We start from the raw sequence: 56008 nt of genomic DNA on the forward strand, positions 1-56008 counted from the left end.
CCGTTACGCTTGATGTAACGAAGGCGATCAAAGAAATCAAAGCAGGTAAGATCGAGTACCGTGCTGATAAAGCCGGAACTATTCATGCACCGATTGGTAAAGTATCCTTCACAGAAGAACAGCTTACAGAGAACTATAAAACTCTGGCAGAAGTTCTGGCTAAAGCAAAACCTGCAGCGGCTAAGGGACAATATGTTCGTAGTGCGACGGTTTCTTCTACGATGGGACCTGGCGTACGGATTAACCCGGCTAAAGCACTCTAATATAATAATTAGAGAAATTGTTTCTTGACAGGATTACACAGATAAGATATACTCAGCAAGAATTAAATAGCAATCCGCTGTAGACAGCAGGGGCTGAAAAGCTTAATAGCCTGCCGAGGTTGGAGAATTGATCCCTAATACTGGGCATTCTTAACCTCTGCATACGCGGAGGTTTTTATTTCTTTATGGGTGAGTGAAATCTGTGGAAGGAGGTGGGCTATAGTGCCAAATTACGAGGGAAAAGCACAAGTCGTTACGGAAATTAAAGAAAAGTTCCAAGGAGCTTCAGGGGTAGTCATTGCTGACTATCGTGGAATAACAGTTGCTCAAGCAACCCAACTTCGTGCTCAATTACGTCAAGCGGGCGTTGAATACCGTGTATTGAAAAATACATTGGTTAGTCGTGCTGCACATGAGGTCGGTATTGAGGGATTGGATTCTTACCTTGAAGGACCAACCGCTGTTGCTTTTAGTGCTGATCCGGTAGCACCGGCAAAAGTTTTATCCGATTTTGCTAAAGGTGTAAAAACCTTTGCAATTAAAGGCGGTGTCGTTGAGGGGAAAGTCGTTGATTCGAACGGTGTGAAAGCTCTGGCTGAACTACCTTCGCGCGAAGTACTCCTTACGCAAGTCGTACGCGGAATGCAAGCTCCATTGGTTGGAATGGTCAATGTTCTTCAGGGACCTATCCGCAAGATGGGTTATGCCTTAGAAGAAGTGCGTAAACTTAAAGAAGCTCAAGCTTAATCAAAGTTCGATAATTTATTGTTCGAACTTTAAGGGGATTGTAAAGAGACCCTTTTTTAAGAAATATTATTAAATTTTAAAGGATTTTAAGGAGGAAATTTTAACATGTCTAAAACTGCTGAAATTCTCGAAGCCGTAAAAGGTTTAACTGTTCTCGAACTCGCTGAGCTTGTAAAAGCTTTCGAAGAAGAATTTGGTGTTAGTGCTGCTGCTCCTGTAGCAGTTGCTGCTGCTCCTGGCGCTGCTGCTCCTGCAGATGTTGCTGAACAAACCGAATTTGATGTTATTCTTGCAAGTGCTGGTGGATCTAAAATCAATGTTATCAAAGTTGTTCGCGAAGTTACCGGCCTTGGACTTAAAGAAGCGAAAGAACTTGTTGATAATGCTCCAAAAGCAATCAAAGAAAAAGTTGGCAAAGAAGATGCTGAAGCTATTAAAGCTAAACTTGTCGAAGCTGGTGCTACAGTAGAAGTAAAATAAGTTTCTTAGTAAACTTAACTCATGCTAACAGAAAAGGTGCTTACTCAGAAATGGGTAAGCATTTTTTTTACAAAAAAAGTTGAATATCTTTCGTTTTTTCTTGACAAATCCAATTTTGCTTGTTATCCTTAATAATTGTTACGTTACATAAAATGCGTATATTATCCACTATATTCCTTTAGCGAAATAGCACACTTCGAAGTGCGTAATGGGGAGATTATCATTTGATCAATCGTATGACTCGAGAGGGATCTCCATAAATAGCGAAGCGAGGTTTTGAAAAGAAGGCCTTGCTTTTGGTTGTTTATGTCTAAATATTATTTCCTCGTGCGAGGACATCACACTTGAGGGGTGAAGCGTAAATGTTCTATCCTGTTAAGGTTGGGACGCGGGAGCGCTGGAGTTATTCCAGAATCCGGGAAGTTCTCGACATGCCAAATCTAATTGAAATCCAGCAGAACTCCTATCATTGGTTTCTTGATGAAGGACTTCGCGAAATGTTCCATGACATTTCTCCAATTCAAGATTTCACCGGGAATCTAGTCTTAGAATTTATTGACTACAGCCTGGGTGAGCCCAAATATGACGTGGAAGAGTGCAAGGAACGTGACGTGACCTTTGCAGCGCCTTTACGGGTAAAGGTTCGCCTCATTAATAAAGAAACAGGTGAGGTCAAAGAACAAGAAGTCTTCATGGGGGATTTTCCGCTCATGACAGCCAAAGGCACGTTTATCATCAATGGGGCTGAACGGGTCATTGTTAGCCAGCTCGTTCGATCTCCTGGCGTCTATTATAATGAAAGTATCGATCCAAGTGGGAAAAAACTCTATGGCGCAACTGTCATTCCTAATCGGGGTGCATGGCTTGAATTCGAGTCGGATTTAAACGATAATTTGTTCGTCCGTGTGGACCGTACAAGAAAGCTTCCGGCAACTGTTCTCATTCGTGCTCTGGGGTATGCTACGAACGGACAAATCCTCGAACTTTTCGAGGACAATGAACATGTCCGCTTGACTTTAGAAAGAGATAATTCTGAGTCTGCGGAAGAAGCTCTGGTCGAAATATACAAACGTTTACGACCAGGTGAACCGCCGACGGTGGATAGTGCACGCTCTCTACTAGAAGCTTTATTCTTTGATGCTAAACGTTATGACTTAGCTAAAGTCGGACGGTATAAATTGAATAAGAAATTAAAGCTGGACATTCCGCCCGAAGTGCATCATTTAACCCGTGAGGACATCATTGCTTCCTTGCGTCAAATGCTTGCTCTGATGAACGGGGAAGGTCATAAAGATGATATTGACCATCTTGGAAATCGCCGTCTGCGTTCAGTAGGTGAGTTGCTACAGAATCAGTTTCGAATCGGTCTTTCTCGAATGGAGAGAGTCGTACGTGAACGGATGACAATCCAAGATGTTGACGTGATTACACCACAAGTTCTCATTAATATTCGGCCTGTTGTGGCAGCAATTAAAGAGTTCTTTGGAAGTAGTCAGTTGTCCCAGTTCATGGATCAAACGAATCCTTTGGCTGAGTTGACGCATAAACGTCGGCTGAGTGCTTTGGGACCTGGCGGATTAAGCCGGGAACGTGCGGGCTTCGAAGTCCGTGACGTTCACTCTTCGCACTATGGTCGGATGTGCCCTATTGAGACACCTGAAGGACCGAACATTGGGTTGATTGGATCCTTAAGCACGTATGGCCGAATTAATCCTTATGGTTTCATTGAGGCTCCTTACCGTAGAGTCGTTGAAAGTCAAGTCACTGAGCAAATTGATTACCTGACTGCAGATGAAGAAGAGAGATTCGTTGTTGCTCAGGCCAATTCTCCTATTGATGATGAAGGACGTTTTCTCGAAGATAAAATCGATGCAAGGCATGGCCCGGACTTTGTTCTTGTTCCACCAAGCCGAGTTGACTATATGGACGTATCTCCGAAGCAGATGGTTTCCATCGCAACCGCTTTGATTCCTTTCTTAGAGCATGACGATGCGAACCGGGCTTTGATGGGTGCTAACATGCAACGTCAAGCCGTACCTCTCCTTCGTACTGATTCTCCTTATGTAGGGACAGGGATGGAATATAAGTCAGCTAAAGATTCTGGTGTTTGTGTATTGGCAGAAAAAGCAGGAGTCGTTGAACGCTCGACAGCTGATGAAATCATCATTCGGCACGATGATGGAACACTTGAAAAACATAAGCTCCTTAAGTACCTCCGTTCTAATCAAGGGACGTGTATCAACCAACGCCCAATCGTAGAAAAAGGAGAAGTGGTTGAGGCTGAACAAATCATTGCGGATGGCCCATCTACTGATCATGGAGAGTTAGCTCTAGGTAGGAATGTATTGATCGCCTTTATGACCTGGGAAGGTTACAACTACGAGGATGCTGTTCTCATTAGTGAAAAACTCGTGCGTGAAGATTACTATACTTCAATCCACATTGAAGAATATGAATCTGATGCTCGTGATACGAAGCTTGGACCTGAGGAAATTACAAGAGACATTCCGAATGTTGGAGAAGATGTCTTGAAAGACTTAGATGAGCGAGGAATTATCCGAATCGGAGCCGAAGTTCGTCCGGGCGATATTCTAGTGGGTAAAGTTACTCCAAAAGGAGAAACAGAGCTGACGGCAGAGGAACGACTCCTCCGCGCGATTTTCGGAGAAAAAGCTCGTGAAGTTAGAGATACCTCGCTCCGCGTACCTCATGGAGAAGCCGGTAAAATTGTCGATGTCAAAGTATTTACGAGAGAAAATGGAGATGAGCTCGCTCCAGGTGTTAATGAACTTGTTCGGGTTTATATCGCTCAAAAACGGAAAATTTCCGTGGGTGATAAAATGGCTGGACGCCATGGTAACAAAGGGGTTATTTCGAGAATTATGCGTGAGGAAGATATGCCTTTCTTACCTGATGGCACCCCTGTTGAGATCGTTTTGAATCCGCTGGGTGTTCCGTCCCGGATGAATATTGGTCAGGTTCTGGAGACCCACCTTGGCTGGGCTGCAAAGACTCTCGGGGTAAAGGTTGCAACTCCTGTATTTGATGGAGCTCGAGAAGAAGATGTTTTCGAAACCTTGAAAAAAGCAGGACTTCCTGAAAACGGAAAAACAGTTCTTTATGATGGACGTACGGGTGAGCCTTTTGACAACCAAATCACCGTGGGAATTATGTACTTCTTGAAACTCCACCATTTGGTTGATGATAAAATTCATGCTCGTTCTACAGGACCATACTCTCTTGTTACACAACAGCCTCTCGGTGGTAAAGCGCAGTTCGGCGGACAACGTTTTGGAGAAATGGAAGTATGGGCACTTGAGGCTTATGGAGCTGCTTATACTTTACAAGAGATACTTACCGTTAAGTCCGATGATGTCGTGGGTCGTGTCAAGACTTATGAAGCGATTGTTAAAGGTGAAAATATCCCTGAGCCGGGTGTCCCTGAGTCCTTCAAAGTTCTCATTAAGGAACTCCAGAGCTTAGCCCTTGATATTCGGGTGCTTACCGAGGATGATCAGGAAGTTGAGATTCGCGAGATCGACGAAGATGTGACTGAACAAGCAAAGGAATTGGGGATGGATCTCGTAGAGGAAATGCCAACGACTCCTGAACTCGTGGAAACGACCGAAGAGGACGAAGGAGAAGAAGGCTTCGAAGAGGAAACTGTAGAAGTAATCTCAGAAGAAGACGAAGGAAGCTTCGACGATTTCGAGTAATTCCCAGGCGAAAGGAGAGAGGACCTTGTTAGACTCCAATAACATTGATCGGATGCGTATTGGCCTGGCTTCTCCGGAAATGATCCGTGCCTGGTCGCATGGAGAAGTAAAGAAGCCAGAAACCATTAACTATCGTACTTTAAAACCAGAACGAGAAGGCCTTTTTTGCGAAAAGATCTTTGGACCAACACGTGACTGGGAATGCCACTGTGGTAAATATAAGCGGGTGCGGTATAAGGGAATCGTTTGTGACCGTTGCGGTGTTGAAGTTACACGTTCGAAGGTACGCCGCGAGCGGATGGGACATATTGAGTTAGCTGCTCCGGTATCTCATATTTGGTATTTCAAAGGAATTCCAAGCCGAATGGGACTTCTTCTCGACATGTCGCCCCGTTCCTTGGAAAAGGTCCTTTATTTCGTATCCTACATCGTAACCGATGCGGGGGATACTTCATTGATCAAGAAACAACTTCTCACTGAAACGGAATACCGAGAATATCGAGATAAGTACGGTAATCGTTTCCAAGCAGCAATGGGTGCTGAAGCCATTAAAGTTCTTCTTGAAGAAATGGACTTAGATAAACTTTATGACGAGTTACGCACTGAGCTGAAAGAGGTTTCTGGACAACGTAAAATCCGGGCTATTCGGCGTTTAGAAGTGGTTGAAGCCCTCAAGATTTCGGGAAACCGTCCTGAGTGGATGATTATGGATGTTGTCCCGGTTATTCCACCAGAACTCCGTCCTATGGTTCAGCTTGACGGTGGACGTTTTGCGACTTCTGACTTAAACGACCTCTATCGTCGTGTTATTAACCGGAATAATCGGTTGAAGCGTCTCTTAGATTTAGGTGCACCTGATATCATTGTTCGCAACGAAAAGCGGATGCTCCAAGAAGCCGTTGATGCTTTGATTGATAATGGTCGTCGTGGACGTCCTGTAACCGGACCGGGTAACCGTCCGTTGAAATCTTTGAGTGACATGCTTAAAGGTAAGCAAGGCCGTTTCCGTCAAAACTTGCTCGGAAAACGGGTTGATTACTCCGGACGTTCCGTAATCGTAGTTGGACCAAATCTTAGAATGCATCAGTGCGGTCTGCCTAAAGAAATGGCAATCGAACTTTTTAAACCCTTTGTCATGAAAAAACTTGTTAATGAAGGGTATGCTCATAATATTAAAAGTGCTAAACGCATGGTTGAACGCGTTCGCCCAGAAGTTTGGGACGTTCTCGAAGAAGTAATTACAGAACACCCTGTTCTTTTGAACCGTGCACCAACATTGCACCGCCTTGGGATTCAAGCTTTCGAGCCTATCCTTGTTGAAGGACGTGCCTTGCAAATTCATCCTTTGGTATGTACAGCTTATAACGCTGACTTTGATGGAGACCAAATGGCAGTCCATGTGCCTCTTTCATCAGAGGCGCAAGCAGAAGCTCGAATTCTGATGTTATCTTCGCATAATATTTTGAACCCCAAAGATGGTCGTCCTGTTGCCTCCCCAACTCAGGATATGGTCCTTGGTTCATATTACCTAACTATGGATCGCCCGGGTGCCCAAGGGGAAGGAAAGATCTTCAAAGACATGGATGAGGCTGTATTGGCCTATGACGCGAAGGAACTTAACCTTCAAGCCGAGATTAAGGTCCGGCAAGAAGATGGAACGCTTCTGGAGACGACGGTTGGCCGTTTGATTTTTAACTCTGTGATTCCACCAGAAGTAGGTTATATCAATGAAGTCCAGGGCAAAAAACAACTGAACAATATTGTAGCGAAGTCCTACCGCTTATGTGGGTATCAGGCTACGGCTGATCTACTCGATGGAATTAAGAGTTTAGGTTTTAAATACTCGACAAAGGCCGGTATGACAGTAGGTTTGGCTGACATTACCGTTCCAAAAGAGAAGAGAGAGCTTTTAGCTGCGGCCGATGATCGAGTTGCGAAAACGGAACAACAATACCGTCGTGGTCTCATCACCGATGAAGAGCGCTATGGTAAGGTCATTGAGATCTGGACCAAAGCTACTGACGATGTTACACAAGCGCTGATGAATACGCTCGATCATTTCAATCCAATTTACATGATGGCAACCTCTGGGGCACGTGGTAATATTCAACAGTTACGTCAGTTGGCCGGTATGCGTGGACTCATGGCTGATCCGTCAGGACGAACGATTGAGTTGCCTATTAAGGCGAATTTCCGTGAAGGACTTACCGTTTTAGAGTACTTCATTTCCTCCCATGGTGCTCGGAAAGGTTTGGCTGATACAGCTCTGCGGACCGCAGACTCTGGATACCTCACTCGTCGATTGGTTGATGTCTCCCAGGATGTTATTGTCCGTGAGGACGACTGCGGTACGACCCAAGGAATTCTTGTGGAAGATATCAAAGATGGCCCAGAAGTCATTGAAAAACTTGAGGAACGTCTTGTAGGGCGCTTTGTCCTCGAGGATGTTAAAGATCCAAAGACCGGTGAAATTTTAGCAACAACGGAAAATGAAATCACTGAAGAGCAGGCAAAGGCAATTGCTGGAGTCTACGATCAACTCAAAATCCGTTCGGTGCTAACCTGTAAGAGTCGCCACGGTGTCTGCAAGAGGTGCTATGGACGGAACCTCGCGACGGGTCGCCCTGTTGAAATGGGTGAAGCAGTCGGTATTATTGCAGCACAGTCAATTGGTGAGCCTGGAACTCAGCTTACCATGCGGACATTCCACACAGGTGGTGTTGCTGGAGACGATATCACGCAAGGTTTACCACGGGTCGAGGAGCTATTTGAAGCCCGTAAACCAAAGGGTCAAGCGATCATTTCAGAAGTCGATGGAACAGTTACCGTGCGAGAAGTTAAGGGACGTCGTGAAGTCGAAATCGTGACTGAGAGTGATGAGCATGTCAACTATACAATTCCATATGGCTCTCGCCTGAAAGTTAGAGATGGTGTTCGGGTTGAAGCGGGAGACGAGCTTACTGAAGGAAGCGTTAACCCCCATGACATGTTAAAGGTCAAAGGGATACGCGGAGTCCAGGTCTATCTCGTCGGTGAAGTACAACGGGTTTATCGCCTTCAAGGTGTTGATATCAATGATAAACACATTGAAGTCATGGTTCGCCAGATGCTTCGCAAGGTGAAGATCGAGGAAGCTGGAGATACCAATCTCTTGCCAGGTGCCTTGATTGATGTCTTTGAATTTGAGGAAGAGAATGCGAAGGCTATAGCCTCAGGTGGTGAGCCTGCAGTTGCCCGTCCTGTTCTTCTTGGAATCACGAAAGCTTCACTCGCTACAGATTCCTTCCTTTCCGCAGCTTCCTTCCAGGAAACGACACGTGTCTTAACCGATGCTGCGATCAAAGGAAAAGTTGATCCATTGTTAGGATTGAAGGAGAACGTGATCATTGGTAAGTTGATTCCTGCTGGAACAGGAATGTCACGTTATCGCAATGTCAAAATTATCGATTCGGAAGAAGTTTGAAATCTTGACACTAGAAATCACGGGTGCTAGAATACTATAGTGTGATTTAATGGTATAATATTGAGTGATAGACCATTAAATTTGAGGAGGAAAGCATTATTATGCTTGATGAAACCTTAAAAAATTCAAGGCACAAGACAGTTGGAGTGAAGCAAACCCAACGCGCCTTGGAAAAAGGAATTGTGCGAGAGGTGTTCATTGCAAAAGATGCTGAGCAGCATGTCCTTCGTCCAATTATTGAATCCTGTAAGACCCTTGGGATTGAAATGGTCGAAATTCCAACGATGATTGATCTTGGAAAGGCATGCGGCATTGAAGTAGGAGCAGCTGTAGCTGCTTTGACTGCTGAGTAGCACGGGTCCTAGGTAATTCTATTGTTATTTTTAGGAATTGCTTGACTGATGCTGAGACAAGCAATTCCTTTGATATTCTCTTTGTAGAGGAAGGAGGTTTAGATATGCCGACAATTAACCAGCTAATTCGTCAGGGACGCTCAAAGTTGACAAAGAAATCAACAGCTCCTGCATTACAATGGGGCATGAACTCTTTAAAACGTAAGCAGTATCCTTCAGGTGGATCACCACAAAAACGTGGAGTATGTACTCGGGTTTATACAACCACACCTAAAAAACCTAACTCAGCTCTTCGTAAGGTAGCTCGTGTACGTTTGACTAATGGAATTGAGGTTACCTCATATATTCCAGGAATTGGCCATAATTTACAAGAGCACTCCGTCGTACTTGTACGTGGAGGCCGTGTTAAGGACTTGCCTGGTGTTCGTTACCATATCGTTCGGGGAGCTTTAGATACCTCCGGCGTACAAAAACGTATGCAAGCTCGTTCTAAATATGGCGCAAAACGCCCGAAAAAAGCGAAGTAATCATTTAATGATTGAATAGGTGTAATTACGAAAAAGCAAAGGGGGGAAATGATTTGCCACGTAAGGGATATATCGCGAAACGTGAGGTTTTGCCGGATCCTATTTATAAAGACCGGACTTTGACGAAGTTTATTAACCAAATCATGTTGGACGGTAAAAAGGGAACTGCAGAATCGATTTGCTATAACGCATTTGAACAAATCCGTGAGAAGACAGGTAAAGATCCAATGGAAGTCTTTGAAACGGCTCTTAAAAATGTAATGCCTGTACTTGAAGTTAAAGCTCGCCGTGTTGGGGGCGCTAACTACCAAGTGCCCATTGAAGTTCGCCCTGAACGTCGTCAAACCTTAGGGTTGCGCTGGCTTGTGGGAAACGCTCGCAAACGGAGTGAAAAGACGATGGATGAGAAGATTGCAGGCGAACTAATGGATGCTGCTAACAATACGGGTGGTTCCATCAAGAAAAAAGAAGATATGCATAAAATGGCAGAAGCTAATAAAGCATTTGCGCATTTCCGTTGGTAGGATAGTTTATATTACCTTCGGAAATGACTATCGTAGAAAGGGGGATTATCAGTGGCAAGGCAATTTTCATTAGAGAAAACCCGGAATATCGGCATTATGGCCCATATTGATGCTGGTAAGACAACCACGACCGAGCGTATTCTTTTCTATACCGGACGTGTTCATAAAATCGGGGAAGTTCATGACGGGGCTGCAACAATGGACTGGATGGTTCAGGAGCAAGAACGTGGAATCACGATTACTTCTGCTGCAACAACCGCTCATTGGAAAGATCACCGAGTTAACATCATTGATACACCAGGGCACGTGGACTTCACAGTTGAAGTTGAACGTTCTTTGCGTGTACTCGATGGCACTGTGGCAGTGTTTGATTCTGTCTCCGGTGTAGAGCCTCAATCTGAAACAGTATGGCGGCAGGCAGATAAATATGGGGTACCCCGTATTGCCTATATCAATAAAATGGACCGCATGGGTGCCGATTATTTCCGGGCAGTATCTATGATTGCTGATCGGTTAGGTGCGCACCCAGTTCCGATTCAAATCCCAATTGGCTCAGAAGAAGACTTTAAGGGTCTCGTGGATTTGGTGACGATGGAAGCGTTAGTGTATACTGACGATTTGGGTACGACTAGCGAACACACCGGTATCCCCGGAGACTTAGTCGAGATAGCCAATGAGTATCGTGAGAAACTCGTTGAAGCTGTAGCAGATACGAGCGAAGAACTCATGATGAAATATCTAGAAGGTGAAGAATTAACAGAGCAAGAAATCCGTGCAGGACTTCGTAAAGGAACGATTGCTAATAAATTTGTTCCCGTGCTCTGCGGATCTTCGTTCAAGAACAAAGGGGTACAACCGCTTTTAGACGCGGTTGTCGATTATATGCCTTCCCCGCTTGATGTACCTGCTATTAAAGGTGTACATCCAGAGACTGGCGAAGAAGATCATCGTGAAGCTGATGATTCAGCGCCTTTCTCCGCCTTGGCCTTTAAGATTATGGCTGACCCATTTGTGGGCAAATTGGCATTTTTCCGGGTATACTCGGGAGTTTTATCCTCAGGTTCTTATGTCTACAATTCCAACAAAGGTAAACGCGAACGGATTGGCCGGATTCTCTTAATGCACGCCAACCATCGTGAAGAAATTTCAGAAGTTTACTCTGGAGATATCGCTGCTGCTGTTGGACTCAAAGACACGTCAACAGGGGATTCCCTCTGTGATGAAAAGTTCCCTATTGTTTTAGAGTCCATGGTTTTCCCTGAGCCGGTAATTGATGTTGCTGTTGAACCCAAAACAAAAGCTGACCAAGAAAAAATGGGAATCGCTCTTGCTCGTTTAGCAGAAGAAGATCCAACCTTCAAAATGCATACCGATCAAGAGACTGGACAAACCATTATTTCAGGTATGGGTGAGTTACACTTAGAGATTATTGTTGACCGGATGCAACGCGAGTTCAAAGTAGAATGCAATGTGGGTCGTCCTCAGGTTGCTTATCGAGAAACGATTCGCCGTTCAGTTAAGTCTGAAGGTAAGTTCGTTCGTCAATCTGGTGGCCGTGGTCAATATGGACACTGTTGGGTTGAACTCGAACCTCTTGAACCCGGTAGCGGTTTTGAATTCGTCAATAAGGTCGTCGGCGGTGTGATCCCGAAAGAATATATTAACCCAATTGGACAGGGTATCGAAGAAGCTATGCAGAATGGTATCCTTGCAGGATATCCGGTAGTCGATATGCGTGCCACTGTTTATGATGGATCTTATCATGATGTTGACTCTTCTGAAATGGCCTTCAAAATTGCAGGTTCAATGGCATTCAAAGCAGGAGCGCTGAAAGCCAATCCTGTGATTCTCGAACCCGTCATGAAAGTCGAAGTCACGGTTCCTGAATCGTATATGGGTGATGTTATCGGAGATATCAACTCTCGTCGTGGACGGATTGAAGGAATGGAAGCCCGCTCTGGAGCTGAAGTTATCCATGGATTTGTGCCACTGAGCGAAATGTTTGGCTATTCAACAGACCTTCGTTCTCGGACTCAAGGACGTGGAACTTACTCCATGCAGATGGATCACTTTGATGAAGTACCCAAAAATATCGCTGAAGGCATTGTCGCAAAGCGAACTGGGTCTAAAGAATAATTTTAAGGAGTGAAATTCTAATGGCAAAGCAAAAGTACGAACGTACTAAACCTCACGTTAATGTAGGAACCATTGGTCACGTTGACCATGGTAAAACTACAACTACTGCTGCTATCACCACTGTTCTCTCTAAATCCGGTGGTGCAATTGCAACAGCATTTGATCAAATCGACAAAGCTCCAGAAGAACGTGAACGTGGAATCACAATTTCCACTGCACACGTTGAGTATGAAACAGGTAATCGTCACTATGCACACGTAGACTGCCCAGGACACGCTGACTATGTTAAGAACATGATCACCGGTGCTGCTCAAATGGACGGCGCTATCCTCGTAGTATCTGCTGCTGATGGCCCAATGCCACAAACCCGTGAGCATATCCTTCTTGCTCGTCAAGTTGGCGTTAAGTACATCGTTGTATGGCTTAACAAAGCTGACATGGTTGATGATCCAGAACTTATGGAACTCGTTGAAATGGAAATTCGCGAACTCTTAAATGAGTATGAATTCCCTGGCGACGATATTCCGATCGTTCCTGGTTCTGGCCTTAAAGCACTCCAATGTGGTTGTGGATCTCGTGACTGCGAATGGTGCGGTAAGATCTGGAACTTAATGGATGCAGTAGATTCCTACATCCCGACTCCAGAACGTGCTACTGATAAACCGTTCCTTATGCCTGTCGAGGACGTATTCACGATCACTGGTCGTGGTACAGTTGCTACTGGTCGTGTAGAACGTGGTATGGTTAAAGTCGGCGATGAAATTGAAATCGTAGGCTTGTCAGAAGCTCCGAAGAAGACTGTTGTTACCGGTGTTGAAATGTTCCGTAAACTCCTCGATCAAGCCGTTGCTGGCGATAACATTGGAGCTCTTCTCCGTGGTATTGACCGTAAAGAAATCGAGCGCGGACAAGTTTTGGCGAAAACCGGATCAATTAAACCTCATACGAAATTTTCCGGTGAGGTTTATATCCTCAGCAAAGAAGAGGGTGGACGTCATACTCCTTTCTTCAACAACTATCGTCCTCAATTCTACTTCCGTACAACTGACGTAACTGGTGTAATCACTCTTCCTGAAGGCGTTGAAATGGTAATGCCTGGCGACCGTGTAACGATCACCTGCGAAATTATCAGCCCAATCGCTATGGAAGAAGGACTTCGCTTCGCTATCCGCGAAGGTGGACGTACTGTTGGATCAGGCGTTGTTGCTACAGTTATCGCTTAATTTATAAGAAGTACAGGCCAGAGAGAAATTATGAGAGATGCCGCAGATTAACGCTGCGGCATCCTGGCTCGCAATTAATCAACGGCTTTGTTCTCAACTATGACGCCGAAGGTTGCCGGAATAAGTGACTCCGCTTGGCCCGGGTAATTTCTGCGCCGAATACCCGGTAATCGGGAAAAATTTTAGGAGGTTTTATCATGAGTAGTCAAAAAATTCGTATCCGCCTTAAAGCGTATGATCACAAAACATTGGATCAGTCCGCTGAGAAAATTGTTGAAACAGCTAAGAGAACAGGAGCTCGTGTGAGTGGACCGATTCCGCTTCCGACTGAGAAGAACATTTATACAATTCTCCGTTCCCCGCACGTAAACAAAGATTCTCGTGAGCAGTTTGAAATGCGTACTCATAAGCGTTTGATCGATATACTCGAGCCTACTTCGAAAACGGTAGATGCTTTAATGCGTTTAGACTTGCCTGCAGGCGTTGATATTGAAATTAAGCTCTAAAACTAGAATACAATTGAATTCATAAGCATTCTTAAGCGCTCGAAATCTTAGAAAATTTTTTTGAAAAGATTTCTAAAAAAGTAGCGCTTTTTTAGAGTTTATGATATAATTGTCATGTTTGTGGCGCGAAACGCCCGGAGGCGTGGAGTAATACCTCCGGCATCGCCCATAAAAAATAAAACCAAATAAACGAACGCTCTCGTGCCCTGGAAATGATTCTGGTGCACTTCAAAGTGTTCAGGAGGTGGCATTCGTGTCGAAAGGAATTTTGGGTAAAAAAGTCGGAATGACCCAGGTGTTTACGGAAGATGGCAGACTGATTCCTGTAACTGTGGTCGAAGCAGGTCCTTGCTTTGTGGTTCAGAAGAAAACGGTAGCAACCGACGGCTACAATGCAATTCAAGTTGGCTTTAATGAATTGCGTGAAAAACTCTCTAATAAGCCGGAAAAAGGTCATTTCCAAAAAGCGAATTTGAAACCCATGCGTTGGGTTCGCGAGTTCCGCGTTGATAATGTGGATGCTTTCGAAATTGGCCAAGAAATTAAAGCTGATGTCTTCAATGTAGGCGATGCTGTGGATGTCGTTGGTGTTTCCAAAGGAAAAGGGTTCCAAGGAATGATTAAACGTCATGGCGCATCTCGCGGACCAATGAAACATGGTTCAAAGTATCATCGTCGTACCGGTTCCCTCGGCGCGAAAGGCCCGGCTCGTGTATTTAAAGGCCGTAAGTTGCCAGGACGTATGGGTGGAGAACGTGTAACGGTTCAAAACCTAGAAATCGTTCGGATCGATGCGGATAAAAATATGATACTTGTCAAAGGCGCTGTACCAGGCGCTAAAAAAGGATTGCTCGTTCTGAAACATTCAGTTAAGGCAAAGTAACTTGTGAGAAAGGAGGAATAAGCAATGCCAAAAGTTCAAGTCGTTAATATGCAAGGTTCTCCTGTTGGAGAAATCGAGCTGAATGAATATGTATTTGGGATTGAACCCAATGCTCATGTTTTGCACTCGGCAGTTGTAGCACAACTGGCTAGTCAGAGACGTGGTACGTCTTCAACCCTGCTGAGAGGCGAAGTTCGCGGAGGCGGACGGAAACCTTGGCGCCAAAAAGGAACGGGTCGTGCACGTGCAGGAAGTATTCGTTCACCGCTTTTCAGAGGTGGAGCAGTTCTTTTTGGACCAAAACCTCGTGATTATGGTTTTTCGCTTCCTAAAAAAGTTCGCCGGCTGGCTTTGCGTTCGGCCCTTTCTTCCAAGGTTAATGAACAAAAATTGATCGTTTTGGAAGACTTGAGCCTAACAGAAGCAAAGACTCGTGAAATGGTGAAGGTGCTTAAAGCACTGAATGCTGATAAAAAAGCGTTGATTGTTACTGATGAACTCAATGACACCGTGGTTCTATCTGCTCGCAATATTGAAGGAGTTAAAGCCACTCAAGTTGAGGGAATGAACGTATACGATCTTTTGAAACACGATGTTATCGTGATGACAAAAGCAGCGGTAGCGAAAACGGAGGAGGTGTTAGCGTAATGCGCGATGCTCGTGAAGTTCTCGTACGTCCTGTGATTTCTGAGAAATCGGTTGGGATGGTCGAGGAAAACAAATACTCCTTCTGGGTTAACCCGGCTGCCAATAAGATTGAAGTTAAAGCCGCGGTAGAAAAGATGTTTAAGGTCCATGTAACTGAAGTACGGACCATTAATGTTCATGGAAAAATGAAGCGTGTTGGCCGTTATTCCGGCAAGACGTCAGACCGAAAAAAAGCGATTGTTACGCTCAAAGCTGGAGATCGAATTGAAGGCTTTGCGGGTCTGTAAGTTTGACGCAAAGGAGGGAAACCCATGCCAGTAAAAGGATTTAGACCGTATACTCCAGGCCGTCGGCAAATGACCGTATCGACCTTTGAGGAGATTACAAAAGTTGAACCAGAACGCTCCTTGCTTGAGCCTATGCGCAGGAAGGGCGGTCGAAATAACCAAGGTAAACTCAGTGTACGTCATCAGGGTGGCGGACATAAAAAGATGTTTCGTGTGATCGACTTTAAACGGAATAAAGATAGTGTTCCTGCTAAAGTCGCAGCTATCGAATACGACCCAAACCGCTCTGCAAATATTGCACTTCTTCATTATCTGGACGGGCATAAAGCCTATATCCTCGCTCCAAATGGTTTGAAAGTGGGCCAAATGGTGGTTTCTGGACCGGATGCTGATATTAAAGTGGGTAATGCATTGCCGATCAAGAACATCCCTGTTGGTACATTACTTCATAATATTGAAATGAAACCGGGCAAAGGTGCTCAACTTGTTCGGTCGGCTGGTGGCTCTGCTCAGCTTATGGCTAAGGAAGGCACCTATGCTACCTTGAGATTACCTTCTGGTGAAATGCGCATGGTACACATTGATTGCCGCGCGACGATTGGTCAAGTTGGAAACCTCGATCACGAGAACATTCATATCGGTAAAGCCGGACGTACTCGTTGGTTAGGAATTCGCCCAACGGTTCGTGGTTCCGTTATGAACCCGAATGACCATCCGCATGGTGGTGGTGAAGGACGTAATCCTGTTGGACGTAACCCTGTTACTCCTTGGGGTAAACCTGCACTCGGTGCGAAGACTCGGAAGAAGAAAAATCCTTCTACCCGCTTCATTGTGAAACGGCGCAGTAAGTAATCGAAAGGAGGCCATTAAATGAGTAGATCTCTAAAAAAAGGGCCTTATGTTGAACAACGTTTACTCGCTCGGGTGGAAGGAATGAACACCTCCGGAGAAAAACGTGTTCTGAAAACGTGGTCCAGAAGCTCAACAATTTTCCCGCAAATGGTCGGACATACCATTGCGGTTCATGATGGACGCAAACATGTTCCTGTATATGTTAGTGAAGATATGGTAGGACACAAACTCGGTGAGTTTGCACCTACACGCACCTATAAAGGCCATGCTGGTAGTGAAAAATCCAGCGGCTTACGCTAAGGAGGAGTTGAAAACATGCAAGCTAAAGCGATTGCAAGATATGTTCGGATCTCTCCTCGCAAGGTGCGCCAAGTGGTCGACCTCATTCGTGGCAAACAAGTGAATGATGCTCTTGCAATTCTGCAATTCACACCGAAAGGTGCAACTGAGCCGGTAACGAAAGTTCTCAAGTCGGCGGTTGCGAATGCAGAACACAATTTGGAGATGGATTCTGACGAACTTTTTGTTACGGAGATCTTTGTTGATCAAGGACCGACCTTAAAGCGCATTAAACCCCGGGCCATGGGACGGGCTGACCAAATCCGCAAGCGGACCAGCCATATCACCGTGGTTGTCGGCGAGAAGAAGGAGGGTTAAACCGTGGGTCAAAAAGTAAATCCAAAAGGCTTCCGAGTCGGGATTATCCGTGATTGGGAAGGCCGCTGGTATGCAGATAAAAACTACTCGGATCTCCTTCATGAAGATTTAAAGATCCGCAATTTCATTAAAAAGAAGCTTCATCAAGCTGGTGTCCCTAAAGTTGAAATCGAGCGTGCAGCAAGCCGCGTTAAAGTTTCAATCTCAGCTGCTAAACCAGGAATTGTCATTGGACGCGGTGGTACGGAAGTAGAAAACCTTCGTAAACAACTTGAACTTATGACTGGTAAGCAAGTTGCGGTGAACATCGTTGAAGTGAAGAAACCGGAGCTTGATGCACAACTCGTAGCCGAGAATGTTGCACAACAGCTCGAAAAACGGATTTCTTTCCGTCGTGCGATGAAGCAAACCGTTGGACGTACCATGCGTCAAGGCGCTCAAGGTATTAAGATTTCTTGTAGCGGACGTTTGGGTGGTGCAGAAATTGCACGTACAGAGTGGTACAACGAAGGAAAAGTACCCCTTCATACGATAAGAGCAGATATTGACTATGGTTTTGCTGAGGCTAATACTACCTATGGCAAAATCGGAGTTAAGGTATGGATTTATAAAGGAGAGGTTCTTCCCGCCAAGAAGGTCGCTCAGGTGGAAGGAGGAAAATAAATGCTAGTCCCAAGCAGAGTAAAACATCGTAAACAACACCGTGGACGGATGCATGGAGTTGCTACACGTGGTAATAAAATCACGTTCGGCGAATTTGGCTTAGTTGCCTTAGAACCGTCATGGATCACAAATCGCCAAATTGAAGCTGCCCGTATTGCAATGACCCGTTATATTAAACGGGGTGGCCAAGTTTGGATTAAGATTTTCCCGGATAAACCAATTACCGCTAAACCGGCTGAAACACGTATGGGTAGTGGTAAAGGTGCCCCAGAATATTGGGTAGCCGTTGTTAAGCCTGGCCGTGTTATGTTTGAATTGGCAGGTATTCCTGAAGAAACTGCGCGTGAAGCGTTAAGACTGGCAATGCATAAGTTGCCGATCCGCTGTAAAATCGTGCGTCGTGAAGAATTAGAGGGAGGTGACGCAAATGAAAACTAAGGAATTCCGTGATATGTCCGAGGAAGAGATTCTGAAGCAAATTGATGACCTGAAGACGGAACTGTTTAATTTGCGTTTCCAACTAGCGACAGGACAACTTGACAATCCAATGCGGATTCGTGAAGTTCGGAAAGGGATTGCTAAAGGCAAGACCATTCTCCGCGAGCGCGAACTGAACATTAACCGTGCTTAAGGAAAGGAGGCTTTCTGATATGGAAAGAGCCCAACGTAAAGTTAAAGTGGGTAAAGTCGTCAGTGATAAAATGGATAAAACGGTTGTTGTAGCCGTTCAAATTACCGAAAGTCACCCGCTCTACCATAGAATTGTACGTCGTACAGAAAAGTTTAAAGCTCATGATGAAAACAACGAAGCCCGTATTGGCGATACCGTTGTTATCATGGAAACTCGTCCGCTTAGCAAAGATAAACGCTGGCGTGTCGTTGAGATCACCGAAAAGGCGGTTGTTCTCTAAGACTGCATATTGAATTTGGAAGGGGGTCAACAGGATGATCCAGGTTCAAACAAGGCTCAAAGTTGGAGACAACTCAGGAGCAAAAGAGCTTATGTGCATCCGCGTGCTTGGTGGTTCTTTACGCCGTTATGCATCCATCGGAGATGTGATTGTAGCTTCGGTTAAAAGCGCAACGCCAGGCGGCGTTGTTAAAAAAGGCGATGTTGTAAAAGCAGTTGTAGTGCGTACAACAAAAGAAATCAAACGTAAAGACGGGAGTTATATCCGTTTTAGTGAAAATGCTGCTGTTGTCATTAAGGACGACAAAAGCCCACGCGGAACCCGTATTTTTGGACCGGTTGCCCGCGAATTGCGCGAAAAAGACTTCATGAAGATCATTTCCCTGGCACCGGAAGTAATTTAATTGACCCCATTGCAATGGAGGTGAACGAAGTGGCTGCTGTAAAGCAAAATATACACGTCAAAAAAGGCGACTTGGTCATGGTGATCACAGGTAAGGATGCTGGTAAAAAGGGAAAAGTCCTTGAGGTCCTTACGAAAAAAGGCCGTGTCGTTGTTGAAAAGATCAACATCGTAAAACGCCATACAAAACCAACCCAAAGTATGCCGCAAGGTGGTATTTTGGAAAAAGAAGCACCTATTGCGAGCTCGAACGTAATGCTGTTCTGCTCAGAGTGCAATAGTGTGACACGGGTCAGTACAAAAGTAACTGAGGCTGGAAAAGTTCGTGTTTGCAAAAAATGCGGAGTAAACCTGCCCGATAAGAACTAATCCAGAAGGGAGGGACCTTAGTGACTCGTCTGAAAGATAAGTACGTTCAAGAAATTGCTCCTGCTCTTCAGCAGAAGTTCAGCTATAAAAACGTAATGCAAACTCCTAAGCTTAACAAAGTTGTAATCAATGTTGGTTTAGGGGAAGCAGTTCAAAATTCCAAAGCGATTGATTCGGCGGTTGGTGATTTGATGAAAATCACAGGCCAAAAACCGATTGTCACGCGGGCTAAGAAATCGATTGCAGCTTTTAAACTTCGTGCAGGTATGCCGATTGGTGCAAAAGTGACCCTACGTGGGGATCGTATGTATGAGTTCGTTGACCGTCTAATGAATGTGGCATTGCCTCGTGTCCGTGATTTTCGCGGAGTATCGAGTAAAGCCTTTGATGGACGTGGCAACTATACGCTCGGAATTAAAGAGCAACTCATCTTCCCTGAAATTGAGTATGATAAAATTGACAAACTTCGGGGAATGGATATTGTCTTCGTAACGACGGCAAAATCTGATGAAGAAGCTCGCGAATTACTCGGTATGCTCGGCATGCCGTATCACCACGAGAAGTAAGAAGGAGGGTTCAAGAGCGTGGCTAAAAAATCGATGATCGTTCGTAACCTGCGCGAACAGAAATATGCCGTTCGCTTCCATAACCGATGCACAATCTGCGGCCGTCCCCATGCATATATCCGTAAGTTCGGAATATGCCGGATTTGTTTCCGGGAGTTAGCCTATAAAGGTGAACTACCGGGAGTCAAAAAGGCTAGCTGGTAAACCGCAGTAAGAAAGGGGGAAGACTCTAGTGGCAATGTCAGATCCGATTGCAGATTTCTTGACCCGCATTCGTAATGCAGGCATGGTTTATCATGATAAGGTAGAAGTACCTGCTTCTAATGTCAAGAAAGCGCTTGCCGAAATCCTAAAAGAAGAGGGTTTCATTAAAGATTTTGAATACATTGCAGATAACAAGCAAGGACTTATTCGCTTGTATCTGAAATATGGCCCAAACCGTGAACGCGTGATCACAGGCCTGAAACGCATTAGTCGTCCAGGACTCCGCGTTTATGCAAAGAAAGATGAAGTACCGAAGGTCTTAGGTGGCCTTGGAGTGGCGATTATCTCCACTTCCCAAGGGATTATGACTGATAAACGGGCTCGTCAAAATGGGCTTGGCGGAGAAGTGCTCTGCTACATTTGGTAAAGATACATTACGGAGGTGCAGAGAATGTCCAGAATTGGCAAAAAGCCCATTACGATTCCTAATGGCGTCGACGTCAAGATAGAGGGCAATGTTGTCACCGTTAAAGGACCAAAGGGTACCTTAACGAAGGAAATGCATCCACGAATCAACATTGCAGTAGAAAATCAAGAAGTTATTGTGACTCGGCCAGATGATGAACCTCTGAGCCGGTCCTTGCATGGTTTAACCCGTTCCCTTGTCGCTAATATGGTTGAAGGGGTAACGAATGGATTCAGCAAAGGCCTTGAGATGGTTGGCGTTGGATATCGTGCATCGAAACAAGGAAATAAGCTCGCATTGTCTGTGGGTAAATCCCATCCAGTCGAGTTAGTTCCTTTTGAAGGTTTAGAAATTGAAGTTCCTGCCCAAAACAAGATTATTATCAAAGGGATGGACAAGGAACTTGTTGGAGCTTTTGCAGCCGTCGTCCGTTCCGAACGACCACCTGAGCCTTATAAAGGTAAAGGAATCAAGTACGAAGGTGAAGTAATTCGCCGTAAAGTGGGTAAAACTGGCGCTAAGAAGAAGTAAGACTTAGCAAGGGCAAAATCTCTTGCACATTTGAAAGGAGTGAGTTTCCTTGATTACAAGCACAGACCGCAAACAAATCCGCTTAAAAAAGCATAAGCGTGTCCGTAAAAACATGTTCGGCACATCTGAACGTCCACGTTTAGCTGTATTCCGGAGTCTTAATCATATTTATGCTCAAGTGATCAATGACGAGCTCGGTGTCACTTTAGCTGCCGCATCCTCTCTTGATCCTGAGTTTAAATCCGCTGGAGCTGCTGGTGGTAACATCGAAGGAGCTTCCAAAGTGGGTGAGCTTGTTGCTAAACGAGCTTTAGAAAAAGGAGTAACTGACGTGGTTTTCGACCGCGGAGGAAATCTCTATCATGGACGGATTGCAGCCGTAGCTGAAGCAGCACGCGAAGCTGGCCTTAACTTCTAAGACAGGGTAAAGGAGGGAAAATCATTGGCGAAAATTGATGCGAGTAAACTAGAGTTGACCGAGAAAGTCGTTCACATTGCCCGCGTAGCAAAGGTTGTCAAAGGGGGACGCCGATTCAGCTTCAGTGCCTTAGTCGTTGTCGGAGACGGACATGGTATGATTGGTGCTGGACTCGGAAAAGCAGGAGAAGTTCCAGAAGCGATTCGTAAAGGAATCGAAGATGCGAAGAAAAACCTGATTTCCGTACCACTTACGGGAACCACAATCCCGCACATGATCGTGGGAAACTTTGGCGCTGGCTCAGTTCTTCTGAAACCAGCATCTAAAGGTACTGGAGTTATTGCTGGAGGCGCGGTTCGTTCAGTACTAGAAGCTGCTGGAGTACACGATATTCTTACTAAATCTTTAGGATCATCGAATCCACATAATATGGTCAATGCCACGATGGCTGCCTTTAAAGCTCTGAAAAGAGTAGATGAGGTTGCTAAACTCCGCGGTAAAACCGTAGAAGAAATTCTGGGTTAGGAGGGTTGGCAGTGAAGGTAAAAGTAACACTTGTAAAAAGTCCAATCGGATATTCCGAAGCACAACATAAAGTGCTAAAGAGCTTGGGTTTAGGTAAAATGAACTCTAGTAAAGTTCATGAGAACAACCCATGTATCCAAGGTATGATCCGTAAATGCGCACATTTAGTTGCGGTGGAAAATCTTTCAGAATAAAAGGGGGTGTTGACAAGCATGAAATTGCATGAACTGAAGCCTGCCAAAGGCGCGACCCATGCTACAAAGCGTTTGGGCCGTGGAATCGGGTCTGGAACTGGAAAAACAGCCGGTAAAGGACATAAAGGTCAAAATGCCCGTTCGGGTGGTGGCGTGCGTCCTGGATTTGAAGGCGGTCAAATCCCCTTGGCCCGTCGGATGCCGAAACGCGGTTTTACCAACATCTTCAAGAAAGAGTATGTTGTCCTCAATGTACGTGATTTGGAGCGGTTTGATAATGGCGCGGTTGTAAATTATGAAAGCCTCTTTGAACTGGGTCTCATTAAAACAATCAAAGATGGCGTAAAGATTTTAGGAACAGGAGAAATAACCAAGGCGCTGACTATTAAGGTTGACAAAGTCAGTACAGCCGCGGCAGAGAAGATCGTTGCTGCTGGCGGAAAAGTTGAGGTGGAATAGGATGATTGTCGATTCCCTGAAAAATGCATGGAAAGTCGCAGAGATCAGGAATAAAATCGGATTCACCTTACTCATGTTCCTTATCTTTCGGATTGGGGCGCATATCCCGATTCCTTTTATGGATCATAGTGTGCTCTCCAATATGATTGGGTCAGGAAGCATTTTTGATTTCTTAGATACGTTCTCCGGAGGATCCTTTAGGCGGTTCTCGGTATTTGCTTTGAGTATCACCCCCTATATTACGGCTTCAATTATCCTTCAACTTTTGACGATTGTTGTTCCTTACCTGGAGCATTTAGCTAAAGAAGGACAATATGGTCGGAAAAAGATTACTCAATACACACGGTATGGAACAGTTGTCCTAGGCTTTATACAAGGTTTTGGGTTGACTTATGGCCTCCGTACTGCATTGGTAATTCCGAGCCCGAGTTTAAAATGGCCGATTTATCTCTTAGTTGCGCTCATCCTCACAGCAGGAACAGCTTTTCTGATGTGGATTGGAGAACGAATTACTGAAAAAGGAATTGGCAATGGGATTTCACTGATCATCTTCGCAGGGATCGTTGCTAGAGTACCGGATGGCTTAAAGTACATCTGGGGGTTGCTCAAAGTAGGTGAAATCAATGCTCTCTCGGTTATTGGATTAGTCATTATGGGGGCAGCGATTATTGCTGGAGTTGTCTTTATTCAAGAAGGACAGCGTCGTGTTCAAGTGCAATATGCCAAACGAGTGGTCGGACGTCGTGTTTACGGTGGTCAATCCTCACATATTCCGCTTAAAGTTAATCAATCTGGAGTAATTCCGATTATCTTTGCAATATCACTTCTTGCTTTTCCAAGTACAATCGCGACTTGGATGCCTGCCACATCAGGTTATGTACAATTCATTAATCGCTGGTTTACGATGAATGGTACTGTGTATTCAATACCTTATCTCATTATCTACGCGATGTTGATTATCTTCTTCACCTATTTCTATACCGCAGTAACCTTCAATCCAGTAGATGTAGCAGATAACATCAAGAAATACGGTGGATTCATTCCTGGACTCCGTCCTGGCCGGGCTACTTCGGATTATCTTGCGAAGATTCTGAGCCGTTTAACCTTAGCCGGAGGATTGTTTTTATCGTTGATTGCTGTTCTGCCTAGTCTGATTGTTGGTTTAACGGGGATTCAAAACATTTCTCTTGGGGGTACTTCATTATTGATTGTCGTCAGCGTTGCCTTGGAAACCATGAAACAAATGGAATCCCTGCTGATGCAGCGACACTACCAAGGGTTTATGAAGTAAGGGGGGCAAACAAATGAGAGCAATACTCATGGGCCCACCCGGTGCGGGCAAAGGAACGCAGGCTACGGGCCTCATTGAAAAGTATCAGATTCCTCATATCTCGACAGGCGATATGTTTCGGGCTGCAATCAAGACTGGAACGTCGCTAGGGAAGAAGGCAAAGGAATTTATGGATGCCGGATCCCTAGTACCTGATGAAGTAACGATTGGGATCGTTGCTGAGAGATTAGCTGAAGCAGATTGTGCCAACGGATTTCTGCTTGATGGATTTCCACGCACAATTGCCCAAGCTGATGCCTTAGATAAAATTCTTGTTGATCTTCAGATGAAATTAGATGGAGTCTTAAACATCGAAGTGGCCGAAGCCAAACTTATAGAGCGTCTCACGGGACGCCGGATTTGCCGGCAATGCGGTGCGACCTATCACATGGTCTTTAATCCCCCAAGTGCTGATGGCGTTTGTGATAAGTGCGGAGGGGAACTGTACCAGCGCAGTGATGATACGCTCGAAACGGCGAAAAACCGCCTTGATGTGTATAACCTTCAAACCCAACCCTTGATTGAATATTATCGGGGTCAGGGAATTCTCAAAGAGATTAACGGTGACCAGGACATCAGTAAGGTGCTGGAAGATATTCTGGCTGCTTTGGAGTAAAGCAATGATAGAACTTAAAAGTAAGTCACAAGTGGAACACATGCGTAAAGCCGGTAAGATTACGGCGGATACACTCCAGCTATTGGGCGAGTCAATCCATCCAGGGATTACTACTCAGGAGCTCGATCAAATTGCCGAGAATTATATTCGAAAATGCGGTGCTGTTCCAAGCTTCAAAGGTTACAATGGTTTTCCGTATTCCATCTGTGCTTCCGTGAACGAAGAGGTTGTACACGGGTTTCCGGGTTTAACGGTGTTACAATCTGGAGATATTATCAGTATCGATTGCGGTGCAACCTATGAAGGATATGTTGGCGATTCTGCCGTGACCTTCGCGGTTGGGGAAATCTCTGACGAATTGCAAAAATTATTGCGCGTTACGAAAGAGTCCCTAATGCTTGGAATTGAACAAGCTCACAAAGGAAACCGCCTCTATGACATTTCCCATGCGGTTCAAACCCATGTTGAAGCTAATGGCTTTTCTGTTGTTCGCGACTATGTGGGACACGGAATTGGCCGAGAGATGCATGAAGAACCGCAAATCCCCAATTACGGAAAAGCTGGACGGGGGCCTCGACTCGACATCGGGATGTGTTTGGCTATTGAACCGATGGTCAACTTGGGAACGTATGAAGTGAAGACACTCCGTAACCACTGGACTGTTGTGACGAAGGACGGCAAAGCTTCTGCCCATTTTGAACACACTGTAGCCATTACCGAAAATGGCCCTGAGATAATGACTCGGAGTTAAGATACCCGATTGAGTGCCAGAGGAGGGTTATAATGTCAAAAGAGGACGTCATCGAAGTCGAAGGAAAAGTACTAGAGCCACTACCTAACGCCATGTTCTTGGTGGAATTAGCCAATGGACATAAGGTATTAGCACATGTCTCTGGTAAGATCCGGATGAATTTCATTAAGATTCTTCCAGGGGACCGGGTTACATTGGAGCTTTCTCCTTATGACCTGTCTCGTGGCAGGATTGTTTATCGGTTTAAGTAAAGCCCAAAGGGAGGGGATTACGGTGAAAGTAAGGCCTTCTGTTAAAAAAATCTGTGAAAAATGTAAAATCATTAAACGCCATGGAAAAGTCATGGTTATCTGTGAAGATCCGAAACACAAACAAAGACAAGGCTAATTCAACAGTATTTATCTTGCGCGGCTGATGGAGATCAATCCATTGCAGGGAAAAACAGCTGAAGAAGGTTTAATCAAAGTTTGTTGTTGATGATTGGTAATATACAAGAGGGTTTAAAATAAACAGCAATATGGAGGTGTAAAGTTTAGATGGCACGTATCGCTGGAGTTGATTTACCGCGTGAGAAACGTGTAGAGATTGGATTGACCTATATCTATGGAATTGGGCTTCCAACATCTCATAAGATTCTCGCAAAGACCGGCGTAGATCCGGACACCCGTATTCGTGACTTATCCGAAGAGGAAGTAGGCCGCCTCCGGGAAGTTATTGATAAAGAATTTAAGGTTGAAGGTGACTTACGTCGGGAAGTATCCCTCAATATTAAACGTCTGATGGAAATTGGCTGTTATCGTGGATTACGTCATCGTCGTGGGCTTCCTGTTCGTGGACAGCGCACCAAAACGAATGCACGTACGCGTAAAGGTCCGATTAAGACGGTTGGCGCAAGACGCAAAAAATAATTAAGGGGGGATCACAGAGATGGCCCGTAAAGTTGTTCGTACGAAACGCCGCGAACGTAAAAACATCGATAGTGGCGTAGCGCACATTAGATCTACGTTTAACAATACGATGGTTACCATTACCGATACACACGGGAACGCAATATCCTGGTCTAGCGCTGGTGCGCTGGGCTTCAAAGGATCCCGTAAAAGCACACCGTTTGCTGCGCAAATGGCAGCTGAAACTGCAGCTAAAACTGCAATGGAACATGGCATGAAAGAAGTAGAATGCTTTGTTAAAGGACCGGGAGCTGGCCGTGAGGCTGCGATCCGTGCTCTCCAATCTGCAGGACTTGAAGTGAATTTAATCAAAGACGTGACGCCGATTCCGCATAACGGTTGTCGGCCTCCGAAACGGAGAAGAGTATAAGAAGGAGGTGTCAACATGGCAAGATATACAGGTCCTGTTTGTCGTTTATGTCGTCGGGAAGGAATGAAACTCTTCCTGAAAGGTGATCGTTGCTATACAGGAAAATGTGCAATTGACCGTCGAGCTTATGCTCCTGGTCAACACGGCCAAAGCCGCGGTAAAAAGCCTACTGAATATGGTATTCAGTTACGTGAAAAACAAAAAGTTCGGCGTATCTATGGAGTTGCTGAGAAACAATTCCGTACTTATTTCGTTGAAGCGTCTCGCCAAAAAGGGATGACAGGTGAAAACCTTCTTCGTCTCTTAGAGCGCCGCCTCGATAATGTGGTATTCCAACTTGGATTCGCAACTTCTCGTCCGGAAGCTCGTCAGCTCGTTCGTCATGGACACTTTATTGTGAATGGTCGTCGAGTTGATATCCCTTCCTTCCTTGTTCGTCAAGGAGATGTTGTTGCTTACAAAGAAGCGAGCAAGACTTCACCACGGATTAAGGAAATTTTAACTAATCTTGATCGTACACCGCCGCAATGGCTGAGTTTAGATGCTAATGCTGCAAGCGGCACAGTCGTAGCACTACCCACTCGAGAAGATATTCAAATGCCTATCCAGGAACACCTCATCGTTGAGAAATACTCTCGTTAATTTCTAACGTAGGATAGATTGATATCAAGTTCCCGAGAAAGAAGGTGCATTCCGATATTAGAAATCGAGAAGCCCAGAATTGAATGCGTTGAACGTTCTGACGACAACACCTATGCAAGATTTGTAGTTGAACCTCTGGAGAGAGGATATGGGATTACTTTAGGAAATTCTTTACGGCGAATCCTTTTATCCTCGCTTCCGGGTACGGCAGTGACTGCGATTAAAATCGAAGGTGTTCTTCATGAATTCTCCACGGTACCAGGAGTGCTGGAAGATGTAACGGATATCATCCTTAACCTTAAAAGCTTAGCTTTGAAAGGCTATACAGACGAAATGAAAATCTTGCGTCTGGAAGCTTCAGGAGAGGGAGTGGTTCGCGCCGGTGATATTATCACGGATGCGGATATTGAAGTACTGAATCCTGATTTGAAGATCGCCACTCTGGATAAGGATGCCCGTCTCTCGATGGAGATGACGGCCGAAAGAGGCCGTGGTTATGTACCGGCTGATAAAAATAAGAAGCCGGATCAAGTGATTGGCGTAATCCCCATTGATTCCATTTTCGCTCCGATTTACAAGGTAAATTATGCCGTTGAAGATACTCGGGTGGGCATGATCACGAACTATGATAAGCTCACTCTCGAGGTCTGGTCCAACGGAAGTATTTCACCGGAAGAAGCGACAAGCCTGGCAGCAAAAGTCTTAAGCGAACATCTTCTTCTTTTCATTGGTCTTACCGATAAGCTCAATGATGTTGAGATTATGGTTGAGAAAGAAGAAGAAGGTAAAGATAAGATTCTTGAGATGACAATTGAAGAACTAGACCTCTCGGTTCGTTCTTATAACTGTTTGAAACGGGCTGGAATCAATTCGGTGGAAGAACTTACTCAGAAAACGGAAGAGGACATGATTAAGGTTCGCAACTTGGGCCGCAAGTCCTTGGAAGAAGTGGAATTCAAGTTAAAAGAGCTCGGCTTAGGGTTCCGCACAGTCGAGGACTAATTCGGTCAAAAGGAGGGGAACATCATTGGCTTACCGTAAATTGGGAAGAAACTCAGGTCATCGTGGCGCAATGCTACGTAACCTTGCCACTTCTCTGTTAAAATACGAGCGTATTGAAACGACTGAAGCTCGCGCCAAAGAACTCAATGCAATTACCGAGAAAATGATTTCGCTAGGTAAGCAAGGAGATCTTGCTGCTCGTCGTCATGCTATGGCTTATCTGATGGAAGAAGATGTAGTAACGAAATTATTCGAAACTATTGCTCCGAAGTACAGTGATCGCCAAGGCGGTTACACTAGGATCATGAAAACCGGCTTCCGCCGCGGAGACGCAGCAGAACTCGTACTCATCGAACTCGTGTAAGAAGACTTAAAAAAGCCAGGTTGCTTAATTAAAGCAACTTGGCTTTTTTTTGTGCTAAGTATTGCGAAAGGCATAATCTCTTTGTAAACTATAGTTTATATAGAAAGTATACAAACTATAGTTTACAAAGTGTAGAAGCAAATGCCTAAGTCAAATTGAGACTCATCTATTTTATTTCGACTGCTGTACTAGAGAATTAAATCTTTGGAGCGAGGAGTACAAGAAGGTGTACGAGCTACAGATCAAGGATATAACATATAAAACGATTCTGACTCAAGTCAACTTTGACTGGATTCAGGGAGAAAAACTGGCTTTGATGGGAGCGAACGGTTCAGGAAAGTCTACTTTAGCACGAATTCTTGCAGGACTTATTCAGCAGGAGTCCGGCGAGGTAGTTCTTGATCAAAACGGAGCAATCCATTCTTGGCATGACTACCCGCATTGGAAAATGATTGGGTTTGTTGGGCAGCATCCTCGTCGGCAAACCATCGGGGCTACTGTTGCTGAAGAACTCGGTTTTGGTCTATTAAACCAGGGTATGAATGCGGCGGAAGTAAAAAAAATGGTGAAATTGCTCGCGACGCAGATCGGGCTTCAAGAGCAGTTGTTACAGTCACCTGCTACGCTTTCAGGGGGTGAAAGGCAACGGTTAGTGATTGCAGCAGTCCTTGCTCTTCAACCCGCTTTCATAATTCTTGATGAATCGATTTCTATGCTTGACCTTAGAGCAAGGAAACGGGTCTTCGATCTACTTGATACCCATTTGGGAAGCGATAAGGAGAGCAACCGGGAATCAGGATTGGGTCAACTTTGGATAACACATGATCCTGAGATTGCGCTAAAGGCGGATAGGCTCCTCGTGCTTCAGGAAGGCATAATCGTTGAACAAGGTAACCCCAGGGATATTCTTGCTGATGATGAACGGTGCAGAGAGTATGGAATTAGAGGTTTGAAAGAATCCTCCTTCCCCCAGAATATTTCAAAGGATCCTATACTGAATGCTTCTCGTCCAAAAGCTCGGGCTGAGGTTTTACGTTGGCAGAAGGCTGAATATAAAAGTAGGGTTTGGATTGACCAGGTTGTTAAAAGGAATGAATTTATAGGTATCATTGGGCCGTCTGGGGCAGGAAAGACAACCCTATTAGAAAGTGGATTAGGATTAGTAACGCCTTTTAAAGGGAGATTCCAGGCATTCGATGATGAATCTGTACCCATCCCTTCAAAGCAACTACGGAACAAAATACGACTACTTCAGCAGGAGGCAGGAGAATATCTTCTGGGTCGTACGGTATATGATGAAATATTTTATACAGTAGGCAAAGGAGAGCGCGCCAGAAGTAAGGAAATACATGAACAATATTTAAATCAGATGAGTATTCCTAAAATTCAATGGCAGCAGGATCCCCTGCAGATGAGTGGGGGCGAGCGACAAAAAGTGGCACTGGCTGCAGCCTTGACGACGAATCCAGGAATACTTCTCTTTGATGAGCCACTCATCGGGTTAGATCGTCAGGGAAGAGCGAACTTTAAGGCATTCATGAATGCGTCTAAGAATAGCTATACCATTCTTTATGTAACGCATGATCTAGAAGAAATTTTAGATATGGCTACACGGTTATGGCTCATTGAAAATGGGAGAATTACATTCGAATGCGAAGTCGGAGACCATTTTTTGAAGGAACGAGAACGTTTCCGAAGTGCAGGGGTGAAATGCTGAAAGGGTGTTTACGGAGATGAATCTTGAAGTCTACTATGCGACACAAAGTCCCCTGCACACGTTAGATGCGCGCTTAAAGGTAGCTGCTTTGTTTTGGATATCGCTTTGGATAACCTGGAGTACTTGGCAGGGGCTTTTTATTCACATGCTTGGGATAATTGTCGTGATGAGATTAAGCCATTTGCCCTTACAAATTTATAAATCGAGTTTTTATGCTTTTTTGATGTTGAGTGCCTTCTATATTCTTGCCACAGCTTGGACGTGGAACCCCAGTGAAGTTTTTTGGCAGGGACACTGGTCAATAGACGATATTGGGGATACAGGCATCATCTTGTGGCGTATTGCACTTATTTTTATACTTACTCGGATGTTTGTGGCGATCACGCCAGCACTAGAGCAGGGAGTGGGTATAGCCTACTTTTTTACCCCCTTAATCAAAATATTCCCGAAGAGTGCAGATTTCGTACTCATCTTAACGTTAACCTTGCGTTTTGTCCCCGTATTGATGGAGGAGGCTCAGCTTTTAGGAAAGGCAAGAATTCTTAAAGGAGCTTGGCCGATGTCTCTATTTCACAAAGTTATTGAAGTGTGTCGCTTGATTCCTCCACTTTTGATTTTAAGCTTAAGGAGAGCTGATGAGCTCGCTGAGAATCTTCTTGCACGGGGATATACCTCAGGAACTTATCAGAGTGTTAGCTTTGGGGAGTGGACCCGAATTGATCAAAGGGGAGTCAATTTTTTAATTCTTTGGCCGTTTATTATCTGGGGAAGTGAAAAGCTAATAAGCTATATATTGAAATAAATTCACATCTCTTTAGTGGGGATCGCTTGCCAGATCAAGTGAGTAATATCAGTAGTAAGTTTCATCACGGTATGAAGACGAGTACACTGGAGAATCTGCAAATCTAAGAAACCTCCAACATTCACCGTCCCAAGGATTGAGAGGTCACCTACAGGAGGGAGATCTTTCTGGACGCCTGATCCAGGTTTTAACGGAGAGTTGGCTAGACTTATCTTTCCAATATCCTCAAGTCGGCCTAAACTAGCATCAATAGCGAGGATAAGATCAGGCTTATAAATAGACCTGACCTTTTGAAGTTCGAGGGCTAGGTTTTGAGCATGAAGGGGTTCTTCAAGTGTTCCGCAAACGGTATATCCTAATCGTTGCAAATTTGTGCCAATTAGGGGGCCGAGACAGTCTCCTGTGGCACGATCCGTTCCAATGCAAGCGAAGACAATATTTTTCCGATCACTTAATTCTTTCAACGTTAAAATAAAAGCTTGCTTATCCTTATAATTAAAAGAGGAGAAGGTATTAAATGAGGTTAAGATGTTCCTGGCATCTTTCGAAATGATTTTCACCTCCATAAATAAGTGCTAGGCAGAATAAAAATAAGAGCTATTGTCAGAGATAGCTCTTATTTTTATTGTATAAATGAGGATGAAATTATATGCTTCAAACCTGAGAATACATAATGACGAATGCACATAAGATTTAGAGTTTGAAATGGAGAGGTTGTTAGAAAATAGATAAGAGGGAAGAAAGGAAGAAAATATTGATGGAAAAAATTGGTTGAATATTCGAGTTATACTACAGTATAATGAGCACGGTTACAAAGTATAAAGGAATGTACTCATGTGAAGCAATGACCTGTAACTGGTTTTTTCTAGAGGAGGGGAAAGATTTGATCCCAAAAATATGTCCTTATTGTTTGAAGAGTTCCTATTCATCTTATGATGATCCGGAATGGATTTGTCCTTATTGCGGGAAGAACATAGGTCATAAGAGCAATGAAAGAGGCAAGATTCACGAATTTTTAGCGATAAAAGACAACTCAGAGGATAATAGTACCTTTGATAGGAATTAGCCAATTGTGCAATAAGGAGAGTAAGAGAAATATGTTCAGGAGAAAAATCAACCTTTTTTTGCATCTTAGTTGGCTAGCTGCTTCAATCTTGTACCTAGTAGAACGTCCGCAGATTTCGCTTGGACTACAACTTGGAGTTATCGTGTTTCTATATTTAATCGGTCGTTATTTCGGTAAAATATATATTCAATATGTTAATGTAAGGACACAGAATAAAGAACTGAGGGGTATTTATTCGGGGTTTATCCAAGATATGGAGCACGTTTTTGCACTGTATCAGAACGTAGAGTCCTTACCTATTTCAGAACAATATGCTGCGATTAGTGAGATGATTTGTCAGCGAGTCCTTAAGATGAGTGCAGTTGAGACGGTTTTTGTTTGGCTGGAACCTTCTAAGACCTTGCCGATGGAGATCGTTGCAATGCCTGTGGGAGTTGAACTAATCAAAGAAGATATGTCCGAATGTATTGAGAAGGTATGGGGAGAGGTTAAGCTCGAGCCTTTTATAAAGAGGGTATTTATAAGCGGACAGCCGTACTTAATCATTCCCATGATAACGACTTCCAGTAAATATGGTGTCATTGGAGTGAAATGTGACGTGAAGGCAAGGAATATAAATCTCCAAGTCAAGCAGATTGAGGTTATAGCAAAATGGAGTAGTACGATTATAGAGAGGCTCTGCATAGATACGGTGTTCGTTGACTGCATGATTAAGGAAGAACGAAAACGAATTGCAAACGAGATTCATGATGGAGTTGCACAGAGATTATTTGGCGTTACCAGTGCAGCCTATGCCCTAAAAGCCAATGGGAAGTTTTCTGAAACGGGGATTAGAGAACAGTTAGATGTCATTTCTGATTCAGCCAATAAAGCCATGCAAGAACTGCGTCTTATTATCTATGGCTTAAATCGTCGACAAGAAACACAAATTAACTTTTTTGAAAATATTAAGGAATATCTCAGCGATGCTGCTCATTTGAATCAAGTTGATATTAACGTTGAGCTACGCGGTAATGAAAATAAGTTAAATCTAGCTAATAAAAGATCAATCTTCCGTATCATTAAAGAAGCAACTGGAAATGCGATACGACACGGGCATTCGACACAGATCAATGTTCGATTAGAGATTGATGTTGAGAGTTTAAAGTTAATCATTATAGATAATGGCCAGGGCTTTAATTCTAATGCCTTAGACGATAGAAGGTTGGGTCTCGGTCTTAAAAACATGGAGAGTTTAACATCAAAACTTCAAGGAGATTTCATAATGGAGAGCAGCGTAGGTACAGGTACGAGTATACAAGTGAGAATACCCTTAAATCGAGTCCGCAAGAGCGAGAAGGACAATCCGCTTATAGGGGGTGTTGCTTCTTGAAAATATTAATTGTTGATGATTATCCTGTGGCACGCCAGGGAATTGCTTCAATTCTTTTAACACATCCCAATATGGAAATTGTGGGTATTGCTTCAGATGTCGCCGAAGCAATACAGGCTCTTGAAACGACTCAACCCGAATTAGCGTTGATTGATTTAAGATTAAGAAATGAGTCGGGGTTAGAAATCGTTCGTCTAGCTCGGGAGAAGGGTATTGATTGTAAATATATTATTTTAACTTCGTCTGCAAATCGGGAGGATTTTCGTATTGCGAATGAAGAGGGAGTCAATGGGTATCTTCTAAAAGTAGCTTTGCCGGAGGAGATTTTAGCAGCAGTACAAATCGTAGGGCGGGGGCGGAAGTATTATGACCCAGGAATTACAGAACTCATGTTAAAGGCTGAGGATTTGGACCCTGTCGAACAGCTCACGACAAGGGAACGTGAAGTCCTTATTCTTCTAGGAGAAGGGTTAAGTAATAAGGAGATAGCAAAAAACTTATTTGTAACGGAGTATACAGTAAAGAAGCATGTCAGCCAGGTTCTCGCTAAGTTAGAGTTGAGTGGAAGGACGCAGGCTGCACTTTATGTGAGTTCGAAGGGATTAGCGTAAGATGTCGATAAAATAGAGCGGCGTAAACTTGTTTTCACACGAGTTTGCGCTTTTTTTATTGTCATTAAGCGCTCATCAATTCTACTTTAGTATACCTTTGTGGAGAGTCATTAGTACTACTCAAGATTACATCAATAAGCCAGTGAAACGTATCCATTGGGATGGAGAAATTGGATTAGTAAAATTAGATAATAACAACAGAAGTTGAGCGCTAATCTGACGAGAACAAAATCAGATCCGAAAGGACCGATAAAATGATCATTCCAAAGAACGTAAAAAAACATCTCAGAATTTATTGTACAGTTGGGTTGATGACTTTAACAACGTTAAGCATAGGCGAACTGACTAGACCCTCTTATGCCTTGATCACAAGTACGTCACAAACTTCAATAAGCTTTTCAGCAGCAGCTTCTTTTCCTCAAAAGGAGGTAATTGTCCCAGTACAGGAACTAGCCCCTTCTCAAACATCCGAACAACCTAATGAAGGAGCAGTCGAAGAGCAAAATCTCGAAACAGAAACAACTATAGTAGATGCTCAAGTATCAATTAACCACGATGGAGAAAACCCAAATTCAATGGAATTAAGCCAAGAGACAGAAAGTGAGATTAACCAAACTACGACTGAAGGGGCTATTAACTAACAAAACTTCAGTTGAGAAAAGTGAGGGTTTAAAAGATGAAACGGGCTTTAAAGTGGGGCGGCAACATTGTCACGGTGATCCTGGGAGTGGCGCTGATCCTGACCGTGTATGCATCGGTTACTTCTAGGATGAATAACGGTACGCCAAAACTATTCGGTCATCAGATGTATGAAGTACTTTCGGGATCCATGGAGCCAGGAATTCATACGGGCTCTGTGATATTCGATAAGCCAGGTGTAGACGTAAAAACCCTTAAGGAAGGTGATGTAATCACCTTTAAAGCAAAGGATGACCCTAAGATGCTGATCACCCACCGAATTGTACGGGTTAAAACCCAGGATGGAGCGCCAGCATTTCAAACAAAAGGAGATGCGAACGATGTTGTTGATAAAGACCTTGTACCAGGGGGTAATATAGTAGCTCAATATAATAATATTACAATCCCTTATTTGGGTTATTATCTCAACTTTATGAAATCAAAGAATGGCATTTTGTTTTTGGTCATAGTACCGGGCATATTTCTGATACTGAGCACTATGATAAGCCTGTCTCGGGAGATCATTAAGCTGGAGAATGATAAAAAGACTGATAAAACAGAGGTATCATCCCATGTCTCCTCAGAGAATGCCACTAAAGTCTGAATTACCTTCCACTCGGTTTGAACACTTCTCGACAGGCGAAGAGGAGGAGAAAATCCATTTCGTTAACGTATGAGAGGTTCAAATAAAAATAACCCTTTAAAGGGTAAAAATTAAGGGGGAAATTAAAAATGAGTCTCAAGAAAAAACTCACAATGGCAGTCCTTACCACAACACTCGGAGCTACAATTGTAGCCGCAGGATCCTTCGCTTACTTTACAGATGACACTACTAATACCAACAACACATTCAAAGCAGGTACCGTAGATATCGCTGTTAATGGAGAGTCCGGTTTCGATGGAACAATAGCAAACTTGGCTCCTGGAGATGGCGGAGTAGATACCTTTACTCTTGATAATGCTAAATCTAGTCTAGATGTACAGTACACAGTTACAGCAACTATTGGAGAAGGTGCTGATACCCTTATAAAAGGAGATGCAACTCAAGATTTAGCTCTTACTATTCAGAAATCCACCGATGGAACTACATGGACTAATGTTGATACGACAGGTGCGACATGGTATCCAATGGCAGCGAAAGGTTCTGAACAATATAAAATTTCGTATAGTTTGCCAACTGCTACAGGGAATACCTACCAAGGAGATAGCTCCTCAGTTCAACTTACTTTCCATGCTGAGCAAACAGCTAACAATCCAAAATAAACTATCCTGAACCAAAAAAGTAGCACAGACTCCAATAATTAATAACCAATGGAATTCCGTATGTAATCAAAGATTCACTGTTCGACCGGATGCTTAGAGCGTTGAATGGTGGAGTGATGTACAGATGGTAACAATCACTCAAAAACGGTGGCTTTTTAACCACCGTTTTTTAATAGGAGGTAAAGGATGAATAAAAAAATTCTTACGTTAATCCCAACTGGAGTATTGGCAATCAGTTTGATTGTTGGAGGTAGCACATATGCCTTTTTCTCGGACACAGCTACGAACTCAAACAAGACCTTTACTGCGGGGACGGTGGACATCGATTCGTATCGGGATGGTTTTGATACCATTCCTGGTCCAATGTTTTATACAACTCCATCAGAGGGTGCTACTCCTACAGAACCATCATATGATGGACTTAAACCTACTGGACTATGGGCACCAGGAGATACACACATTCGGTCATTAGTGGTCTATAACAAAGGAAGCTTGGATGCTGCAATTAAGCAAGTGAAGGCAGAGATAATTTCGGATAATAAAAATATGGCTTCACAAATGGATGTGGCAGTATATAAGATTTCGCCTAAATACCTTTCAGATGGAACACCGTTTGCTCCCATACCAGGCGATGATACGCTTGATCAACCTACATTAGATTGGGTAAGCTCAACTTTTAATCCATTTATCTTAGGAGGACATCATTTTTTTGGGACTGATGAGCTTGCTCAGAAACTAATTGAGGCTCAAATTCCGCTAATAGTAGAAAAGCTTTGGAATGGTAGCCTTACAGATTTGACTACTAAATATCAAGATTTAAGTAATGGACAAGAAGTTGTTCTAAAAAACAAAACGGTGTTACCGTTCACTAAACAGGGTGCACTTCTTGCGTTCGTCGTTCATCTAAATAATAATGCAAATAATGGCTATCAAGGTGCAGAAGCCAAATTTGGATTTACCGTAAATGCGATCCAAAAGTAAATAGGTCGAGTCATCGAATTTTTAAACTAAACGTAATATGAGCCGTAAGATAGGTCTTACGGCTCTTTCAAAATAGTTCCAGTACTCCATATTAACTTGATAATATTCACTTCTGACATACACTCAATAAACTTGAACTTTTTAGTGGATCTGTAAGATTTGAAAAATTCTTATTGAAGCACCTTAGATTGGATTGTAAAGGATGGTAAAAGTCATGCAGATAAAAAACAAATATTTTATCTTCTTTACTATCGGAATACTGGCAGTGTTTTTAGCTAGTTTTACTACGCTTTTATTTTTATTCCCTACGAGTAGCGTATTCGCAGTAGAAACATCAAAAAGTAAAATTAAAGATCTTGTAATTACTATTTCTCCAACAAAAGAACTCTTGAGGGTTAAAAATATGGCACCTGGAAACATGGTGATTGCCCCATTGAGAGTAATGAATACGGGTAAAGAGGACTTTTCCTATGATATTAGCAATGAGATGGAGTCTGGAGATATGTTATATAACGAACTTGATCTAACAATAACCGATCAAAAGGGTAAATTGCTTTATTCAAAAAAGTTAAAGGATCTAAAAAATCTTGAACTTGGCAAGTTAAATATTTCTCAGAATGAGACCTTTAATATATCTGTAGGCTTACCAATAGAAGCAGGAAACGAATATCAAGGAACTCATACTTCAGTTAAATTTGTACTAAACGCCCATCCTTTAAAATGACGTAGAAGGGGTCGTATCCCTTTAAATAAATTAGTTATATTGGAGTAAACATAGGTTGTGTAAGTTTAAGTTCACAAAGAAATATGAGCTTGCTAATCTACTATAGAAACTTAAGAGATTTGATTTGTCTTTCGAGATATTTTTGGAGCTCATATTTTTTTGAATCAAAGGAAAATATTGGGTCATCAAAAATGAACGAATCCCCCCACAGAACAGCATGATCGCTAACTCCTATCTTACAAGGATCAATATCAAAAGGTGGCGGTAGAAAAATACAGATCACTCTCGTGACCTGTAATTATAGTGAACGTCCTATTTGCGTTTAACTATTTCTTTCAGTGCTCTTACCACAAATCGAATCAAGCCGTTGAAGAAGCGCATCCATCGAGCGGATGATTTGCGGGTTCAAAATAGTTATGGGTGCTCCACAAGTCTTGCATTGAACAGCTTCGAGCTCTTCACAACCGAGTAAGGGAACTATTTCAAAGCCATGTCTTGAATTACATTTTGGACATTTTTGTTCAGCCATATTTTTATACCCCCTATAGCATGGATATGCTATAGGGGACGAGCCTATTCTTACTTTATATTAAAGTTGGGTTTGGCTTTTTGACTAATCCTGATACATTGCCTTCAGAAAATTCACGGCAGAAGTGTCAGCTAGAGTTGCAATGTCTCCAAGTGCTCGACCTTCAGCAATATCTCGAAGGAGCCGACGTATGATTTTCCCACTTCGGGTTTTGGGAAGTTCAGCGGTGAAGAAAATGTCCTCAGGTCGGGCAAGCGCACCGATTTTCCTCACGACGTGTTTTTTGAGCTCGTCGATGAGCGTAGGATAGATTTCGCTCCCTTCTTTTAAGGTGATAAAGGCAGTAAGGGCTTGCCCCTTGATCTCATGGGTTTTGCCGATTACGGCTGCTTCAGCAACTAATGGATGATCAACGAGTGCGCTTTCCACTTCCATCGTTCCAATACGGTGCCCTGAGACATTAATGACGTCATCGACTCGACCGAGTACCCAAAAATTACCGTCTTTATCCCATTTTGCCCCGTCTCCTGTAAAGTAAATGCCCGGCCATTCTCCAAAATACGTTTTTTCAAAGCGTTGGGGATCCCCGTAGATGTTACGAAGCATTGCAGGCCAGGGTTCACGGATGGCAAGGTAGCCACCGCCTCCCTTGGGGACAGGTTTGCCCGTTTTATCGACGACTTCTATCTTTACCCCAGGGAAGGGGCCCGTACAAGATCCAGGTCTTAGAGGAGTTATTCCGGGTAAGGGTGCCATCATAATCATCCCAGTTTCTGTTTGCCACCAGGTGTCGACAATCGGGCAATGCTCGCCACCAATATATTTGTAGTACCACATCCAGGCTTCCGGATTGATGGGTTCACCGACGGTGCCAAGGAGTCGAAGGCTGGAGAGATCCCGTCTTTGTGGATAGCTTGGGCCCCATTTCATAAAACTCCGAATGGCAGTCGGAGCGGTATAGAGGATACTGACTTGGTATTTTTCGATGATTTCCCAATACCGGTCTTTATTTGGATAATCGGGGCTCCCTTCATAGAGAACAACCGTAGCTCCGTTAGCCAGCGGTCCATAGACGATGTAAGAGTGTCCCGTAATCCATCCGACATCGGCAGTACACCAATAGACATCCTCTTCTTTTAAGTCAAAAACCCAGTCATGAGTGGTCGAGACTCCGACCATATATCCGCCAGTGCTATGAACGACTCCCTTAGGTTTTCCTGTAGTTCCGCTTGTATAAAGAATGAAAAGCATATCTTCTGCATCCATGGGTACAGGAGGACAATCTAGAGAAGCTGTTTTTAGGGCTTCGTGGTACCAGATATCACGGTTTTCTTGCATATTCACCTGATGAGCTGTACGCTGAACAACGATGACGTGTTCAACGCATGTTACGTCCTGAAGCGCGATATCGGCGTTTTCCTTTAAAGGAACGATGCTTCCCCGACGAAAGCTGCCATCTGAGGTAATGACGACTTTGGCTTGAGCATCATTGATCCGATCCCGTAAAGCATCAGAGCTAAATCCACCAAAAACGACGCTGTGTGGAGCACCAATACGTGCGCAGGCCAGCATTGAGATGACGGCTTCTGGAATCATAGGCAAGTAAATTGTAACGCGATCGCCTTTACCTACACCCAGAGATTTAAGGACGTTGGCCAATTGGGAGACTTCACGGTGGAGGTCCTGGTACGTAAGAATTCGACTATCCCCATTTTCGCCTTCGAAAATAAGCGCTGCTTTATTTCGGTGCCAATCTCGTAAATGACGGTCAAGACAGTTATAAGAGGCATTGAGTTTTCCTCCAAGATACCACTGGGCAAAGGGAGGAGACCATTCTAAGGTCTTTTTCCAAGGCTCGAACCAATCGAGGCGCTCGGCTTGCTTTTCCCAGAAGCTGAGGTGCTCCTGACCCATTTCATAGATTTCAGGAGTACGAATGTTAGCTTGAGCTGTAAACTCCGAGGTGGGTTTAAACATCCGATTTTCTTGTAATAAAGATTCTAACCGTTCCTCCTGCATAAAATCCCCTCCTCAACTTTCTCGGCAAACATTCTCCCTAAAATAAGCGTTTCTTTTTGCCGAGCTTCTTTTATTGATATTCTATCAAGAGATGCGGAGGAAATTTACGTTGTGAAGATGAAAGCACTCGCGTTGAGGGTTAATGGTCTAAAAAGTTAAGTTATTGGCTTCACAAGAGACAGAATAGTCAGAAAATAAAGCGCGATTTGAGCTCCTCACTTTACACCCCTTGACGCTTAGCAGCTAACCCTATATCATTCTTTCAGGAACTTTAAATTAATTCATTTGGAAGTGTTTTGATGAGAAATATACGATTAACCGTAAGTTATGATGGCACAGCTTATCATGGATTTCAACGTCAGCCAGAATTCCATGGACCGACGATTCAAGGTAATTTAGAATCCGTATGGAAGAAGTTGGTTGGAGAAGAAATTACGCTTAATACTGCGGGACGCACGGATACGGGCGTGCACGCGACGGGGCAAGTGGTTAATTTCCTGACGACAGCTCCAATACCGGATGAAAAACTCCCCAAAGCATTTAACAGTTTGCTACCACGGGATATTCGCATTCTCGAAGCTCACACCGTTGCGGAAGAATTTCATGCTCGTTATTCAGCATGCTGGAAGCGTTATGATTATAAAATTGATAATCGGCCCATTGCAGATGTCTTTACTCGTTTGTATTCATTGCATGAGCCTATTCCCTTAAGGGTTGAAAAGATGAAACGTGCTGCCCGATTACTCGAAGGAAAACATAATTTTAAAGCTTTTTCTTCGGCTGGAGGAGTGAGTAAAACCTTTGAACGTAATTTATATGTTTGTCGAATCCAAGAGGAGGGAGGAATCCTTCAGATCACCTGTATTGGGGATGGATTTCTGTATAACATGGTGCGAATCATTGTTGGAACCTTGATCAATGTGGGGAAGGGTTGGCTTCAACCCGAAGACATTCCGGATATTCTACAGAGCATGGATCGAAAGCGGGCAGGAATTACAGCACGGGCCCGGGGGTTGACTTTAAGCTATGTCCATTATGGAGAAGAAAGCCCTTTTGATATTTATCCTGAGTATCTTTATAGCCAAAAGGAACATTAAAAAGGATTCCAAATAGAGAATTTCTGGACATTGACAATTCAATTTTGAGTGCTAATATTTAATTGAACTAATCTTCACATTGTTCCTTTATTGAATTTTATCTGTGATAATGGATAGGGAGGATAACAAATGTCAAGACCTATTAAGTGGCGAACAGTAGAATTCGTTCCTGAAAATAAATGCTTTGCTCCATGTCCAAAAGGAAACTGTGATTCTTGCAGCGATGCTAAAGAAATCCAGCTTAAAATAGAAGAATTAGAGGCAATGAGGCTTAAAGATATTGAAGGTCTGATTCAGGAGGAATGTGCCGAAAGAATGCAAGTGTCTCGTCAAACCTTTCAAAATATTATTGATGAGGCAAGAAAAAAGGTGACTATGGCACTGGTTGAGGATCTACCGATTTATGTTGGAGGAGGAAATTATACAAGGAATCCATGTAAGTTTGAATGTCTTAAGTGTGGTAAAGAGACTGTAGTCTCTTTTGAGGAAGAAGTTAAACAATGTTCCCATTGTGGTTCCGAAAATATAGTTTGTTATAAGCATTGTACAAAATGCCAAAAGTATACTCATAATTAACACGAGTTTCTTATTTGAAAGACTACGGAAGTGGTCTTTTTTTAATTCGGGAAATAATATGAGCAGATTTTAGAGGATGAGATAATAGTTTATTGACATATGCCAATAAAGGACGTATTATATAATTCAATAAAGGGCATATGCCATTTATTGAATATGAGTTTTTTCTCAATGTTCATTGAATCGAGGGAGATGATACTTTTTGAAAAGTGACGCATTATCTGAGGATTGGCAAATGATTGAGGGATTAAAAACAATCAAGGAACAGATGGATGAAATCGTTCGAATGATGGAAAAGGATAGACCTTACGAGGAAATTATTATCCAACTCGAAGTGATTTATTCAGCGCTCTCGAATACGACATCGGCGTTAGCTCAATGTTATGTAAAATCATCAATGATTGAATCACTACAAAAAGGGGATAAGGATAAAAGCTTCGAATTTATAAAAAAGCCGATTGAAATCTTAATGAGAGTATCGGAACACTCGTCTCTACTAAAGCAACTTCAAAGTATAGAGGCATAATACAAGCTTGAGGAAGAAACATAGGGATCCTAGGGCAATTATGGAAGATCAAAAGGGAGAATCAGAAATTAAATGAATAGAGGTAAGAAGCTCGAAGATCCATAAACTTGCTTGTATGCGTAAGTTTATGGATCTAATTTTGTTATTGATGAAAAATTTGCTTCAATGGAGTAAAATTAAGGGGATAGGATTTGAAAAGGAGTATATATATGAAATATAGATTTCCCAGTCTTCTCGTTTTTGTGATGCTAAGCTTAATCGTTTTTTTAAGCGGATGCGGTTCGAGTAAGACAGCAAGTACGACAAGCTCTAATCCGCCAACAACGTCAGCTAATTCTTCAGCACAGACACAAAATCCATCCCCGTTAGATACCGCTTCGAAAACGGCTAATGGCCAGCTAACCACTCCAGTAGTTCCGGCTGCAACCTCAGCTCCAGAGAGCATGAATATTTCCTGGGTGGATGCAAAATCCGATGTACTGAATCCCATTGATGATAATCTAGATGGAATAATGGATGGTCATTTTCATCTCGCGCTACAATTACCTCAACCCGTCATGCTAGAATCTATTTTTATTCGGTATTCGGAGTTCGGGAAAGAGCTACGGTGGGATGGAATTTATAATAATCATCTAACGCCAGCTGGGTACAATCTATCAGTTTTCGAGAATGGGATTTTGGTTCCTCCTGGTCCAGATACAGGAATAAAAAAATCTGGACAGGTTGATCTCGATCTTTTTGCAGCTGGACTGAATAATGCCAAGGGAAGGGATACCTTTTCGTTTGATCCTGGAAGTCATTTTCAAATCGAATTAAACTATACCACGCAAGCGGGAGAACATAAGAAGTGGAGCGCTAATGTGATATCTCAATAAAAATTCACGAGGTGCTAATTCAAAAACATAGATCAAAAATCATAAATTACAGAAAGTAAGGAGAAAACCTTGACATCCTTTACACAATTTTATATTATATCAATATGAGTCTTTATGCTGTTTGATTATGATTGAGCCCCAGAAAGAATAGCATACGCTGAGGTGATTGAGCCCCACAGAAGCGAAAGAGACAATAGAATACGGAAAGTTTTGGAGGTAATATCATGTCCACGTTCTTTGCGAAAGCGAACGAGGTGGAGCGTAAATGGTATGTCATTGACGCTGCTGGCCTTGCTTTGGGTCGTTTAGCTACTGAAGCTGCACGCATCCTTAGAGGTAAACATAAACCTACTTTTACCCCGAATGCAGATGCTGGGGATTTTGTCATTGTCATAAACGCTGACCAAGTGATCTTAACCGGTCACAAATTGGATCAAAAATTGTATCGTCGTCACTCTGGATATCCGGGTGGCTTGAAAGAAGTTCCTTATCGTAGACTGATGGAAACTATGCCTGAACGGGCTGTTGAACATGCTATTAAGGGTATGCTTCCTCATAACAAGTTGGGCGCGAAAATGTATACTAAGCTTAAGGTATACCGGGGTTCTGAACATCCCCATCAAGCTCAACAACCCGAAACATGGACGATTCAATAAACGGGAAGGAGGAAGAATAACTCATGGCTGCAAAATTACAATATCAAGGTACTGGACGTCGTAAAAACGCAATTGCGCGTGTTCGTTTAATTCCTGGTGAAGGAAAAATTACGATCAATAAAAGAGATCTTGCTGAGTACTTCGGTAAGAAGACATTGGAAATGATCGTTCAACAACCGTTCAATGTAACGGATATGGTGGGTAAATATGATGTTATCGCTCTTGCTAATGGCGGCGGTACAACAGGACAAGCTGGGGCACTTCGCCTCGGAATTGCTCGTGCTCTATTAAAAGCTGATATTAGTTTACGTCCTGCTCTCAAACGTGCTGGTTTCTTAACACGTGACCCACGGATGAAAGAACGTCGTAAATACGGCTTGAAGAAAGCGCGTAAAGCTCCTCAATTTTCGAAACGTTAATTATCAGAAACAAAAAATCCTCAAACCTTTGTTGGTTTGGGGATTTTTTTGCTGGTGCGCCACGCATGGCGATTAACTAGACGGTGAAAGCCCATTCTGGGGGCATGTAGAGACCGACCTATAACACAAATAAAAAACGATAATCGAAATATTTAAATTAAGGATAATTATAATGTGGAAAGCAGCTTTACAGTTAAATAAGAAAATCCTCAAACCTTTGTAGTTTGAGGATTTTTAATTTTTATGTCAGCCTTTATTGCTTTTATAGGGGGGTGTTAAGAAGAAACTTTACGCTGCTCTGCACCAATGGCCTTAAGAATAAGCTCCATCGGACAAAAACCGGTAAGTGATGAAGTCATTAACATGATACCGACTAATCCGGTGAAGAGAAGCCAATATTTGCTCACAAAAACACCTAAAAGGACACTAGCCAATACAAAGAACCCTGCGATTAAACGAATCCATGATCCTTTGCCGTTTACAATGTACATAATTCCTTACACCTCCTCGACTACAATCTAAGCCCCTAGGGGTCAAGTTAAGAGTAAGATATATTGTACCGGAGGTCAAGAGGATATGGCAAATTATAGAAATATAGTTTTTGGGCCGTAAATTGGCTGCATGCTACTCCTTTTTTTACTTATTTAGCATAATTCCAAGCCCTTTTTCCATAAAGTTTTTACAGGGTAGGAGAAAAGGGAGGATGGGTATGAAACGGAAGCGCGTTGATTGGTATAAGCGGGGAAAACATCTTCAGTTGAAAAAATGGTACGTTCTTGCATTAATGGTCATCGCTTTATTAATAGGTGAAGTAGCGTGGAAGCTCTATCCTCATGAGCAAAAAAGTTGGAGTTGGACGGTAGGAAATCAGACTATCCTGATAGATGCTGGGCATGGTGGTGTGGATCCCGGAGCAGTGGGTAAGAATAGCTTAGAGAAAGATATTACTTTAGCCGTGTCTAAACGGGTGAAGGTTCTTGTGCAACAGGCCGGCGGTAAGACCATCATGGTGAGGGAAGAGGATGTGGACTTGGGAACTGCCCAGGGCTTACTAAAGCGAAAACGGGAAGACCTTGCGCAACGAATCCAACTGTCTAAGGATGAGCAGGCCGATGTATACCTAAGTATCCATGTTAATAGTTCGCCGAAAGAAACATTAACGGGTCCACAGGTTTTTTATTATGCGGATTCGGTAGAGAGCAAACTTCTGGCGCAATGTATTCAAGAACAACTTAATCTTTTGGCTGGAGGTAAGAGAGTCGCTAAAGGAAATCAGGAGCTATTTATCTTGAAAAAGGCAGATCAAGCGGCGGTTATGATTGAACTCGGCTTCTTGTCTAATGCGCAGGAAGAACAGAAATTAAATGACCCGAATTATCAACAGCAACTTGCAGTAGCAGTTTATCAAGGCCTTGCCAATTATTTAGGAACGTCGCAGAATTCACAGCCGTGAAAAAGAAGGAAACGCCCGTATTGTCCCGAATATTTAAAGAATCAAATTAATGAATGAGTAAAAGGCGTACTAGGAAGATGCAGGGGGATAGATCATGAGTTTTTTACCGGTGGTTTTATTTGTGCTCGGAATCATAGTACTGATTATGGCTTGGCGGCTAGGCAATCCACCGAATACAAGTCCTGAACTCTTAGCAGCGCTGAAAGGGATTGCCGGGGTGAAGCGTGATATTGGGTATATTCGCTCAGAATTGCAGGAAACAGGGGCACGCTTGGAGGAGCATGAGAGGCGAATCCAAGAACAGCCCATCGTGAATCGACAAGATCAACGGGAAAAGCAAAGTGGGCAGGCTGATCAAGAGGTGCAATTGGAGTTTTTGAAAGCATTACAACAACACACTGCACAGGAACCGATTTCCAATTCGATAGAGGATGTTGCCTTTACCCAAGATTTGGCTCCTCGAGTTATCTCTGATAAATATCGCGGGGTTATTGAACTTCATGAGCAAGGGTGGTCAACTTTAGAAATTGCAGGCCATCTTGCACTTAGTCAAGATGCAGTGAATATGGTTCTAAAAACATATCCCCGAGGTGGCCAACGATGAAATTGTCACGTCAATACTTGCTTGGGTTGGGTTCGGGATTGATTTTGAGTGCTTTGATTACGCTCCTTTTTACTCTTAGTATGACTGTGAGCCCAAGTACAGCAGGGGCTGATACAACTGAACTAACAACTCCATCCGTACAACAGCCTAGCGATTCGGCCCAGAAGACTTCAAGTTCTGAAAAATCTGGATCTGAGAATATAACTCAAATTCAAAAGAATTTTGTGATTCCCCCCGGTGCGAGTGCAGATAAGATTGCTCAACTCCTCCAAAGTGAGGGCTGGATTCAGAACAAAGATGATTTTTTGACCCTGGTGAAGGCTAAAAAGCTTGAAAAACGCTTTAAGGCAGGTACCTATGAACTTACACCTGGGCTGTCTATTGAGAATACCATCAATCAGCTTATTCAATAGATTGACTATTTTCCACTACTCCGTGTAAAAGCGAAACTTTTAAAAGGATTTTTACGTAGTATTTACGTAACATATGGTGAAGAGGAAAAAGCGAGTAGATTGGAGCGGCTCAAGAGATGGATGATTTGGATCTGATTCAACAGGTCCTCTCCGGGAAACATGAATATTTTGCTCAACTCGTTGAGCGCTATCAAAAACCTTTAATCTATTTCTTACGTGGGATTCTTCGGGATGAGGAGGAAGTTCTGGATTGTACTCAAGAAGCCTTCCTTGCAGCGTATCGTAATCTTTGGAAGTATTCATCAAAATATACGTTCCGAGCGTGGCTTTATACTATTGCTAGGAATAAGGCCATTGACCTATTGAGGAAGAAAAAGAAGGAATCTCCTGTATCCCTAAATGAGAATCTTATCGACCCTCAGGAGGGCCCGGAAGAAGTATGGCTTGCTAAGGAGCAAGCAGGTCAGTTGCAGGAGGTTCTAGATGAACTCTCAGAGCAATATCGACAGGCTTTGTATTTGAGATATCAACAGGAAATGTCTTATGAAGAGATGAGTTTAGTCCTGAATATCCCGGTTAGCTTAGTAAAGACTCATTTATATCGTGGTAAAGAGAAACTGCGTCAGATCCTGGAAAGGAGGGGGTTGGATGAACGAAATGGACAACTTGTGGGCCCAACTATTTCAAGAGGAACCCCTTTGTGAAGCTTCTCTGCAAAACTTGAAAACGGGAGTCATGGCACAGATTCTTGATCATCCGATCGATTTTCAAGCCAAGATCCTTATGGCGCAACGTCGGAAATGGGGAGCCGTTCTCCTAGCTGCTTTGGTGGTAGCAGGATTAGGCGTTTTTAGTCTGCTTTGGTTTCAGGGAGAATGGCTCCTGAGCATGATCGGATATGTACCAGGGTGGCTTCTACAACAGGGAAAGTTGTTTAGCCAGCTTATTATCGGTGTGGAGTATCTCTGGCAACTTTATGTTTGGCCTTTCTTGGGGGTGGCTATTGCCTGGGTTCTATTTGATGGAATACGAAATAAGATGCTGATAAGAGAGTAAAACCTTGATTCGATAATGACTGAGATTTTTCATATTGGAAATGGTTTGGAAATAGAAAGCTCAAAAAAACGAATGAGCAAAGAGAAAGAGAAAGAGAAAGAGAAAGAGAAAGAGATGGAGATATTCCATGGACGGAAATAAAAAGTTCATCAAGAACCAGGCTCAAATTCTTAGTCCGGAAGCATGGAAGCTTGCTCGTGAGATCGGAGAAAATCCAGAGCTAGGTTATCAAGAGTATTTTGCCGTTGATGCATTAACCCGTTTTTTAAGCCAGCATCATTTCAAAGTGGAACGACCAATAGCCGGATTAGATACAGCTTTTCTTGCTCGATTTCAAGGGAATAAACCTGGACCAAGGATTGCCTTCTTAGCGGAGTATGATGCTTTGCCTGGAGTAGGTCATGGATGTGGACATAACTTAATTGGAACTGCTAGTACGGGGGCAGGGGTAGTTTTAAGCAAGAGCAAAGAGTTGATGGGTGAGATTTGGATCATTGGAACCCCGGCTGAAGAAACGAGCGGAGCAAAAGTAACTCTGGTAGAGAAGGGGATTTTTGATACGGTTGATGCAGCCATGATGTTTCATCCAGGGAGTCAAAATGTCCCCGAGATTTCAACTTTGGCATTGGATGCTTTGGAATTCACCTTCCATGGACGTTCAGCACATGCGGTAGCAGCAGCGCAGTATGGGGTTAATGCCCTTGATGCGATGATCACCTTTTTTAATACCATTAAAATCTTAAAAAAACAGCTACCCGAAGATACACGGATCAATGGGATTATTACGGAAGGGGGTACTGCGCCAAACATTATTCCTGAAAAGGCTGTTGCCCACTTTTATTTGAGGGCGCCTAGGCGTAAGGTCTTGGATGAATTGCGGAAGAAGGTCATACAATGTGCCAGAGAAGCAGCATCCACGGTTTCAGCCCAAGTGACGTGGCGTCAATTCGAGTTTTCTTATGATGATATGTTGACGAACCGAACGATGGCAGAAGTTTTTGCTCAAAATCTGCGGGAATTAGGGATTAAGAGAATTGCCTCTCCTCAGGTTGCAATGGGCTCCGTCGATATGGGTAATGTAAGTCGGGTGGTTCCGGCCATTCATCCCTATCTTGCCTTGGGAAAAGGAATGGATATTCCCCATACTCGAGAGTTTACCGAGGCTGTCCTTTCTCCGGCTGGGGAGCATTTGCTTGTCTTAGCAATAGAATCTTTATCTTTGACTGGTTGGGATATTTTAAATGATCCTAAACTGTTGCAGAAAATTAAGAGAGAATTCTATCAAAGAAATCAAAGTTGAAAGCAAGTTTTAAGTGAATGGGGCGTACCAGAAGATTGTTTCTGGTACGCCCCATTCATTGTCATTACAATGGAGATTCCTATTTTGGTTGTTTGGCTCGGTGCAGCGTGTTTGTGAGTACGCCCGAAAAGATCAGTCCGAACGCAATGGCTCCAGCGAGTAGAAGAGTGCTGGTCGCGAGTTGAATACCCTCAGTATAGTTGTTTTCCATAAATCTACGGATGGCATCATAGGCCAAGCCGCCAGGGACTAAAGGGATAATCCCAGATACACTATAGAGGGTTGCTGGCATTTTATGAAAGCGCGCTAAGAATTGGCTCAGCGTCGCAATGCTAAATGCAGAAATTAGGGTCGCTATAAACATATTAGTCTGATAGTAGGTTATTAGGCCCATATAAAGGACCCAGCCGAACATACCGACTAAGCCTCCACTGGCTAAGGCGCGGCGAGGGACGTTAAATATAATCCCAAAAGCCATTGTAGCAATGAAACTTGAATAAAAAGTCGCGGCATTCATGACGTAGGAGCTCCTTTCATTAGCTAAGCAGAGAAATGACAACCGCAATTCCAGTTCCTACGGCTAAAGCTGTAAAAAAGGCTTCAGCACCGCGGGCTACACCGGAAACAAGGTCACCTGCCATAAGATCTCTAACCGCATTTGTAATAAGTACCCCTGGGACAAGCGGCATGACTGAGCCAATGATGACTTTATCAACGTCACAGTTCCAACCGAGATGGTATAAGAGATAAGCAATTATACCAATAACAAAAGAGGTTAATATTTCAGCAAAAAACTTAACCTCCACCATTTTACTGGCATTAATGTAGATCAAAAAACCTACTCCTCCAGCAAGCAAGGCAGGTCCAAAATCGACCCAAGAGCCACCAAAAATCATTGAAAAAAAACCGCTTGCGATGGCAGCTGCGAGGATTTGAAGCCAGGTAGAGTATAAGGGCTTGGTCTTTTCTATTTCACACAGACTTTTGTAAGCTTCACTGAGGGAGATATCACCACTGCTTATTTTGCGAGAAACATCATTGACCAATACAATTTTATTCAAATCAATCAGGCGTTCCGATATACGTAGAAATTTTGTCTGCTCGGCCTGACGGTTTTCGCCTTGGATGGAAAGGAAAATGCCGGTCGGAGTAACGTAACTATGGGCTTCAAAGATGGCACACGCTTGAGCAATACGATTCATTGTATCCTCAACTCGGTAGGTCTCTGCGCCACTCTGTAGCATCACTTTGCCTGCTAATAAGCAGACCTCCATAATATCAGGAATCGGGGCTGCCATATTATCCCTCCGTTTACTTTTGATATGGGATAACGTTATTCTACCATAAACAGATGAAGTTCATGAGAAGAAATCTTTTCAGAAGGAGTTGAATGTTTATGCGTATAAATGTATAATTATAAGAACAGGGTAAGGTGAACATCTGCACAAGGAGGTTAGAGTTTTGAAAGTTGGAATATTAGGAGCGACAGGGTATACAGGTCAAGAGCTAGTACGGCTTTTACAACAACATCCTGAGGCACAGATTATTTTTTTAGGTTCTTCTAGCTCAGCTGGTGCAACCTATGAAAATATGTTTCCTCAGTTTATGGATAGTCAGTTAGGTAAATTACAAGATGAGCAGGTTCCCGAGGTCGATGTTCTTTTTTGTGCACTTCCCCACGGCTTAACGGCTGCCCGCACGGCAGAGTGGTTAAAGCGTGGAATTAAAGTTATTGATTTAGGTGCAGATTTTCGGCTTAAAGATCCGGAAGTCTATCACACTTGGTATAAAATAGAACATCCTGCACCTGAACTGATTCCGGAAGCAGTCTATGGAATCCCGGAGCTATACAGGGAAGAGATTCGAGGAAAGTCGCTTGTTGCAAATCCGGGTTGTTTTCCAACAGCCTCGATTTTAGGCTTGGCCCCACTTCTAAAGAAAAATCTTATCGTCGCCAATTCCATTATTATTGATGCGAAATCAGGCGTTTCTGGGGCTGGACGAGGAGCATCGCTCGGAACGCACTTCAGCGAAGTGAATGAAAACTTTAAGGCTTACGGGGTTGCTGAACATCGCCATACTCCAGAAATTGAGCAACAATTGTCTCTGGCGGCTGGACATTCCTTCCGCGTGAGTTTTACCCCGCATTTAGTTCCCATGATTCGTGGGATCTTGGCAACAATTTATGCACAAGTCGAAGACGGGGTTTCAGAAGATACGTTACGGGAGTGTTGGCAAGAAGCCTATCAAGATGAGGAGTTCGTTCATATCCTTCCTCAGGGAATGTGGCCGCAAACGAAGTATGCTTTAAGTAGCAACCACGTCTTTTTACAACTCAAACTGGATGAACGGACAGGGCGGGTCATTATCGTAAGTGCCATCGATAACCTTGTAAAAGGGGCTGCAGGGCAAGCCATTCAAAATATGAATATTATATCGGGTTTTCCGGAAAATATGGGTTTAGGAGCCCGCGGAATTTGGCCCTAAGCAATATTGCTTAAAGGGTTAGCATTAAGCTAAGAACAAGCTTAGAATAGGGTAAGGGAAATAGGGGTGAAGCAGATGTGTGAAGCATTAAATCAACCATGGACATGGATTGAGGGGGGAGTAAGTGCACCCCAAGGGTTTCAAGCGACAGGTGTTAAGGCAGAAGTTAAATATAAAGATAAATATGATGTAGCCCTAATCTATTCAGAAGTACCGGCTCAAGGTGCGGGGGTTTTTACGCGGAATAAAGTAAAGGCTCATCCGTTAGTGTTGACTCAAAAATATTTAGAAAACGGAGTTGCGCAAGCCATTGTGGCTAATAGCGGAAACGCGAATGCATGTGTCGGCGAAGTAGGAGATCGGGCAGCTGAAGAAATGGCGAGAACAGTTGCTGCAGCACTCGGGATAAAGAGGGAAGATGTCCTTGTTGCTTCGACGGGGGTCATTGGTGTTGAAATGCCAATAGAACGCGTTGTACAAGGAATTGAAGACGCAGCAGAAATCTTAAAAGCGAGTGAAATGGAGCCCGCTTGGACGCCACTTAAGAAGGTTGAAAATGCGCATCAAGCCGCTCTAGCCATTATGACGACGGATACTGCCGTTAAAGAGTTTGCCTGTGAACTTCCGTGTCGTGAGGGTGTAATTCGTCTCGGAGGAATAGCAAAGGGTTCAGGTATGATTCACCCCAATATGGGGACAATGCTTGGATTTATTACAACTGATGCGAAACTTCCAGCAACTCAATTACAAGATCTGCTGCGGCAGGCCGTGGATCAGAGTTTTAATATGGTCACGGTGGATGGAGATACGAGTACCAATGATATGGTCTTATTTCTAGCGAATGGAGAATCTGGAATTACTCCAGTTGGCGAGGAATGGGTTGCTTTTCAGGAGATGGTGAATTCCTTATGTATTACTTTAGCGCAAGAGATCGCGCGGGATGGGGAAGGCGCCACTAAGTTCCTTGAGGTTCAAGTGAATGGAGCAACATCTGTGGAGGATGCTCGTAAGTTGGCGAAGTCGATCTGCGGATCGAGCTTGGTTAAAACTGCGATGTTTGGAGAAGACGCTAACTGGGGTCGGATCCTCGCGGCTGCAGGTTATGCGGATGCTGAATTTAATCCTTCTCAGGCATCGATTTATTTAGGAGATTGTTTAGTCGCTCAGGATGGCCAAGGAGTTCAGTTTTCAGAGGAAGTTGCTAAAGGGATTCTCACACAAAAAGAAATTAAAATTTCGCTGGTGCTCAAGGATGGAGAGGCTCAGGCAACGGCCTGGGGCTGTGATTTAACGCATGAGTATGTGACGATTAACGGGGATTACAGAACCTAAATTTGTGGTTAGATCTAAGCGGGTCGTGTAGCTTCTCCCCCATCCGCTCACTCAGCGCTCCGGGGCTGGCACCCTTGCTTCCGTAGGAGCTTCGCCAAACCCCAGGGTAATGGTAAAGGTTCGTCGCTCCTGTAAGTCCCGAACAGTCCAGTGAACTGTTCGCCCTTTAGGTTGCACCCGCGACGTCAGGCCTTCCATGGCCAAGTCCCCTGGCTACGCTAACCCACGGAAGCCTCGTGTACCTTACCTCCCCTACGCGAAATCGTTCGCTTCTGGGGGATATAGGAGACTGGCTTAGAGTTGAGGTACGAAACTCAAGCCTTAGTCGACTTATCCTCGAAGGGGATAAGCTACGCTTGAGGGTCTTTAGAGTTTATAAGGATCGAATCTCGAACCTTGAATTAGGAGTTGATAAGGATGACGCCATTGGATTATGGCATAGATAAAGCAAGAGTATTGATTGAGGCTTTGCCTTATATCCAGAAATTTGCGGGCAAAACTGTGGTGATTAAATATGGCGGGCATGCCATGTTGGATCAAGACCTAAAGGAATCGGTGATGCTGGATGTATTACTGCTCCATTCAGTAGGAATTCGACCGGTTGTAGTCCATGGTGGGGGACCGGAAATTAATACGATGCTTAAAAAAGTGGGTAAAGAATCCCATTTTATTCGCGGCTTACGCGTGACGGATGAGGAAACCATGGAAATCGCAGCTATGGTTTTAGTGGGTAAGCTGAATACAGAAATCGTGTCGTTGCTCAATCATTTTGGGGGTCGGGCGGTTGGATTATCGGGCAAAGATGCTCAACTTTTGCAAGCCGTCAAAAAACCGCTTAAAGTGCAAAATACCCAGGGAGAATACGAAGAGGTTGACTTGGGTTTCGTTGGGGAAATTGAACATGTATCTCCTGGAATTATTAAGTCTTTGCTCGATCAAGGGTATATACCGGTCATTTCTCCTCTTGCAGGGGGAGTGGATGGTGAAAGTTATAATATCAATGCCGATACTGCAGCTGGAAAAATTGCTGAATCGCTAGAAGCGGATAAATTTCTCTTACTCACAGATGTTCGAGGCGTCTTGAAAGACGTAAATAACCCCGAATCCTTGATTTCTGTAGTCCGCCAGGAGGAGGTGCCAGGGTTGCTTGAGACGGGGGTTCTCACTGGGGGAATGATTCCAAAGATCGAGTGTGCCTTAGCAGCGCTTAAGGGTGGAGTAGGAAGCGTTCATATTCTTGATGGACGATTGCCGCATGCGATCTTACTCGAGCTGTTTACCGATGGTGGGATTGGGACAATGATCATAGGATAAGGGAAAGTAAGTAAGAAGGAGGAAGATTTCATGAGTACGAAAACAGAACAGTTAATCCAGGAAGGTCAAGCTGTGGTGATGAACACGTATGGTCGTTTGCCGATGGCTTTAGTGAAGGGCGAAGGCTCCTGGGTCTGGGATATCGAAGGAAATAAATATCTGGATTTTGTGAGCGGGATAGCTGTTAATTCATTAGGACATAATCACCCTGCGGTTGTGCAGGCGATTCAAAAGCAGGCGGAAGAGATTCTGCATACCTCTAATATATATTGGATTCCGAATCAGATTGCGTTGGCGAAACTACTCGTGGATCATTCCTTTGCGGATAAGGTATTTTTTTGCAATAGTGGTGCTGAAGCGAATGAAGCTGCACTTAAGCTTGCCCGTAAATATGCAAAACTCCATTTTGGTCCTGAGAAATATGAGATCATTTCACTTAAAAATTCGTTTCATGGCCGGACGCTGGCGACTTTGACGGCAACAGGTCAAACGAAGTATCAAGCAGGATATGAGCCTTTGCCTGAAGGATTTTTGTATGCGGAGCTCAATAATATTGATGATATTACGGAGAAAATGAGTGATAAAACAGCAGCCGTAATCCTTGAACCGATCCAAGGTGAAGGGGGGATTATCCCGGCTGAATCAGGATTTTTACAAGCCGTACGCAAGCTGTGTGATGAAAAAGGCGCTTTGCTGATTTTTGATGAAGTGCAAACAGGGGTCGGACGTACAGGTAAGCTCTTTGCTCATGAATGGAGTGGAGTGTTACCCGATATTATGACTATAGCCAAAGCCTTAGGTGGAGGAGTACCCATTGGAGCGATGTTGGCGAAGGATTCGGTCGCAGAAGCGTTTAAACCTGGGGATCATGCTTCGACCTTCGGGGGAAATCCTTTGGCCACAGCAGCGGGCTGTGCCGTTCTGAACGTGATGTTAGAAGAGGAGTTCTTTAAAGAAGTTCAGGAACGTGCTGAGTATTTAAAGGGAGAATTACAGAAATTAGCCGATAAATATCAAACTGGAGAAGCGGTACGAGGTAAAGGATTCCTTCTGGGCTGGCCCCTTTCGAAGCTAGGTCCGGAAATCGTCAACGCTTGTCGTGAAAAAGGTCTGCTCATCAATTTTGCAGGTGGAAAAGCACTG

73 protein-coding genes and 1 other annotated feature (2 of these 74 running past the window's edge) are annotated in these 56008 nt (G+C 43.7%); of the genes, 67 read left to right on the forward strand and 6 right to left on the reverse strand.

Annotated elements, in window-relative coordinates:
- The 43 genes from rplA to DESME_RS01540 form a co-directional block, all read left to right on the forward strand.
- Nucleotides 1-263 carry the 3' end of a 50S ribosomal protein L1 gene (gene rplA, locus DESME_RS01330; protein ID WP_006716325.1) on the forward strand. It extends 430 nt beyond the left edge of the window, so the window shows 263 of its 693 coding nt (coding positions 431-693); its start codon lies off the left edge, out of view; the stop codon is at nt 261-263.
- Nucleotides 264-322: 59 nt separating this feature from the next.
- Nucleotides 323-450: a sequence feature (ribosomal protein L10 leader region), on the forward strand.
- 35 nt (nt 451-485) lie between these two features.
- A complete protein-coding gene (gene rplJ, locus DESME_RS01335) occupies nt 486-1010 on the forward strand; it encodes a 50S ribosomal protein L10 (RefSeq protein WP_006716326.1) in 525 nt (174 codons plus the stop codon).
- A 105-nt stretch (nt 1011-1115) separates the two neighbouring features.
- The gene (rplL, locus tag DESME_RS01340) at nt 1116-1490 is read left to right on the forward strand and encodes a 50S ribosomal protein L7/L12 (protein ID WP_006716327.1); all 375 of its coding nucleotides are present in this window, start codon (nt 1116-1118) and stop codon (nt 1488-1490) included.
- Between the two features lie 362 nt (nt 1491-1852).
- Entirely contained in the window at nt 1853-5206 is a 3354-nt protein-coding gene (gene rpoB, locus DESME_RS01345; protein WP_006716328.1) for a DNA-directed RNA polymerase subunit beta, read from the forward strand.
- Between the two features lie 25 nt (nt 5207-5231).
- Nucleotides 5232-8669: a DNA-directed RNA polymerase subunit beta' gene (rpoC, locus tag DESME_RS01350; RefSeq protein WP_006716329.1), complete on the forward strand. Its 3438-nt coding sequence runs from the start codon at nt 5232-5234 to the stop codon at nt 8667-8669.
- 101 nt (nt 8670-8770) lie between these two features.
- A complete protein-coding gene (locus DESME_RS01355) occupies nt 8771-9022 on the forward strand; it encodes a L7Ae/L30e/S12e/Gadd45 family ribosomal protein (RefSeq protein ID WP_006716330.1) in 252 nt (83 codons plus the stop codon).
- A gap of 104 nt (nt 9023-9126) precedes the next feature.
- On the forward strand, nt 9127-9549 hold the full coding sequence (gene rpsL, locus DESME_RS01360) for a 30S ribosomal protein S12 (RefSeq protein ID WP_025248599.1): 423 nt from the start codon (nt 9127-9129) through the stop codon (nt 9547-9549).
- Between the two features lie 53 nt (nt 9550-9602).
- A complete protein-coding gene (gene rpsG, locus DESME_RS01365; RefSeq protein WP_006716332.1) occupies nt 9603-10073 on the forward strand; it encodes a 30S ribosomal protein S7 in 471 nt (156 codons plus the stop codon).
- Between the two features lie 51 nt (nt 10074-10124).
- Nucleotides 10125-12209: an elongation factor G gene (fusA, locus tag DESME_RS01370; RefSeq protein ID WP_006716333.1), complete on the forward strand. Its 2085-nt coding sequence runs from the start codon at nt 10125-10127 to the stop codon at nt 12207-12209.
- Nucleotides 12210-12229: 20 nt separating this feature from the next.
- On the forward strand, nt 12230-13432 hold the full coding sequence (tuf, locus tag DESME_RS01375; RefSeq protein ID WP_006716334.1) for an elongation factor Tu: 1203 nt from the start codon (nt 12230-12232) through the stop codon (nt 13430-13432).
- Between the two features lie 197 nt (nt 13433-13629).
- A complete protein-coding gene (gene rpsJ / locus DESME_RS01380) occupies nt 13630-13938 on the forward strand; it encodes a 30S ribosomal protein S10 (RefSeq protein ID WP_006716335.1) in 309 nt (102 codons plus the stop codon).
- Between the two features lie 253 nt (nt 13939-14191).
- Complete coding sequence (gene rplC / locus DESME_RS01385) at nt 14192-14821, forward strand: 50S ribosomal protein L3 (RefSeq protein ID WP_006716336.1); 630 nt, start codon at nt 14192-14194, stop codon at nt 14819-14821.
- A 24-nt stretch (nt 14822-14845) separates the two neighbouring features.
- Complete coding sequence (gene rplD, locus DESME_RS01390) at nt 14846-15469, forward strand: 50S ribosomal protein L4 (protein ID WP_006716337.1); 624 nt, start codon at nt 14846-14848, stop codon at nt 15467-15469.
- A complete protein-coding gene (locus DESME_RS01395) occupies nt 15469-15756 on the forward strand; it encodes a 50S ribosomal protein L23 (RefSeq protein ID WP_006716338.1) in 288 nt (95 codons plus the stop codon). The genes rplD and DESME_RS01395 overlap by 1 nt, the downstream gene beginning before the upstream one ends.
- Nucleotides 15757-15780: 24 nt before the next feature.
- Nucleotides 15781-16608 carry a 50S ribosomal protein L2 gene (gene rplB, locus DESME_RS01400; RefSeq protein WP_006716339.1) on the forward strand — a complete coding sequence of 276 codons (828 nt, stop codon included), beginning with the start codon at nt 15781-15783 and terminating at the stop codon, nt 16606-16608.
- Nucleotides 16609-16626: 18 nt separating this feature from the next.
- On the forward strand, nt 16627-16908 hold the full coding sequence (gene rpsS / locus DESME_RS01405) for a 30S ribosomal protein S19 (protein WP_006716340.1): 282 nt from the start codon (nt 16627-16629) through the stop codon (nt 16906-16908).
- Nucleotides 16909-16923: 15 nt separating this feature from the next.
- On the forward strand, nt 16924-17265 hold the full coding sequence (gene rplV, locus DESME_RS01410; RefSeq protein ID WP_006716341.1) for a 50S ribosomal protein L22: 342 nt from the start codon (nt 16924-16926) through the stop codon (nt 17263-17265).
- A gap of 3 nt (nt 17266-17268) precedes the next feature.
- Nucleotides 17269-17928, forward strand: coding sequence for a 30S ribosomal protein S3 (gene rpsC / locus DESME_RS01415; protein WP_006716342.1), 660 nt, complete (start codon nt 17269-17271; stop codon nt 17926-17928).
- Nucleotides 17929-18366 carry a 50S ribosomal protein L16 gene (gene rplP / locus DESME_RS01420; protein WP_006716343.1) on the forward strand — a complete coding sequence of 146 codons (438 nt, stop codon included), beginning with the start codon at nt 17929-17931 and terminating at the stop codon, nt 18364-18366.
- Nucleotides 18356-18559: a 50S ribosomal protein L29 gene (gene rpmC, locus DESME_RS01425; RefSeq protein ID WP_006716344.1), complete on the forward strand. Its 204-nt coding sequence runs from the start codon at nt 18356-18358 to the stop codon at nt 18557-18559. Before rplP ends, rpmC begins: the two co-directional genes overlap by 11 nt.
- Nucleotides 18560-18578: 19 nt before the next feature.
- Nucleotides 18579-18839: a 30S ribosomal protein S17 gene (rpsQ, locus tag DESME_RS01430; RefSeq protein ID WP_006716345.1), complete on the forward strand. Its 261-nt coding sequence runs from the start codon at nt 18579-18581 to the stop codon at nt 18837-18839.
- A gap of 34 nt (nt 18840-18873) precedes the next feature.
- Nucleotides 18874-19242, forward strand: coding sequence for a 50S ribosomal protein L14 (rplN, locus tag DESME_RS01435; protein ID WP_006716346.1), 369 nt, complete (start codon nt 18874-18876; stop codon nt 19240-19242).
- Nucleotides 19243-19271: 29 nt separating this feature from the next.
- Nucleotides 19272-19610 (forward strand): 50S ribosomal protein L24, encoded by a 339-nt coding sequence (gene rplX, locus DESME_RS01440; RefSeq protein ID WP_006716347.1) that lies wholly within the window; start codon nt 19272-19274, stop codon nt 19608-19610.
- 20 nt (nt 19611-19630) lie between these two features.
- Nucleotides 19631-20176, forward strand: a complete 546-nt coding sequence (rplE, locus tag DESME_RS01445; RefSeq protein WP_006716348.1) for a 50S ribosomal protein L5 — start codon at nt 19631-19633, stop codon at nt 20174-20176.
- Between the two features lie 18 nt (nt 20177-20194).
- Nucleotides 20195-20380, forward strand: coding sequence for a type Z 30S ribosomal protein S14 (locus tag DESME_RS01450; RefSeq protein WP_006716349.1), 186 nt, complete (start codon nt 20195-20197; stop codon nt 20378-20380).
- Nucleotides 20381-20408: 28 nt separating this feature from the next.
- Nucleotides 20409-20807: a 30S ribosomal protein S8 gene (gene rpsH / locus DESME_RS01455; protein WP_006716350.1), complete on the forward strand. Its 399-nt coding sequence runs from the start codon at nt 20409-20411 to the stop codon at nt 20805-20807.
- A gap of 24 nt (nt 20808-20831) precedes the next feature.
- Nucleotides 20832-21377 (forward strand): 50S ribosomal protein L6, encoded by a 546-nt coding sequence (gene rplF, locus DESME_RS01460; RefSeq protein WP_006716351.1) that lies wholly within the window; start codon nt 20832-20834, stop codon nt 21375-21377.
- 49 nt (nt 21378-21426) lie between these two features.
- Nucleotides 21427-21795 (forward strand): 50S ribosomal protein L18, encoded by a 369-nt coding sequence (rplR, locus tag DESME_RS01465; RefSeq protein WP_006716352.1) that lies wholly within the window; start codon nt 21427-21429, stop codon nt 21793-21795.
- 24 nt (nt 21796-21819) lie between these two features.
- Nucleotides 21820-22320: a 30S ribosomal protein S5 gene (rpsE, locus tag DESME_RS01470; RefSeq protein ID WP_006716353.1), complete on the forward strand. Its 501-nt coding sequence runs from the start codon at nt 21820-21822 to the stop codon at nt 22318-22320.
- Nucleotides 22321-22331: 11 nt separating this feature from the next.
- Nucleotides 22332-22514: a 50S ribosomal protein L30 gene (rpmD, locus tag DESME_RS01475; protein WP_006716354.1), complete on the forward strand. Its 183-nt coding sequence runs from the start codon at nt 22332-22334 to the stop codon at nt 22512-22514.
- An 18-nt stretch (nt 22515-22532) separates the two neighbouring features.
- Nucleotides 22533-22973 (forward strand): 50S ribosomal protein L15, encoded by a 441-nt coding sequence (gene rplO, locus DESME_RS01480; RefSeq protein ID WP_006716355.1) that lies wholly within the window; start codon nt 22533-22535, stop codon nt 22971-22973.
- Between the two features lies 1 nt (nt 22974).
- Nucleotides 22975-24264 carry a preprotein translocase subunit SecY gene (gene secY, locus DESME_RS01485; RefSeq protein WP_006716356.1) on the forward strand — a complete coding sequence of 430 codons (1290 nt, stop codon included), beginning with the start codon at nt 22975-22977 and terminating at the stop codon, nt 24262-24264.
- Between the two features lie 13 nt (nt 24265-24277).
- Nucleotides 24278-24919, forward strand: coding sequence for an adenylate kinase (locus DESME_RS01490; protein ID WP_006716357.1), 642 nt, complete (start codon nt 24278-24280; stop codon nt 24917-24919).
- Nucleotides 24920-24923: 4 nt separating this feature from the next.
- A complete protein-coding gene (gene map, locus DESME_RS01495) occupies nt 24924-25670 on the forward strand; it encodes a type I methionyl aminopeptidase (protein WP_006716358.1) in 747 nt (248 codons plus the stop codon).
- A 32-nt stretch (nt 25671-25702) separates the two neighbouring features.
- Nucleotides 25703-25921 carry a translation initiation factor IF-1 gene (infA, locus tag DESME_RS01500; RefSeq protein WP_006716359.1) on the forward strand — a complete coding sequence of 73 codons (219 nt, stop codon included), beginning with the start codon at nt 25703-25705 and terminating at the stop codon, nt 25919-25921.
- A gap of 22 nt (nt 25922-25943) precedes the next feature.
- Nucleotides 25944-26057, forward strand: a complete 114-nt coding sequence (gene rpmJ, locus DESME_RS01505) for a 50S ribosomal protein L36 (RefSeq protein WP_025248600.1) — start codon at nt 25944-25946, stop codon at nt 26055-26057.
- A 149-nt stretch (nt 26058-26206) separates the two neighbouring features.
- Nucleotides 26207-26578 (forward strand): 30S ribosomal protein S13, encoded by a 372-nt coding sequence (gene rpsM, locus DESME_RS01510; RefSeq protein WP_006716361.1) that lies wholly within the window; start codon nt 26207-26209, stop codon nt 26576-26578.
- Between the two features lie 19 nt (nt 26579-26597).
- Nucleotides 26598-26987, forward strand: coding sequence for a 30S ribosomal protein S11 (gene rpsK, locus DESME_RS01515; protein ID WP_006716362.1), 390 nt, complete (start codon nt 26598-26600; stop codon nt 26985-26987).
- Nucleotides 26988-27002: 15 nt separating this feature from the next.
- Complete coding sequence (gene rpsD / locus DESME_RS01520; protein WP_006716363.1) at nt 27003-27629, forward strand: 30S ribosomal protein S4; 627 nt, start codon at nt 27003-27005, stop codon at nt 27627-27629.
- 54 nt (nt 27630-27683) lie between these two features.
- Nucleotides 27684-28631, forward strand: coding sequence for a DNA-directed RNA polymerase subunit alpha (locus tag DESME_RS01525; protein ID WP_025248601.1), 948 nt, complete (start codon nt 27684-27686; stop codon nt 28629-28631).
- Between the two features lie 25 nt (nt 28632-28656).
- Nucleotides 28657-28995 carry a 50S ribosomal protein L17 gene (gene rplQ, locus DESME_RS01530; protein WP_006716365.1) on the forward strand — a complete coding sequence of 113 codons (339 nt, stop codon included), beginning with the start codon at nt 28657-28659 and terminating at the stop codon, nt 28993-28995.
- Between the two features lie 226 nt (nt 28996-29221).
- Nucleotides 29222-30712: an ABC transporter ATP-binding protein gene (locus DESME_RS01535; RefSeq protein ID WP_006716366.1), complete on the forward strand. Its 1491-nt coding sequence runs from the start codon at nt 29222-29224 to the stop codon at nt 30710-30712.
- Nucleotides 30713-30728: 16 nt separating this feature from the next.
- Complete coding sequence (locus tag DESME_RS01540) at nt 30729-31514, forward strand: energy-coupling factor transporter transmembrane component T family protein (RefSeq protein ID WP_006716367.1); 786 nt, start codon at nt 30729-30731, stop codon at nt 31512-31514.
- A 2-nt stretch (nt 31515-31516) separates the two neighbouring features.
- Here the strand turns inward: DESME_RS01540 and yyaC are convergent, their stop codons facing one another.
- A complete protein-coding gene (gene yyaC / locus DESME_RS01545; protein ID WP_006716368.1) occupies nt 31517-32080 on the reverse strand; it encodes a spore protease YyaC in 564 nt (187 codons plus the stop codon).
- Nucleotides 32081-32638: 558 nt separating this feature from the next.
- On the opposite strand from yyaC, the gene DESME_RS01555 reads away from it, so the two are divergent.
- The 7 genes from DESME_RS01555 to DESME_RS01585 all read left to right on the forward strand — a co-directional run bounded on the left by DESME_RS01555 (nt 32639) and on the right by DESME_RS01585 (nt 38209).
- The gene (locus DESME_RS01555; protein WP_167998818.1) at nt 32639-33952 is read left to right on the forward strand and encodes a sensor histidine kinase; all 1314 of its coding nucleotides are present in this window, start codon (nt 32639-32641) and stop codon (nt 33950-33952) included.
- Nucleotides 33949-34563: a response regulator gene (locus DESME_RS01560; RefSeq protein WP_006716370.1), complete on the forward strand. Its 615-nt coding sequence runs from the start codon at nt 33949-33951 to the stop codon at nt 34561-34563. Before DESME_RS01555 ends, DESME_RS01560 begins: the two co-directional genes overlap by 4 nt.
- Nucleotides 34564-34817: 254 nt before the next feature.
- Nucleotides 34818-35204, forward strand: coding sequence for a hypothetical protein (locus DESME_RS01565; RefSeq protein ID WP_006716371.1), 387 nt, complete (start codon nt 34818-34820; stop codon nt 35202-35204).
- A gap of 35 nt (nt 35205-35239) precedes the next feature.
- Nucleotides 35240-35845, forward strand: coding sequence for a signal peptidase I SipW (sipW, locus tag DESME_RS01570; protein WP_006716372.1), 606 nt, complete (start codon nt 35240-35242; stop codon nt 35843-35845).
- A 128-nt stretch (nt 35846-35973) separates the two neighbouring features.
- Nucleotides 35974-36504, forward strand: coding sequence for a TasA family protein (locus DESME_RS15290; protein WP_006716373.1), 531 nt, complete (start codon nt 35974-35976; stop codon nt 36502-36504).
- A 186-nt stretch (nt 36505-36690) separates the two neighbouring features.
- Nucleotides 36691-37485, forward strand: a complete 795-nt coding sequence (locus DESME_RS01580; protein WP_006716374.1) for a TasA family protein — start codon at nt 36691-36693, stop codon at nt 37483-37485.
- Between the two features lie 214 nt (nt 37486-37699).
- On the forward strand, nt 37700-38209 hold the full coding sequence (locus DESME_RS01585) for a hypothetical protein (protein ID WP_006716375.1): 510 nt from the start codon (nt 37700-37702) through the stop codon (nt 38207-38209).
- A gap of 322 nt (nt 38210-38531) precedes the next feature.
- On the opposite strand, the gene DESME_RS01590 is transcribed toward DESME_RS01585, so the two are convergent.
- Both DESME_RS01590 and acs read right to left on the reverse strand, forming a co-directional pair.
- The gene (locus tag DESME_RS01590; RefSeq protein WP_006716376.1) at nt 38532-38738 is read right to left on the reverse strand and encodes a hypothetical protein; all 207 of its coding nucleotides are present in this window, start codon (nt 38736-38738) and stop codon (nt 38532-38534) included.
- A gap of 84 nt (nt 38739-38822) precedes the next feature.
- Complete coding sequence (gene acs, locus DESME_RS01595; protein WP_006716377.1) at nt 38823-40757, reverse strand: acetate--CoA ligase; 1935 nt, start codon at nt 40755-40757, stop codon at nt 38823-38825.
- A 299-nt stretch (nt 40758-41056) separates the two neighbouring features.
- On the opposite strand from acs, the gene truA reads away from it, so the two are divergent.
- The 6 genes from truA (at nt 41057) to rpsI (ending at nt 44906) form a co-directional block, all read left to right on the forward strand.
- Complete coding sequence (gene truA, locus DESME_RS01600) at nt 41057-41854, forward strand: tRNA pseudouridine(38-40) synthase TruA (protein ID WP_006716378.1); 798 nt, start codon at nt 41057-41059, stop codon at nt 41852-41854.
- A 129-nt stretch (nt 41855-41983) separates the two neighbouring features.
- On the forward strand, nt 41984-42430 hold the full coding sequence (locus DESME_RS01605) for a DUF134 domain-containing protein (protein ID WP_006716379.1): 447 nt from the start codon (nt 41984-41986) through the stop codon (nt 42428-42430).
- Nucleotides 42431-42632: 202 nt separating this feature from the next.
- Nucleotides 42633-42956 carry a metal-sensing transcriptional repressor gene (locus DESME_RS01610; protein WP_025248603.1) on the forward strand — a complete coding sequence of 108 codons (324 nt, stop codon included), beginning with the start codon at nt 42633-42635 and terminating at the stop codon, nt 42954-42956.
- A 209-nt stretch (nt 42957-43165) separates the two neighbouring features.
- On the forward strand, nt 43166-43831 hold the full coding sequence (locus DESME_RS01615; RefSeq protein WP_006716381.1) for a hypothetical protein: 666 nt from the start codon (nt 43166-43168) through the stop codon (nt 43829-43831).
- 224 nt (nt 43832-44055) lie between these two features.
- Nucleotides 44056-44487 (forward strand): 50S ribosomal protein L13, encoded by a 432-nt coding sequence (gene rplM / locus DESME_RS01620; protein ID WP_006716382.1) that lies wholly within the window; start codon nt 44056-44058, stop codon nt 44485-44487.
- A 23-nt stretch (nt 44488-44510) separates the two neighbouring features.
- Nucleotides 44511-44906 carry a 30S ribosomal protein S9 gene (rpsI, locus tag DESME_RS01625; protein ID WP_006716383.1) on the forward strand — a complete coding sequence of 132 codons (396 nt, stop codon included), beginning with the start codon at nt 44511-44513 and terminating at the stop codon, nt 44904-44906.
- A gap of 275 nt (nt 44907-45181) precedes the next feature.
- Here rpsI and DESME_RS01630 read toward each other — a convergent pair whose 3' ends face one another.
- Entirely contained in the window at nt 45182-45397 is a 216-nt protein-coding gene (locus DESME_RS01630; protein ID WP_006716384.1) for a YgaP family membrane protein, read from the reverse strand.
- A 218-nt stretch (nt 45398-45615) separates the two neighbouring features.
- Here DESME_RS01630 and DESME_RS01635 point away from each other — a divergent pair, with 218 nt between their 5' ends.
- The 7 genes from DESME_RS01635 (at nt 45616) to DESME_RS01660 (ending at nt 49732) form a co-directional block, all read left to right on the forward strand.
- A complete protein-coding gene (locus tag DESME_RS01635) occupies nt 45616-46359 on the forward strand; it encodes an N-acetylmuramoyl-L-alanine amidase (RefSeq protein WP_006716385.1) in 744 nt (247 codons plus the stop codon).
- Between the two features lie 94 nt (nt 46360-46453).
- Nucleotides 46454-46963 (forward strand): hypothetical protein, encoded by a 510-nt coding sequence (locus tag DESME_RS01640; protein ID WP_006716386.1) that lies wholly within the window; start codon nt 46454-46456, stop codon nt 46961-46963.
- Complete coding sequence (locus DESME_RS01645; RefSeq protein ID WP_006716387.1) at nt 46960-47376, forward strand: endolytic transglycosylase MltG; 417 nt, start codon at nt 46960-46962, stop codon at nt 47374-47376. Before DESME_RS01640 ends, DESME_RS01645 begins: the two co-directional genes overlap by 4 nt.
- Nucleotides 47377-47492: 116 nt before the next feature.
- On the forward strand, nt 47493-48080 hold the full coding sequence (locus DESME_RS01650) for an RNA polymerase sigma factor (protein ID WP_006716388.1): 588 nt from the start codon (nt 47493-47495) through the stop codon (nt 48078-48080).
- Nucleotides 48025-48432, forward strand: coding sequence for a hypothetical protein (locus tag DESME_RS01655; protein ID WP_006716389.1), 408 nt, complete (start codon nt 48025-48027; stop codon nt 48430-48432). The genes DESME_RS01650 and DESME_RS01655 overlap by 56 nt, the downstream gene beginning before the upstream one ends.
- Nucleotides 48433-48447: 15 nt before the next feature.
- Nucleotides 48448-48573: a hypothetical protein gene (locus DESME_RS16340; protein WP_282432822.1), complete on the forward strand. Its 126-nt coding sequence runs from the start codon at nt 48448-48450 to the stop codon at nt 48571-48573.
- Nucleotides 48560-49732: a M20 family metallopeptidase gene (locus DESME_RS01660; protein WP_006716390.1), complete on the forward strand. Its 1173-nt coding sequence runs from the start codon at nt 48560-48562 to the stop codon at nt 49730-49732. Before DESME_RS16340 ends, DESME_RS01660 begins: the two co-directional genes overlap by 14 nt.
- Nucleotides 49733-49811: 79 nt before the next feature.
- Here the strand turns inward: DESME_RS01660 and DESME_RS01665 are convergent, their stop codons facing one another.
- Together DESME_RS01665 and DESME_RS01670 are read right to left on the reverse strand one after the other, a co-directional pair.
- Nucleotides 49812-50249, reverse strand: a complete 438-nt coding sequence (locus tag DESME_RS01665) for a threonine/serine exporter family protein (protein WP_006716391.1) — start codon at nt 50247-50249, stop codon at nt 49812-49814.
- Between the two features lie 19 nt (nt 50250-50268).
- Nucleotides 50269-51030: a threonine/serine exporter family protein gene (locus DESME_RS01670; protein WP_006716392.1), complete on the reverse strand. Its 762-nt coding sequence runs from the start codon at nt 51028-51030 to the stop codon at nt 50269-50271.
- A 163-nt stretch (nt 51031-51193) separates the two neighbouring features.
- Here DESME_RS01670 and argC point away from each other — a divergent pair, with 163 nt between their 5' ends.
- From argC to DESME_RS01690, 4 genes are all read left to right on the forward strand, one after another.
- Complete coding sequence (argC, locus tag DESME_RS01675) at nt 51194-52219, forward strand: N-acetyl-gamma-glutamyl-phosphate reductase (protein WP_006716393.1); 1026 nt, start codon at nt 51194-51196, stop codon at nt 52217-52219.
- A 75-nt stretch (nt 52220-52294) separates the two neighbouring features.
- A complete protein-coding gene (gene argJ / locus DESME_RS01680) occupies nt 52295-53551 on the forward strand; it encodes a bifunctional glutamate N-acetyltransferase/amino-acid acetyltransferase ArgJ (RefSeq protein WP_006716394.1) in 1257 nt (418 codons plus the stop codon).
- A gap of 417 nt (nt 53552-53968) precedes the next feature.
- Nucleotides 53969-54865 carry an acetylglutamate kinase gene (gene argB, locus DESME_RS01685; RefSeq protein ID WP_006716395.1) on the forward strand — a complete coding sequence of 299 codons (897 nt, stop codon included), beginning with the start codon at nt 53969-53971 and terminating at the stop codon, nt 54863-54865.
- Nucleotides 54866-54895: 30 nt separating this feature from the next.
- On the forward strand, nt 54896-56008 hold the 5' portion of the coding sequence (locus DESME_RS01690) for an acetylornithine transaminase (protein WP_006716396.1). The gene runs 93 nt beyond the window's last position; the window shows 1113 of its 1206 coding nt (coding positions 1-1113); its start codon is at nt 54896-54898; the stop codon falls past the right edge of the window.

Source organism: Desulfitobacterium metallireducens DSM 15288 (genome assembly GCF_000231405.2).
GTDB lineage: Bacteria > Bacillota > Desulfitobacteriia > Desulfitobacteriales > Desulfitobacteriaceae > Desulfitobacterium_A > Desulfitobacterium_A metallireducens.

Coding starts and splice junctions, on each gene's coding strand:
- rpmC (WP_006716344.1), top strand. CDS start 18,356: ATGAAAACTAAGGAATTCCGTGATATGTCCGAGGAAGAGATTCTGAAG.
- rplD (WP_006716337.1), top strand. CDS start 14,846: ATGCCAAAAGTTCAAGTCGTTAATATGCAAGGTTCTCCTGTTGGAGAA.
- DESME_RS16340 (WP_282432822.1), top strand. CDS start 48,448: ATGACTGAGATTTTTCATATTGGAAATGGTTTGGAAATAGAAAGCTCA.
- DESME_RS01395 (WP_006716338.1), top strand. CDS start 15,469: ATGCGCGATGCTCGTGAAGTTCTCGTACGTCCTGTGATTTCTGAGAAA.
- DESME_RS01605 (WP_006716379.1), top strand. CDS start 41,984: ATGTCAAGACCTATTAAGTGGCGAACAGTAGAATTCGTTCCTGAAAAT.
- rpsM (WP_006716361.1), top strand. CDS start 26,207: ATGGCACGTATCGCTGGAGTTGATTTACCGCGTGAGAAACGTGTAGAG.
- DESME_RS01540 (WP_006716367.1), top strand. CDS start 30,729: ATGAATCTTGAAGTCTACTATGCGACACAAAGTCCCCTGCACACGTTA.
- argB (WP_006716395.1), top strand. CDS start 53,969: ATGACGCCATTGGATTATGGCATAGATAAAGCAAGAGTATTGATTGAG.
- rpsJ (WP_006716335.1), top strand. CDS start 13,630: ATGAGTAGTCAAAAAATTCGTATCCGCCTTAAAGCGTATGATCACAAA.
- rplN (WP_006716346.1), top strand. CDS start 18,874: ATGATCCAGGTTCAAACAAGGCTCAAAGTTGGAGACAACTCAGGAGCA.
- truA (WP_006716378.1), top strand. CDS start 41,057: ATGAGAAATATACGATTAACCGTAAGTTATGATGGCACAGCTTATCAT.
- rplF (WP_006716351.1), top strand. CDS start 20,832: ATGTCCAGAATTGGCAAAAAGCCCATTACGATTCCTAATGGCGTCGAC.
- rplV (WP_006716341.1), top strand. CDS start 16,924: ATGCAAGCTAAAGCGATTGCAAGATATGTTCGGATCTCTCCTCGCAAG.
- DESME_RS01650 (WP_006716388.1), top strand. CDS start 47,493: ATGGATGATTTGGATCTGATTCAACAGGTCCTCTCCGGGAAACATGAA.
- DESME_RS01640 (WP_006716386.1), top strand. CDS start 46,454: ATGAGTTTTTTACCGGTGGTTTTATTTGTGCTCGGAATCATAGTACTG.
- rplO (WP_006716355.1), top strand. CDS start 22,533: ATGAAATTGCATGAACTGAAGCCTGCCAAAGGCGCGACCCATGCTACA.
- secY (WP_006716356.1), top strand. CDS start 22,975: ATGATTGTCGATTCCCTGAAAAATGCATGGAAAGTCGCAGAGATCAGG.
- rpoB (WP_006716328.1), top strand. CDS start 1,853: ATGTTCTATCCTGTTAAGGTTGGGACGCGGGAGCGCTGGAGTTATTCC.
- map (WP_006716358.1), top strand. CDS start 24,924: ATGATAGAACTTAAAAGTAAGTCACAAGTGGAACACATGCGTAAAGCC.
- DESME_RS01580 (WP_006716374.1), top strand. CDS start 36,691: ATGAATAAAAAAATTCTTACGTTAATCCCAACTGGAGTATTGGCAATC.
- yyaC (WP_006716368.1), bottom strand. CDS start 32,080: ATGGAGGTGAAAATCATTTCGAAAGATGCCAGGAACATCTTAACCTCA.
- rpsL (WP_025248599.1), top strand. CDS start 9,127: ATGCCGACAATTAACCAGCTAATTCGTCAGGGACGCTCAAAGTTGACA.
- rplB (WP_006716339.1), top strand. CDS start 15,781: ATGCCAGTAAAAGGATTTAGACCGTATACTCCAGGCCGTCGGCAAATG.
- rpsS (WP_006716340.1), top strand. CDS start 16,627: ATGAGTAGATCTCTAAAAAAAGGGCCTTATGTTGAACAACGTTTACTC.
- DESME_RS01670 (WP_006716392.1), bottom strand. CDS start 51,030: ATGGCAGCCCCGATTCCTGATATTATGGAGGTCTGCTTATTAGCAGGC.
- rpsQ (WP_006716345.1), top strand. CDS start 18,579: ATGGAAAGAGCCCAACGTAAAGTTAAAGTGGGTAAAGTCGTCAGTGAT.
- DESME_RS01655 (WP_006716389.1), top strand. CDS start 48,025: ATGAACGAAATGGACAACTTGTGGGCCCAACTATTTCAAGAGGAACCC.
- DESME_RS01355 (WP_006716330.1), top strand. CDS start 8,771: ATGCTTGATGAAACCTTAAAAAATTCAAGGCACAAGACAGTTGGAGTG.
- DESME_RS01635 (WP_006716385.1), top strand. CDS start 45,616: ATGAAACGGAAGCGCGTTGATTGGTATAAGCGGGGAAAACATCTTCAG.
- rpsI (WP_006716383.1), top strand. CDS start 44,511: ATGGCTGCAAAATTACAATATCAAGGTACTGGACGTCGTAAAAACGCA.
- DESME_RS01630 (WP_006716384.1), bottom strand. CDS start 45,397: ATGTACATTGTAAACGGCAAAGGATCATGGATTCGTTTAATCGCAGGG.
- tuf (WP_006716334.1), top strand. CDS start 12,230: ATGGCAAAGCAAAAGTACGAACGTACTAAACCTCACGTTAATGTAGGA.
- DESME_RS01490 (WP_006716357.1), top strand. CDS start 24,278: ATGAGAGCAATACTCATGGGCCCACCCGGTGCGGGCAAAGGAACGCAG.
- infA (WP_006716359.1), top strand. CDS start 25,703: ATGTCAAAAGAGGACGTCATCGAAGTCGAAGGAAAAGTACTAGAGCCA.
- DESME_RS01590 (WP_006716376.1), bottom strand. CDS start 38,738: ATGGCTGAACAAAAATGTCCAAAATGTAATTCAAGACATGGCTTTGAA.
- rpsD (WP_006716363.1), top strand. CDS start 27,003: ATGGCAAGATATACAGGTCCTGTTTGTCGTTTATGTCGTCGGGAAGGA.
- rplM (WP_006716382.1), top strand. CDS start 44,056: ATGTCCACGTTCTTTGCGAAAGCGAACGAGGTGGAGCGTAAATGGTAT.
- DESME_RS01615 (WP_006716381.1), top strand. CDS start 43,166: ATGAAATATAGATTTCCCAGTCTTCTCGTTTTTGTGATGCTAAGCTTA.
- rpsK (WP_006716362.1), top strand. CDS start 26,598: ATGGCCCGTAAAGTTGTTCGTACGAAACGCCGCGAACGTAAAAACATC.
- argJ (WP_006716394.1), top strand. CDS start 52,295: ATGTGTGAAGCATTAAATCAACCATGGACATGGATTGAGGGGGGAGTA.
- DESME_RS01665 (WP_006716391.1), bottom strand. CDS start 50,249: ATGAATGCCGCGACTTTTTATTCAAGTTTCATTGCTACAATGGCTTTT.
- rplL (WP_006716327.1), top strand. CDS start 1,116: ATGTCTAAAACTGCTGAAATTCTCGAAGCCGTAAAAGGTTTAACTGTT.
- rplP (WP_006716343.1), top strand. CDS start 17,929: ATGCTAGTCCCAAGCAGAGTAAAACATCGTAAACAACACCGTGGACGG.
- DESME_RS01585 (WP_006716375.1), top strand. CDS start 37,700: ATGCAGATAAAAAACAAATATTTTATCTTCTTTACTATCGGAATACTG.
- acs (WP_006716377.1), bottom strand. CDS start 40,757: ATGCAGGAGGAACGGTTAGAATCTTTATTACAAGAAAATCGGATGTTT.
- DESME_RS01565 (WP_006716371.1), top strand. CDS start 34,818: ATGATCATTCCAAAGAACGTAAAAAAACATCTCAGAATTTATTGTACA.
- DESME_RS01660 (WP_006716390.1), top strand. CDS start 48,560: ATGGACGGAAATAAAAAGTTCATCAAGAACCAGGCTCAAATTCTTAGT.
- DESME_RS15290 (WP_006716373.1), top strand. CDS start 35,974: ATGAGTCTCAAGAAAAAACTCACAATGGCAGTCCTTACCACAACACTC.
- DESME_RS01645 (WP_006716387.1), top strand. CDS start 46,960: ATGAAATTGTCACGTCAATACTTGCTTGGGTTGGGTTCGGGATTGATT.
- sipW (WP_006716372.1), top strand. CDS start 35,240: ATGAAACGGGCTTTAAAGTGGGGCGGCAACATTGTCACGGTGATCCTG.